This window comes from Kitasatospora sp. NPDC002551, assembly GCF_040296005.1.
In the GTDB taxonomy this organism is placed as follows: domain Bacteria; phylum Actinomycetota; class Actinomycetes; order Streptomycetales; family Streptomycetaceae; genus Kitasatospora.
In genome coordinates this window covers 1-53,521 of sequence record NZ_JBEOWI010000055.1, presented here as the reverse complement: position 1 = coordinate 53,521, position 53,521 = coordinate 1, and the positions used below count along the sequence as shown (strand labels likewise).

The 53,521-nt window shown below is 74.9% G+C and carries 36 protein-coding genes and 1 pseudogene; 27 read left to right on the top strand and 10 right to left on the bottom strand.

The features are described from left to right. Window positions 1-321: 321 nt before the first annotated feature. The 7 genes and pseudogenes from ABT093_RS32945 (at window position 322) to ABT093_RS32915 (ending at window position 11,567) form a co-directional block, all read left to right on the top strand. Complete coding sequence (locus tag ABT093_RS32945; RefSeq protein ID WP_350570608.1) at window positions 322-2,082, top strand: protein kinase domain-containing protein; 1,761 nt, start codon at window positions 322-324, stop codon at window positions 2,080-2,082. Between the two features lie 81 nt (window positions 2,083-2,163). After that, on the top strand, window positions 2,164-3,807 hold the full coding sequence (locus ABT093_RS32940; protein ID WP_350570607.1) for a succinic semialdehyde dehydrogenase: 1,644 nt from the start codon (window positions 2,164-2,166) through the stop codon (window positions 3,805-3,807). A gap of 70 nt (window positions 3,808-3,877) precedes the next feature. After that, window positions 3,878-5,668: a GMC oxidoreductase gene (locus ABT093_RS32935; protein WP_350570605.1), complete on the top strand. Its 1,791-nt coding sequence runs from the start codon at window positions 3,878-3,880 to the stop codon at window positions 5,666-5,668. 164 nt (window positions 5,669-5,832) lie between these two features. After that, window positions 5,833-7,608: a hypothetical protein gene (locus ABT093_RS32930; protein ID WP_350570603.1), complete on the top strand. Its 1,776-nt coding sequence runs from the start codon at window positions 5,833-5,835 to the stop codon at window positions 7,606-7,608. Between the two features lie 1,065 nt (window positions 7,609-8,673). Beyond that, on the top strand, window positions 8,674-10,269 hold the full coding sequence (gene guaA / locus ABT093_RS32925; protein WP_350570602.1) for a glutamine-hydrolyzing GMP synthase: 1,596 nt from the start codon (window positions 8,674-8,676) through the stop codon (window positions 10,267-10,269). A gap of 197 nt (window positions 10,270-10,466) precedes the next feature. Beyond that, a pseudogene (locus tag ABT093_RS32920) lies at window positions 10,467-11,090 on the top strand (DoxX family membrane protein); the annotation flags it as partial. A 42-nt stretch (window positions 11,091-11,132) separates the two neighbouring features. Beyond that, on the top strand, window positions 11,133-11,567 hold the full coding sequence (locus ABT093_RS32915; protein ID WP_350570612.1) for a QcrA and Rieske domain-containing protein: 435 nt from the start codon (window positions 11,133-11,135) through the stop codon (window positions 11,565-11,567). 12 nt (window positions 11,568-11,579) lie between these two features. On the opposite strand, the gene ABT093_RS32910 is transcribed toward ABT093_RS32915, so the two are convergent. Then, window positions 11,580-11,798: a hypothetical protein gene (locus ABT093_RS32910; protein WP_350570600.1), complete on the bottom strand. Its 219-nt coding sequence runs from the start codon at window positions 11,796-11,798 to the stop codon at window positions 11,580-11,582. Next, entirely contained in the window at window positions 11,795-13,312 is a 1,518-nt protein-coding gene (locus ABT093_RS32905; RefSeq protein ID WP_350570598.1) for a PspC domain-containing protein, read from the bottom strand. The genes ABT093_RS32910 and ABT093_RS32905 overlap by 4 nt, the downstream gene beginning before the upstream one ends. Window positions 13,313-13,597: 285 nt before the next feature. On the opposite strand from ABT093_RS32905, the gene ABT093_RS32900 reads away from it, so the two are divergent. From ABT093_RS32900 to pcrA, 3 genes are all read left to right on the top strand, one after another. Then, the gene (locus tag ABT093_RS32900; protein ID WP_350570610.1) at window positions 13,598-14,962 is read left to right on the top strand and encodes an ATP-binding protein; all 1,365 of its coding nucleotides are present in this window, start codon (window positions 13,598-13,600) and stop codon (window positions 14,960-14,962) included. Next, on the top strand, window positions 14,955-15,632 hold the full coding sequence (locus ABT093_RS32895) for a LuxR C-terminal-related transcriptional regulator (protein WP_350570597.1): 678 nt from the start codon (window positions 14,955-14,957) through the stop codon (window positions 15,630-15,632). Before ABT093_RS32900 ends, ABT093_RS32895 begins: the two co-directional genes overlap by 8 nt. 83 nt (window positions 15,633-15,715) lie before the next feature. Then, window positions 15,716-18,352, top strand: coding sequence for a DNA helicase PcrA (gene pcrA / locus ABT093_RS32890; protein WP_350570595.1), 2,637 nt, complete (start codon window positions 15,716-15,718; stop codon window positions 18,350-18,352). Between the two features lie 31 nt (window positions 18,353-18,383). On the opposite strand, the gene ABT093_RS32885 is transcribed toward pcrA, so the two are convergent. Next, window positions 18,384-19,253 (bottom strand): M23 family metallopeptidase, encoded by an 870-nt coding sequence (locus ABT093_RS32885; RefSeq protein ID WP_350570594.1) that lies wholly within the window; start codon window positions 19,251-19,253, stop codon window positions 18,384-18,386. 312 nt (window positions 19,254-19,565) lie between these two features. On the opposite strand from ABT093_RS32885, the gene icmB reads away from it, so the two are divergent. Next, window positions 19,566-19,973 carry a coenzyme B12-dependent isobutyryl CoA mutase small subunit gene (icmB, locus tag ABT093_RS32880; RefSeq protein WP_350570593.1) on the top strand — a complete coding sequence of 136 codons (408 nt, stop codon included), beginning with the start codon at window positions 19,566-19,568 and terminating at the stop codon, window positions 19,971-19,973. Between the two features lie 93 nt (window positions 19,974-20,066). Here the strand turns inward: icmB and ABT093_RS32875 are convergent, their stop codons facing one another. Next, window positions 20,067-21,680: a DUF5691 domain-containing protein gene (locus ABT093_RS32875; RefSeq protein WP_350570592.1), complete on the bottom strand. Its 1,614-nt coding sequence runs from the start codon at window positions 21,678-21,680 to the stop codon at window positions 20,067-20,069. A gap of 60 nt (window positions 21,681-21,740) precedes the next feature. Then, window positions 21,741-23,066, bottom strand: coding sequence for an SWIM zinc finger family protein (locus ABT093_RS32870; protein WP_350570591.1), 1,326 nt, complete (start codon window positions 23,064-23,066; stop codon window positions 21,741-21,743). A 200-nt stretch (window positions 23,067-23,266) separates the two neighbouring features. Here ABT093_RS32870 and ABT093_RS32865 point away from each other — a divergent pair, with 200 nt between their 5' ends. The 5 genes from ABT093_RS32865 (at window position 23,267) to sucD (ending at window position 30,516) form a co-directional block, all read left to right on the top strand. After that, window positions 23,267-24,361 (top strand): ATP-binding protein, encoded by a 1,095-nt coding sequence (locus ABT093_RS32865; protein WP_350570590.1) that lies wholly within the window; start codon window positions 23,267-23,269, stop codon window positions 24,359-24,361. A 73-nt stretch (window positions 24,362-24,434) separates the two neighbouring features. Then, on the top strand, window positions 24,435-26,786 hold the full coding sequence (locus tag ABT093_RS32860; RefSeq protein ID WP_350570588.1) for a DUF5682 family protein: 2,352 nt from the start codon (window positions 24,435-24,437) through the stop codon (window positions 26,784-26,786). Window positions 26,787-26,854: 68 nt separating this feature from the next. Then, complete coding sequence (locus ABT093_RS32855; RefSeq protein ID WP_350570587.1) at window positions 26,855-28,060, top strand: VWA domain-containing protein; 1,206 nt, start codon at window positions 26,855-26,857, stop codon at window positions 28,058-28,060. Between the two features lie 379 nt (window positions 28,061-28,439). Further along, complete coding sequence (gene sucC / locus ABT093_RS32850; RefSeq protein WP_350570585.1) at window positions 28,440-29,612, top strand: ADP-forming succinate--CoA ligase subunit beta; 1,173 nt, start codon at window positions 28,440-28,442, stop codon at window positions 29,610-29,612. Between the two features lie 19 nt (window positions 29,613-29,631). Next, window positions 29,632-30,516: a succinate--CoA ligase subunit alpha gene (gene sucD, locus ABT093_RS32845; protein ID WP_350570583.1), complete on the top strand. Its 885-nt coding sequence runs from the start codon at window positions 29,632-29,634 to the stop codon at window positions 30,514-30,516. A gap of 80 nt (window positions 30,517-30,596) precedes the next feature. Here the strand turns inward: sucD and ABT093_RS32840 are convergent, their stop codons facing one another. Next, window positions 30,597-32,858 (bottom strand): LuxR C-terminal-related transcriptional regulator, encoded by a 2,262-nt coding sequence (locus ABT093_RS32840; RefSeq protein ID WP_350570581.1) that lies wholly within the window; start codon window positions 32,856-32,858, stop codon window positions 30,597-30,599. Window positions 32,859-32,993: 135 nt separating this feature from the next. Here ABT093_RS32840 and ABT093_RS32835 point away from each other — a divergent pair, with 135 nt between their 5' ends. After that, entirely contained in the window at window positions 32,994-34,415 is a 1,422-nt protein-coding gene (locus ABT093_RS32835) for a cell division protein PerM (RefSeq protein ID WP_350570579.1), read from the top strand. A 130-nt stretch (window positions 34,416-34,545) separates the two neighbouring features. Here ABT093_RS32835 and ABT093_RS32830 read toward each other — a convergent pair whose 3' ends face one another. Then, on the bottom strand, window positions 34,546-35,199 hold the full coding sequence (locus tag ABT093_RS32830; protein WP_350570578.1) for a hypothetical protein: 654 nt from the start codon (window positions 35,197-35,199) through the stop codon (window positions 34,546-34,548). 379 nt (window positions 35,200-35,578) lie between these two features. Between ABT093_RS32830 and purN the strand changes: the two genes are divergently transcribed. Both purN and purH read left to right on the top strand, forming a co-directional pair. Next, window positions 35,579-36,238 (top strand): phosphoribosylglycinamide formyltransferase, encoded by a 660-nt coding sequence (purN, locus tag ABT093_RS32825; RefSeq protein ID WP_350570577.1) that lies wholly within the window; start codon window positions 35,579-35,581, stop codon window positions 36,236-36,238. Next, complete coding sequence (gene purH, locus ABT093_RS32820; RefSeq protein ID WP_350570575.1) at window positions 36,235-37,815, top strand: bifunctional phosphoribosylaminoimidazolecarboxamide formyltransferase/IMP cyclohydrolase; 1,581 nt, start codon at window positions 36,235-36,237, stop codon at window positions 37,813-37,815. Before purN ends, purH begins: the two co-directional genes overlap by 4 nt. Window positions 37,816-37,876: 61 nt before the next feature. On the opposite strand, the gene ABT093_RS32815 is transcribed toward purH, so the two are convergent. After that, a complete protein-coding gene (locus ABT093_RS32815; RefSeq protein ID WP_350570573.1) occupies window positions 37,877-38,638 on the bottom strand; it encodes an RDD family protein in 762 nt (253 codons plus the stop codon). Window positions 38,639-39,190: 552 nt separating this feature from the next. Here ABT093_RS32815 and ABT093_RS32810 point away from each other — a divergent pair. From ABT093_RS32810 to ABT093_RS32785, 6 genes are all read left to right on the top strand, one after another. Continuing rightward, on the top strand, window positions 39,191-40,045 hold the full coding sequence (locus tag ABT093_RS32810) for a bifunctional methylenetetrahydrofolate dehydrogenase/methenyltetrahydrofolate cyclohydrolase (protein ID WP_350570571.1): 855 nt from the start codon (window positions 39,191-39,193) through the stop codon (window positions 40,043-40,045). A 44-nt stretch (window positions 40,046-40,089) separates the two neighbouring features. Further along, window positions 40,090-40,509 carry a DUF3017 domain-containing protein gene (locus tag ABT093_RS32805; protein ID WP_350570569.1) on the top strand — a complete coding sequence of 140 codons (420 nt, stop codon included), beginning with the start codon at window positions 40,090-40,092 and terminating at the stop codon, window positions 40,507-40,509. Window positions 40,510-40,712: 203 nt separating this feature from the next. Beyond that, a complete protein-coding gene (locus tag ABT093_RS32800) occupies window positions 40,713-41,705 on the top strand; it encodes a malate dehydrogenase (RefSeq protein WP_350570568.1) in 993 nt (330 codons plus the stop codon). A gap of 142 nt (window positions 41,706-41,847) precedes the next feature. Next, window positions 41,848-43,173 carry a hemolysin family protein gene (locus ABT093_RS32795; RefSeq protein ID WP_350570567.1) on the top strand — a complete coding sequence of 442 codons (1,326 nt, stop codon included), beginning with the start codon at window positions 41,848-41,850 and terminating at the stop codon, window positions 43,171-43,173. Window positions 43,174-43,203: 30 nt separating this feature from the next. Continuing rightward, window positions 43,204-44,244, top strand: coding sequence for a tryptophan--tRNA ligase (trpS, locus tag ABT093_RS32790; RefSeq protein ID WP_350570566.1), 1,041 nt, complete (start codon window positions 43,204-43,206; stop codon window positions 44,242-44,244). A gap of 56 nt (window positions 44,245-44,300) precedes the next feature. Continuing rightward, entirely contained in the window at window positions 44,301-44,795 is a 495-nt protein-coding gene (locus ABT093_RS32785; RefSeq protein ID WP_350570565.1) for a 2'-5' RNA ligase family protein, read from the top strand. Between the two features lie 66 nt (window positions 44,796-44,861). Here ABT093_RS32785 and ABT093_RS32780 read toward each other — a convergent pair whose 3' ends face one another. Together ABT093_RS32780 and ABT093_RS32775 are read right to left on the bottom strand one after the other, a co-directional pair. Beyond that, window positions 44,862-47,381 carry a CDP-glycerol glycerophosphotransferase family protein gene (locus ABT093_RS32780; RefSeq protein ID WP_350570564.1) on the bottom strand — a complete coding sequence of 840 codons (2,520 nt, stop codon included), beginning with the start codon at window positions 47,379-47,381 and terminating at the stop codon, window positions 44,862-44,864. A gap of 196 nt (window positions 47,382-47,577) precedes the next feature. Further along, window positions 47,578-51,153 (bottom strand): bifunctional glycosyltransferase/CDP-glycerol:glycerophosphate glycerophosphotransferase, encoded by a 3,576-nt coding sequence (locus ABT093_RS32775; RefSeq protein ID WP_350570562.1) that lies wholly within the window; start codon window positions 51,151-51,153, stop codon window positions 47,578-47,580. Window positions 51,154-51,301: 148 nt separating this feature from the next. Here ABT093_RS32775 and ABT093_RS32770 point away from each other — a divergent pair, with 148 nt between their 5' ends. Both ABT093_RS32770 and ABT093_RS32765 read left to right on the top strand, forming a co-directional pair. Further along, window positions 51,302-52,300, top strand: a complete 999-nt coding sequence (locus tag ABT093_RS32770; protein ID WP_502884373.1) for a glycosyltransferase family 2 protein — start codon at window positions 51,302-51,304, stop codon at window positions 52,298-52,300. Window positions 52,301-52,390: 90 nt separating this feature from the next. After that, window positions 52,391-53,383: a YihY/virulence factor BrkB family protein gene (locus ABT093_RS32765; protein ID WP_350570561.1), complete on the top strand. Its 993-nt coding sequence runs from the start codon at window positions 52,391-52,393 to the stop codon at window positions 53,381-53,383. The last annotated feature ends 138 nt before the right edge of the window (window positions 53,384-53,521 follow it).

Sequence of the window (53,521 nt, the reverse complement as noted above, 5' to 3'; positions counted from 1 at the left end):
GGTAGCGCTGGAGTATCGTGCGGTCCTGCTCGGCGAGGGCCTTCGGCCGCCGCGGATTCCGCCGGCGCTGCTGGGCCCCCTCCTGGTCGGCGGGGTGTTCCTGCTGCTCCTGTTCGGCGTGGCGGCCGTGGTGCTGTTCGCAGGCTGACGGGGTCGGTGGGACCATGGTCGCCACCGTGGCGGGTGGGGGAGATTACCGGGGGGCGGGTGGGGCGCCTAATGTGTCCGTGGGATTTGTTCGATTCAGTGCTCTGCACCGAGTGGTCCGCTCCGGGCCCTCCGTCGCGGTGACGGCAGGTGGATGAGGGGGAGCGGTCGCGGATGGGCGCGCATGACCGGCCGGAGTCGGCCGAGGCGGAGCGGCTGCTGGCCGGGCGCTACGAGCTGGGTGAGCGGCTGGGCCGCGGCGGGATGGGCACGGTCTGGCGGGCCAGGGACCGGATGCTGGACCGCGAGGTCGCGGTCAAGGAGCTGACCGTCAACCACCTCCCTGAGGAGGAGCTGGAGATCCTGCACGCCCGGATGAAGCGGGAGGCCGCCGCGGCCGCCCGGATCAAGCATCCCGGTGTGATCACGGTGCACGACGTGCTGGAGCAGGACGGCCGGCCGTGGATCGTCATGGAGCTGGTCGACGGGCGTTCGCTGGCCGACGTGATCAGCCAGGACGGCACGCTGCCGCCGCGCGCCGCCGCCGAGGTGGGCGGTCAGGTGCTGGCCGCGCTGCACCGGGGCCACCAGCTGGGCGTGCTGCACCGGGACGTGAAGCCGGCCAACGTGCTGCTGGAGCACGGGACCGGGCGGGCGGTGCTGCTGGACTTCGGGATCGCGACGTACGAGGGCTCGGCCGAGCTGACCCGGCCGGGGGACCTGGTCGGCTCGCCGGACTACCTGGCGCCGGAGCGGGCGCAGGGCGAGCGGCCGGGTCCGGCCTCCGACCTGTGGGGCCTCGGGGCGACGCTGTACGCGGCGGTGGAGGGCGACTCGCCGTTCCGCCGTACCTCACCGCTGACCACGCTGGCCGCGGTGGTCGGCGACCCGCTGCCGGAGCCGCGCCGGGCGGGGCCGCTGGGGCCGGTGCTGGCCGCGCTGATGGCCAAGGACCCGGCGGACCGGCCGAGCGCGGACGAGGCGGCCCGGATGCTGGCCGAGGTGCAGGCCGGGCACACCCTCGGCTTCAAGCCGGTCACCCCGGTGCGGATGCCGACCCAGTCGGTGCCGGTGGTGGACCGTTCGGGCGAGCCGGACGGGGCGGGCGAGCCCTCGCCCGAGGGGCCGGAGGCGGTGACGGTGCCGCGTCCGGTGCCGCCGGCCGAGGCCGGGGAACCGTCGGTGGCGCCGCTCGTCGGCGGCGACCGCGCCGGGGCCGATCCCGCCGGGGCCGACCCGGGGCGCGGGGAGTCCGAGGGGGCGCCCACCGGGCCGGTCGCGCCGGTGGCGTACACCGACGCGACCGCGCGCGGACCGGCCAGGCGCCGGGCCGCGCTCCAGCTGCTCGTGGTGGCCGTGGTGGTGGCGGTGGCCGTCGCGGCGACCTTCCTGCTGACCCGGCACGACGCCGCCTCGCAGAACGCCGTCCCGCCGGTGCCGTCCGTGGCCGAACCGGGCGACGGCGGCGGGATGCCCGCGCCCAGCGGCTACCGCTGGGTGGACGACCCGGCGGGCTTCCGCTTCCCGCTGCCCGCGACCACCCCCGTCTGGCAGCGCACCAGCACCTCGGACAACCAGATCTACTACAGCCCCGACGGCAATGTGCACTACCTGCAGTTCGCGGTGACGGTGGGCCAGTCGGTCAAGCCGCTGGAGCACCTGCGGCAGATGGAGGCCACCGTCTCCAAGTCGCGGAAGGAGTACAAGCAGCACAAGCTGACCGGCATCGCCGTGAACGGCCACGAGGCGGCGGTCTGGGAGTTCAGCTACCTGGCCAAGGAGGGCGGCCGGCGCCGGGCGATCGAGGCCGAGTTCATCGACGAGGACGGCACCAGCTACGCGATCTACTCGTCCAGCCCCGAGCGGGGCAACGAGTGGAACGAGGCCGAGCAGCGGTTCAACGCGGTGCTGCACTACTTCACCCCCACCCGCTGACCCGGTGGGCCGCCGGCGGCCGTCCGGTTTGTTGTTACCCACGGGTACCGAAGCGGGCGCCGAGCGCCTAGGCTGCGCCTTATGTCGGACCTCACCGCAGCTGCCACGGCCAACGACCCCGCCGGCGCCGGCGCGCCGGGCCGCAATCCCGCCGCGCCCGGCGGCGGACGCACCGTCGCCTCGGCCGTGCCCCCGTCCCTGGTCGCCCGCCTCGTCGCCGGGGTCACCGCCACCGGCGAGCCCAGCGTGGTGGAGACCGTCGCCCCGCTGACCGGCGAGCGGCTGGCCGGCCTGCCGCAGTCCACCCCGGCGGACGTCGAGGTCGCCTTCGAGCTGGCCCGGCGCGCCCAGCCGGCCTGGGCCGCGCTGCCGGTCCGCCGCCGCGCCGCCGTCCTGCTGCGCTTCCACGACCTGCTGCTCAAGCGGCAGGACGAGGTGCTCGACCTCATCCAGGCGGAGACCGGCAAGGCCCGGCTGCACGCCTTCGAGGAGATCCTCGCCGTCGCGATCGCCGCCCGCCACTACGGCCGCGCCGCCCACGCCTACCTGCGCGACAAGCGCCACCTGGGCGCGGTTCCGCTGTTCACCCAGGCGATCGAGGCCCGCCGCCCCAAGGGCGTGATCGGCCACATCTCGCCGTGGAACTACCCGCTGGAGCTGTCGGTCGGCGACGCCCTGCCGGCCTTCGTGGCGGGCAACGCGGTGGTCAACAAGCCGGACACGCAGACCGCGCTGACCGCGCTCTGGGCCCGCGAGCTGCTGATCGAGGCCGGACTGCCGGCCGACCTGTGGCAGATCGTGATCGGCGACGGCCCGGTGATCGGCCCCGCGGTGGTCGAGCACGGCGACTACGTCTCGTTCACCGGCTCCACCCGCACCGGCCGCGACGTCGCCCGGCGCGCCGCCGACCGGCTGGTCGGCGCCTCGCTCGAACTCGGCGGCAAGAACGCCCTGCTGGTCCTCGCCGACGCCGACCTCGACCGGGCCGCCGAGGGTGCCGTCCGGGCCTGCTTCTCCTCGGCCGGCCAGCTCTGCATCTCGATCGAGCGGCTGCTGGTGCACCGCTCGGTGGCGGACGAGTTCCTCGCGAAGTTCGCCGCCCGCACCCGCGCCCTGCGGCTCGGCGGCGGCCTCGCCTACGGGGCCGACATGGGCTCGCTGGTCTCCGTCCGGCAGCTGGAGACCACCACCCGGCACGTCGAGGAGGCGGTCAAGGCCGGTGCCACCGTGGTGGCGGGCGGCCGGGCCCGGCCGGACCTCGGCCCGTTCTTCTTCGAGCCGACCATCCTGGACGGCGTCACCCCGGACATGGCGGTGTGCGCCGAGGAGACCTTCGGCCCGGTGGTCTCGGTCTACCGCTTCGACACCGAGGAGGAGGCGGTGGCCGCCGCCAACTCCACCCCGTACGGCCTCAACTCCAGCGTCTGGACCAGGGACGTCCGGCGCGGCCGGGCGATCGCGGCCCGGCTGCGCACCGGCACGGTGAACGTCAACGAGGCCTACGGCGCGGCGTACGGCTCGGCCGCCTCGCCGATGGGCGGCATGGGCGACTCCGGGCTCGGCCGGCGGCACGGCGCCGAGGGGATCCTGCGGTTCACCGAGGCGCAGACCATCGCGAGCCAGCGGGTGCTGCCGATCGCGCCGATGTTCGGCCAGGAGGACCGGCAGTACGCGGTGATGATGACGGCCGGCCTGCGGATGCTGAAGGCCCTGCGCGTCAGGTGACCCCGGCGGCGGCCGGTACCCCGTTTCGTGGACGACTTCCCCTGGACGACTTCCGAAGGAGCAGTGGCAGATGGTGGGTTCGGCTGAGGACCGGGAGTTCGACTACGACGTGGTCGTGGTCGGCTCCGGTTTCGGCGGTTCGGTCTCGGCGCTGCGGCTGACCGAGAAGGGGTACCGGGTCGCCGTCCTGGAGGCCGGGCGCCGCTTCGACCGGGACGAACTGCCCCGCAACTCCTGGGACGTGGCCAACTACCTGTGGGCGCCGAAGCTCGGCCTCTACGGCATCCAGCGCATCCACCTGCTGGCCAACGTGCTGATCCTGGCCGGCGCCGGGGTCGGCGGCGGCTCGCTGAACTACGCCAACACCCTGTACGTGCCGCCGAAGGCGTTCTTCGAGGACCGCCAGTGGCGCGACATCACCGACTGGCAGGCGGAGCTGGCGCCGTTCTACGACCAGGCGCGGCGGATGCTCGGGGTGCGGCTCAACCCGACCGTCACCCCCTCCGACGTCCACCTGAAGGCCGCCGCCGAGCGGATGGGCGTCGGCGACACCTTCCACATGGCACCGGTCGGGGTCTTCTTCGGCGACGGCGAGGACGGGGACGGCACGGCGAAGGCGGCGCCCGGCGGCGAGGTGGCGGACCCGTACTTCGGCGGCGCCGGTCCGGCCCGCAGGGCCTGCGTGGAGTGCGGCGAGTGCATGACCGGCTGCCGGCACGGCGCCAAGAACATGCTGACCGAGAACTACCTGTACCTGGCGGAGCGCGGCGGCGCCGAGATCCACCCGCTGACCACGGTGGCCCGGATCCGCGAGTGGCAGGGCGGCTTCGCGGTGGACGTCCGGCGCACCGACAGCCGCTCCACCACCGACCCGGTCAAGGCCGGGGCGCGGACCATCACCGCCGCCAGGGTGGTGGTCGCGGCCGGCACCTACGGCACCCAGACCCTGCTGCACCGGATGCGCGCGGCCGGTCACCTGCCGCGGATCTCGGCCCGGCTCGGCGAGCTGACCCGGACCAACTCCGAGGCGCTGGTGGGCGCGCAGACCACGGACCGGCGCTACGGTGCCCGCGCGGACTTCACCAAGGGCGTGGCGATCACCTCCTCGATCCACCCGGACGAGAACACCCACATCGAGCCGGTCCGCTACGGCAAGGGCTCCAACGCGATGGGCGCGCTGTCGATCGCCCAGGTCCGGGGCGGCGGGCGGCTCCCGCGCTGGCTGCGCTACCTCGGCAATTCGGTCAAGCACCCGGTGACCTTCGCCCGGTCGATGAACCAGCACCGGTGGTCGGAGAAGACGATCATCGGCCTGGTGATGCAGTCCCTGGACAATTCGATCACCGTCTCGCTGAAGGACAAGGGCCCCGGCAAGGGGGCGCTGACCTCCCACCAGGGCCACGGCGCGCCCAACCCGACCTGGATCCCGGCCGCCGAGCGCGGCGCCCGGGCGCTCGCCGACGAGATCAACGGGTTCCCCGGCGGCAGCGTCGGCGAGATCTTCGACATCCCGATGACCGCGCACTTCCTGGGCGGCTGTCCGATCGGCGACTCCCCGCTGACCGGGGTCGTCGACCCGTACCACCGCCTCTACGGGCACCCCGGGATCAGCGTGGTGGACGGCGCGGCGGTCTCCGCCAACCTCGGCGTCAACCCGTCGCTGACCATCACGGCGCAGGCCGAGCGGGCGATGTCGATGTGGCCCAACAAGGGCGAGCGGGACACCCGCCCGGCGCCCGGCGAGGAGTACCGCCGGATCGCCCCGGTCGCGCCGCTCGCCCCGGCGGTGCCGGACGACGCGTTCGGCGCGCTGCGGCTGCCGCTGCTGGCGGTGCCGGAGGTGCCGAAGAAGCAGGCCTGACCGGCGGTCGCCGGGGCGGCCGGGCGGACCCGGGAAATGTCCCGGGTCCGTACCGAGCCGCCCCGGCGACGCGTGAGCGGTTGACAGCCGTCCGTACCCGATGGGAGAAAAGGGGCGCCCTGGGGGACCAGGAGATCGTTCGTTCGGACGGGGGGACGCGGTCCATGGCCATCTGCGCATCCTGCGGCGCGGCTTCGGCGGAGGGGGCGCTCGCCTGCGCGTCCTGCGGGCGGGCGCTGGTGCCGCCGCCCGTGCTGCCACCACCGCCGCCACCACCGACGCCGCCGTCCGCGCCGCCCGCCGTTCCGCCGGGCGTGCTCCCGCCGCCGGTGCTGCCTCCGGCCCCGCCGGCTCCGCGGTCCGCGCCGACCGTGCAGGCCGCGCCGCCGGTGCCGCCCGCGCCGCCCGTCGGGACGCCCTGGGGCGCCGGCCGGCCGTACGACCCGGCCGCCGGCAGGCCCGCCGCGCTCGCCTGGCTGACCGGCGCCGACTGGCGCCCGGCGCTGCGCGCGGTCGTCGTGCCCACCGCCGTGCTGCTGCTGGCCGCGCTCGCCGTCGCGATCCCGGACGACTTCTTCCCCTACACGGTCGTCATCGACCCGCCCTCCTACGGTGAGCGCTTCGGCACGGGGCTGGCGATCGTCCTCGGCGCCCTCGGCGCGCCGTTCCGGCTGGACGTCGCCGCCGACGGTCCGGTCGAAGCGGGGGGCGACGGCGGGACGCTGATCCGCGCGGTGCCGCTGACCGTCACCGCGCTGTGGCTGCTCGCGCTCTGGCTGGGCCTGCGGATCGGCGCGCGCCGCCGCCAGGAGCGCACCGGCGAGCAGCTGACCCGCCGGCAGGCGGCCGCCGAGGCCGCGCGCACCGCCGTGGCCTCGGCCGCGGTGACCGTGCTGCTCGGCCTGCTCGCCGGCGCCGCGTGGTACCCGGGCGGACGCTTCGACGTGGACGTCGACTCCGGGGCGCTCGGCCGGGCCGGCTACGAGTCCTCGGCCGGCTGGATCGAGGCGGCCGGCTGGACGGCGCTGCTCGCCGGGCTGCTCGCGTTCGCCGTGTACGGGACCGACGCGCTGCGCTGGGCGGCCTGGCGCAACCGGGCGGTGCGCGGCTGGGCGGTCGCCGGGCTGGCGGCCGGCCGTGCGCTGGCGGTCACCATGGGCCTGGCGGCGGTGGCCGGCCTCGTGGTGGTCGCGGTCCACAGCGGGGACACGAGCGCCGGCGGCGAGCTGACCGGCACCGCGATGGCCTTCCTGCCCAACGTCGGCCTGATGCTGCTCGGACTGGGCTCCGGTGCGACCTTCCGGACCACCAGCGAGATGCCGACGGTCGATGGCTCGGACTGGTACCGGGAGCCGCGCGACGTCGACGACTACTCCTTCTTCGACCTGCACGGCGCGAACGGCGACTGGCGCTGGACCGCACTGCTCGCACTGGCCGCCGCCGCGGTGCTCGGCTGGACGGCGTACCGGCGGCGGCTGGACGCCGCGGACCGGCTCCGGCTGGCGGCGGTGTACGCCGCCGGGCTCAGCCTGCTGATGCTGGTCTCCGGGATGCTGAGCTCCTCGCAGACCACCGTCCGCTACCTCGGCCGCAGCCGGGACACCGGGTTCGAGAGCGCGCTCTCCCTGGTGCCGTGGACGCTGCTGGTGGCCAACGCCCTGTGGGCGGCGGTCGGCGCGCTGGCCGTGCCGCCGCTGCTGGCGGCCCTCGACCGCCGCAAGCAGCCGCCGTCGGCCGCGGTGCCGGCGCAGCCGGACGGGGAGTTCAGCGGCGGCGCGCCGGGCGGCCCGGAGGCGCTCGTCCCGGAGGTGACCGTCTCCGAGGTGACCGGCGTGGACGTGATCGGCTCGGGCGACGGTCGGGGGCCCGGCGAGCGCCCCGCCGGGCGGCGGCCGGAGGACGAGGGCCCGGTGGACCCGAGCGTCTGGAGCCGCCGGTAGCGACGGGTCCGGGGCCGGGCCGGTGCGACCGGCCCGGCCCCGGACAGGGCAAAGGGCCCCGCGGGGGAACGGGGCCCTTTGTCGCTCAGCACGCGGCGTCAGGGCGCGCCGGTGCTGGGTGACGGCGCCGGGGGAGGAGCGCCGTCGGACGGATGGCTGATGGGTCGCGCGCGGCCGCTCCGGCAGGGGTGGGCCGGCGCGCGCGGGCGCACAGTGCCGCGGCGGAGGTCCGGCGCGCATGCCGACATCGGACCATCGCTCACGGAGCGTGAGGTGATAATCGTTGCCACCGCGGGTCTCGGCGGCACCGGGACGGTACTCCGCGGTCGGCCGCTCGGCCGCCGGGAGAACCTCTTCCACCCAGCATCGTCCTGGACGAAGGGCTTGCTCTGCAACCGATTCGGCATGATTCGGTACGGGCCGTTTCCGGCCGCGCCGATGGTCGGGCCGATGGCCGGCCCATGCCGGGCCCACCGCGCCGGACGCCGGGGCGGTCGGCGGAGGGCGGCGGCGATGATCACGGTGTGTAGCGGCGCTGGCCGGAGTGCACGGGGGACGCGCACGGGGGACGCGCACGGTGGCGCGGGGACGGTGAACGGGGTGCGCCGGGATCGCGGCGGGTGCGGCGGCCGGCTCCGGGCGTCCCCGGCGGCCGGCCGCCCCACCTCCCTGGTCCAGTCGCGGCCGGGTTCGCTGTCCCCTGCTGGCCGGCCGCAGCACCCGCGCGCGGTCCCACGGCGCGTCGCTCCCCGGCCGGGGCCGGTTCTCCGCGACGACGCCACGCGCGCCGGTGGACTGGGGTGAGCTCCACGCGTGGTCCTGCAGTGCCGTACGGAGGCGCCCTGGCCGGGGCGGGGCGACGCGTCTGGCGGGCGCGGCACGGTCGTACGGTCTGTCCGGAGCAACGAACCGGCCGCCGCGACGGTCACGGTCGCCGGGGCGGGCAGACGAGTGAAACCGGCCAGCCCGGTAGACTCGGTGGCAGACCCCCGCCCGTCGCCCGCCGTGCACCTTCCGTAGGGCGCGCCGCGCGACACCTTTCGTACCGCTGCCGGAAGGCCGTCTGTGTCCTCTGCTACTCCCGTCCAGTCCGTACCTGAGACCGACACCGTCCTGGTGGTCGACTTCGGTGCCCAGTACGCCCAGCTCATCGCCCGTCGGGTGCGTGAGGCCCGGGTCTACAGCGAGATCGTGCCGAGCAGCATGCCGGTCGCCGAGATGCTCGCCAAGAACCCGAAGGCGATCATCCTCTCCGGCGGTCCCTCGTCGGTCTACGAGCAGGGCGCGCCGCAGCTCGACCGCGCGATCTTCGAGGCCGGCGTGCCGGTCTTCGGCATGTGCTACGGCTTCCAGCTGATGGCCAAGACGCTCGGCGGCACCGTCGACAACACCGGCGCCCGGGAGTACGGCCGCACCCCGCTGACCGTCTCGCGCACCGGCTCGACCCTGTTCGAGGGCGTCCCGGCCCAGCACTCGGTGTGGATGTCGCACGGCGACGCCTGCTCCGCGGCCCCCGAGGGCTTCACCGTCACCGCCTCCACCGACGTGGTGCCGGTCGCGGCCTTCGAGAACGACGAGGCCCGCCTCTACGGCGTCCAGTACCACCCCGAGGTGCTGCACTCCGACCACGGCCAGCAGATCCTGGAGCACTTCCTCTACCGCGGCGCCGGCATCGCCCCCACCTGGACCACCGGCAACGTGGTCGAGGAGCAGGTCGCGGCGATCCGCGCCCAGGTCGGCAACAAGCGCGCGATCTGCGGCCTGTCCGGCGGCGTGGACTCGGCGGTCGCCGCCGCCCTGGTCAACAAGGCCATCGGCGACCGGCTGACCTGCGTCTACGTCGACCACGGCCTGATGCGCAAGGGCGAGACCGAGCAGGTCGAGAAGGACTTCGTCGCGGCCACCGGCGTGCAGCTGAAGGTCGTCGACGCGCAGGAGCGCTTCCTGGACGCGCTGAAGGGCGTCAGCGACCCTGAGGAGAAGCGCAAGATCATCGGCCGGGAGTTCATCCGGGTCTTCGAGCAGGCGCAGGCCGAGATCATCGCCGAGGCCGGCGAGCACGGCGAGTCGGTCGACTTCCTCGTCCAGGGCACCCTGTACCCGGACGTCGTGGAGTCCGGCGGCGGCACCGGCACCGCCAACATCAAGTCCCACCACAACGTCGGCGGCCTGCCCGAGGACCTGCAGTTCGCGCTGGTCGAGCCGCTGCGCAAGCTGTTCAAGGACGAGGTCCGGATGGTCGGCCAGGAGCTGGGCCTGCCGGAGGAGATCGTCCAGCGCCAGCCGTTCCCGGGCCCCGGCCTGGGCATCCGGATCGTCGGCGAGGTCACCAGGGACCGCCTGGACCTGCTGCGCGAGGCCGACGCGATCGCCCGCGAGGAGCTGACCGCGGCCGGCCTGGACCGCGAGATCTGGCAGTGCCCGGTCGTCCTGCTCGCGGACGTCCGCAGCGTCGGCGTCCAGGGCGACGGCCGCACCTACGGTCACCCGATCGTGCTGCGCCCGGTGTCCTCCGAGGACGCCATGACCGCCGACTGGTCGCGTCTGCCGTACGACGTGCTGGCCCGGATCTCCACCCGGATCACCAACGAGGTCCGCGACGTCAACCGCGTGGTGCTGGACTGCACCAGCAAGCCGCCGGGCACCATCGAGTGGGAGTGAGCACTCCCCGTCCCGGCCGGTCCTGACCGGTTCTGAACACCCGCGCCGTCGTCCCCGTACCAAGGGGGCGACGGCGCGGGTGTTCGGGTTCACGGGGAGGGCCCTCCGTGGGCCCTCCCACCGAAAGCGCGCATCAGCGGGCAGAATGCGTCCGGACCTGTCAGGCGGTGGCGGGCCGGTGAGGGAAGGTGTGGGGAATGGCGGAGGCCAGCAGCTCCGTGGCGGCCGGGTCGGGAACGGCCGCCGGAACCGGGGCCGGGACCGCGGGTGACGGCGCGGCCGGGTCGGGTGCGGCCGGGCCGTCCACGGGCCCTTCGGACGGCGCGGGCCCGGCGGGCGCGGCCGCCCGGATCGCCGCCTGGAAGGCGGCCGGCTCGCGGCTGGCGCTGCTGCCGCTGCGGCTCTTCCTCGGCGTCACCTTCGTCTACGCGGCGCTCGACAAGCTCTCCGACGGCCACTACCTGGCCGGGGCCGTCGACCCGGCCTCGTTCGTCTCGCAGACCCGGGCGGTCAAGGGCTCCAGCCCGATCGACTTCCTGCTCGGCCCGGCGCTGGACCACCCCACCCCGTTCGCCCTGCTGGTCGCCTTCGGCGAGCTGGCGGTGGGCCTGGGCACCCTGCTCGGCCTCTGGGGCCGGCTCGCCGCCGCCGGCGGGGCCCTGATCAGCCTCACCCTCTGGCTCACCGTCAGCTGGAGCGTCTCGCCGTACTACCTCGGCAACGACCTCGTCTACCTGATGGCCTGGACGCCGCTGGTGCTGGCCGGCACCCCGTACCTCTCGGTGGACGGCTACCTCGCCCGGCGCTCCGCCCGGGACCGCCGCCGCGGCCTGAGCGAGGACCACGTCCGGCGCCGGGCCCTGATGGACGGCGGCATCGCGGCCGTCGCGATGGGCGGCGCCGGGCTGCTCACCGGCTCGCTGACCGCCACCTTCGGGCGGGACAGGCCCACCGCGAAGGCGAAGCAGTCCGCGGCGCCGGCCGCGGCGCCGGTCACGGTGGACGCCGCGAGCGTCCCGGTCGGCGGCTCGGCCCAGGTCAAGGACCCGGCCAGCGGCGACGCCGTCTACGTGGTGCAGCCCAAGGCGGGCCAGTACTGCGCGTTCTCCTCGGTCTGCACCCACTCCGGCTGCGCGGTCGACGCACCGAAGGACGGCAAGCTCTACTGCCCCTGCCACGGCTCCCGGTTCGACGCGGCCACCGGCGCGGTGCTGAACGGCCCGGCCACCAGGCCGCTGCCCAAGTACCGGGTCACCAAGGAGGGCGACAAGCTGCACCTGGGCCCGCTGGAGGCCTGACCCCGGGAGGGCCTAACCCTCCCGCCCGGGCTCCTCGGGCCGGGAGCGCCGGACCGCCGCCGCCACCGCCCCGGCCAGGCCTCCCAGGCCCAGGACGATGAAGGTCACCGGGATGACGATCCGGCCGTTCACCGAGACGTCGTTCACCGCCGCCACCAGGTAGAGCACCGCGATCGCGGTGAACAACCCGCCGGCGATCAGCGAGAACAGGTCGAGCTGGTGCTTCCTCACTGCTGGACCACCTTGATGCTGCCGAGCCCGACCTTCAGCGTGAGGTCGAGCGTGCCCTTGGATGTCTGTCCGTTCACCGGGAGCAGCTGGTAGCTGCGGTCTCCCGGGCCGTCGTCGGACGGCTCGCGGTCGGCGAGGCGGACCTCGACCAGGCCGATCTCGCTGCGCACGTTGACCGTGACGCTCGACGGCACCGTCACGGTGAGGTCGCCGACGCCCAGCTCGACCGTGGTCGCCAGGGCCGTGCCGGCCGGGTCGAGCGTGCCGAGGTCCAGGTGCGCCGAGCCGACCCCCAGCGTGTACTTCGGCTGCAGCTCGGCGGTCGTGGCGACGGTCCAGGTGCGGTCGCCCGCGAAGTTCCGGGGCGAGACCGAGGACTGGCCGACCGCGGTCAGCGCGACGGTGAGCAGCAGGCCCGGGACCACCAGCCGGCGGGCCCGGCCGAACTTCGCGCCGACCAGCAGGGTCAGTCCGATCACCAGCAGCGCGGTGGCCAGCACGCTGCCGGCCCGTACCGTCGCCCCGCCGTCGGTCGAGGCCGACCAGACGGCGCTGGCCGCGCCCACCGCCAGCAGCAGGCCGATCAGGCCGAGCGGGGAGCGCTCGCGCCGGTGCACCACCACGGGCGGGCGCGGCGCGGCCGGCGGGACGGGCCCGGCCTCCTTGCGCAGCGGGTCGCCCTGCGGCAGGTCGGTGCGCTGCCACCACGGCCGGGCCGGGGCACCGGGCGGCGGGGTCGCGGCGCCGTCGTACGGGTTGCGCTCGGGGTGGCGCGGGTCCCACAGGTAGCCGGACGGGCCGGGGTGCGGGGTGTCGGCGGGGACGGTGCCGGCGGCGCGCGCGGCGGCGTGCCGGGCGCGGGCCTCGTCGTCGGCGGCCGGCTCCTCGCGCGGCCAGCGGTAGCCGCTCGCGGCGGTCGCGGCGGGGCCCCCGGCGGCAGCGGGGTCGTCCGGGAAGTACCGGTCGTACGGGCCGCCCTGCGGCTGGCCGTAGCCGTGGACGTGGCCGTGGGGGTGGTGGTGCCGGCGGCGGCCGCGGACCCGGCCGCCGCGCCGGCGCTCGGGGTCGTAGCGGACGGCGAGGAAGACCAGCCCGGCGAGCAGCAGCAGCGGGAACAGCTGGCCGCCGTCGCCCATCGAGGAGAAGAAGACGCCGGTGCCGATCACGGTCAGCAGCACCGCGCCGACCGACTGGCCGTCGACCCGGCCGGTGAGCACCCGCTGGAGCTCGGTGCGGCCGGAGCGGGCGGCGCCCTTGCCGTCCGTGCCCGGCTCGGTCGGCACGATCAGCCAGGCCAGGCCGTACAGGAAGAGGCCGAGGCCGCCGGAGAGGCAGAGCACGACCGTCACGACGCGGAACACCACCGGGTCGATGTCCAGGTGCCGGCCGAGGCCGCCGCAGACGCCGGCCACCACGCGGTGGTGCTCGGCCCGGGTCAGCGGGGGTCGGTCCGGCGCGGGTGGGGCGCTCGTCCCGGCCTCGTGGAGCTCCTCTGCGCGGTGGTCTTCGGTCATGCCACCATCCTGGTGGGTGCCGCGCCCCCGCCCCAACCGGTCCCGTCCCTGCTCGGACCCTGACTTGTCCCTGAGAAGGGTCAGGGTTCCCGCACGGGCAGGGCCGGGCGTGCCCGCGGGGGGACCCTTAGGGCCACACCCTGATGCGTCCGGGTCCGCCCGCGTGGAACCATCGGTGCCGTGGCAGCACCCGGTTCCGACTCCCGCCCCCTCGCCCCCGAGCCCGCGCCGCCCGGGGGTGGCGACCCGACCGCTCCCGCCGACGGGAAACCGCCCTACCGCCGGCTGTACCGCAGCCCGCAGGGGCGGATGCTCGGCGGTGTCGCGCACGGGCTCGCCGTGCACCTCGGACTGCCCGTCAGCTGGGTGCGGATCGCCTTCGTGATGCTGTTCTTCGCCCAGGGCCTCGGCGGGCTGCTCTACGCGGCGTTCTGGTTCGTGGTGCCGATCGGCATCGGCGAGCCCGCCCGGCGGGGCGGCGCGCACTGGGTGTACGTGAACGGCGCCTTCGTCCCGGTCGGCTCCTGGCAGGCGGGCGGCGGCGGGGAGCTGAGCAAGGACGGCCGGCGCGGCGGGTGGATCGGTCGGCTGCGCGAGGTGCTGCAGCACGCCCTGCGGGGCGAGCCGGTCGAGGCGGGCGAGGGGTCCGGCGCGTCCGGCGCCGCCGCGGGCCAGCGGCAGGGCGGGCTGGGCCAGCTGGCCGCGCTGGTGATGCTGGTGATCGGCGTGATCGCCCTGCTCAACGCGCTCAACGTGCAGACCGCCAAGCCCTACACCTGGCCGCTGCTGGCGATCGGCGTCGGTGTGGCGCTGGTCTGGCGGCAGGCCGACGACTCCCGCTGGCAGCGCTGGTTCGGACTGGAGGAGGGCGAGAAGCGGCGCGGCGCCTACACCCGGGTCGGCGCGGGCGTGCTGCTGGTGGTGGCGGGCATCATCGCCTTCCTGGCCACCCAGGGCGGCGGCTCGACGATCGGCTCGGTGATCGAGGCCTCGCTCGCGGTGCTGGCCGGCGTGCTCGTGCTGGTCGGCCCGTACGCGCTGCGGATGTGGCAGGACCTCGGCGCCGAGCGCACCGCCCGCATCCGCGCCCAGGAGCGCGCCGAGATCGCCGCCCACGTGCACGACTCGGTGCTGCACACCCTGACCCTCATCCAGCGCCGCGCCGAGGACCCCAAGGAGGTCCTGCGGCTGGCCCGGGCCCAGGAGCGCGAGCTGCGGCTGTGGCTCTACCGCCCGGAGGCGGTCGCCGAGCAGGCGCCGGACACCATGGCGGAGAGCCTGCGGGCGGTGGTCGCCGAGGTCGAGGACCGGCACGGCGTCCCGGTCGAGGTGGTGATCGTCGGCGACTGCCCGATGGACGAGCGGATCGCGGCGCAGATGCAGGCCGCGAGGGAGGCGACGGTCAACGCGGCCAAGTACGGTGGCGGGGGACCGGTCCAGGTCTACGCCGAGGTCGAGGGGAGGACCGTGATGGTGTTCGTCCGCGACCACGGCCCGGGCTTCGACCCGGACACGGTGCCCGAGGACCGGATGGGCGTACGCGAGTCGATCCTCGGCCGCATGAAGCGCAACGGCGGCACCGCACGGGTGCGGCCGGCGCCGGACGGCGGGACCGAGGTCGAGCTGGAGATGGAGAGAGCGAATGACTGAGGCAGCGCCGGAGCGCCGCGCGCGGGTCGTGCTGGTCGACGACCACCGGATGTTCCGGACGGGGGTACGGGCGGAGATCGGGCGCACCGAGGCGACCGGGATCGACGTGGTCGGCGAGGCCGACGACGTGGAGTCCGCGGTCCGGGTGGTCGCCGAGACCCGGCCGGACGTGGTGCTGCTGGACGTCCACCTGCCCGGTGGCGGCGGCGTCGAGGTGCTGCGCCGCTCGGCCGGGCTGATGGGGGACCCGGGGGGAGTCAGGTTCCTGGCGCTCTCGGTGTCGGACGCGGCGGAGGACGTGATCGGCGTGATCCGCGGCGGCGCCCGCGGCTACGTCACCAAGACGATCACCGGGACCGACCTGGTCGACGCGATCTTCCGGATCGCCGACGGGGACGCCGTCTTCTCGCCCCGGCTGGCCGGCTTCGTGCTGGACGCCTTCGCCGCCACCGACACCCCGCCGGTGGACGAGGACCTGGACCGGCTGACCCAGCGCGAGCGCGAGGTGCTGCGGCTGATCGCCCGCGGGTACGCGTACAAGGAGATCGCCAAGCAGCTGTTCATCTCGGTCAAGACGGTGGAGAGCCACGTCTCGGCGGTGCTGCGCAAGCTCCAGCTGAGCAACCGGCACGAGCTGACCCGCTGGGCCACCGCGCGCCGGCTGGTCTGACCGGCGCGTCCGCGACGAGCCCGCCCGGCCCCGCCGAGGGCCGGACGGGCTTGTCGGCGGGTGGCCATAGACTCGTCAGTGCCATGAGTAGCCTCTTTGACGACCTCCCGCTCCCCGGTTTCGAGGCCCCCGCCGCCGGGTCGAAGCAACCCGCGCCGCCGATCGACGAGGAGCCGCCGCCGTACGAGGACGACGTCCCGTACGACGCCTTCGAGGAGGCGATCCCGGACGGGCTGTTCCACACCGACCACGCCGCCGAGGCGGAGCGGGACGCCTGGTACCGCAACGGCGCCGCCCGGCCGGTGATCGACCCGGCCGCGCTGCTGGAGGGCATGAACGACCCGCAGCGCGAGGCCGTGCTGCACGCCGGCTCGCCGCTGCTGATCGTGGCCGGCGCCGGCTCGGGCAAGACCAGGGTGCTCACCCACCGGATCGCCCACCTGCTGGCCGCGCGCGGCGTGCAGCCGGGCGAGATCCTGGCGATCACCTTCACCAACAAGGCGGCCGGCGAGATGCGCGAGCGCGTCGAGCAGCTGGTCGGCCCGCGCGCCCGGGCGATGTGGGTCTCCACCTTCCACAGCGCCTGCGTGCGGATCCTGCGCCGCGAGTCCAAGCTGCTCGGCTTCACCTCGTCGTTCTCGATCTACGACGCCGCCGACTCGCAGCGGCTGATGGCCCTGGTCTGCCGCGACCTCGACCTGGACCCCAAGCAGTTCCCGCCGAAGTCCTTCACCGCGAAGGTCAGCAACCTCAAGAACGAGCTGATCGACGAGGAGACCTACGCCGACCAGGCCGCCAACCCGACGGAGAAGAAGCTCGCCGAGGCGTACTTCCTCTACCAGCGGCGGCTGCGCGAGGCCAACGCCCTCGACTTCGACGACATCATCATGACGACGGTGAACCTGCTCCAGGCCTTCCCCGACGTCGCGGAGCACTACCGGCGGCGGTTCCGGCACATCCTGGTCGACGAGTACCAGGACACCAACCACGCCCAGTACACGCTGGTCCGCGAGCTGAGCGGCGGCGCGGCGGCCGACGCCCCGAAGCGCACCGTCGACGGCGACTGGGTCGACCCGGCGGCCGGCCGGCTCGCCGAGGTGCCGCCCGCCGAGCTGTGCGTGGTCGGTGACGCGGACCAGTCGATCTACGCCTTCCGCGGCGCGACGATCCGCAACATCCTCCAGTTCGAGGAGGACTACCCGAACGCCACCACGATCCTGCTGGAGCAGAACTACCGCTCCACCCAGACCATCCTGAGCGCGGCCAACGCCGTCATCGAGCGCAACGCCAACCGGCGCAAGAAGAAGCTCTGGACGGCCGGCGAGGACGGCGAGAAGGTCGTCGGCTACGTCGCGGACGACGAGCACGGCGAGGCCCAGTTCATCGCCGACGAGATCGACCGGCTCACCGACGCGGGCACGGCCAAGCCCGGCGACGTCGCGATCTTCTACCGCACCAACGCGCAGTCCCGCGTCTTCGAGGAGGTGTTCATCCGGGTCGGCCTGCCGTACAAGGTGGTCGGCGGGGTGCGCTTCTACGAGCGCAAGGAGGTCAAGGACGTCCTGGCCTACCTGCGGGTGCTGTCCAACCCGGAGGACACCGTGCCGCTGCGCCGGATCCTCAACGTGCCCAAGCGCGGCATCGGCGAGCGGGCCGAGGCGATGGTCGACGCGCTGGCCGCGCGCGAGCGGATCTCCTTCGCGCAGGCGCTGCGGCGGGTCGACGAGGCGTACGGCATGGCCGCGCGCTCGGCGAACGCGGTGAAGAAGTTCAACGCGCTGATGGCCGGGCTGCGCCAGGTCGTCGAGTCCGGCGCGGGCCCCGCCGCGGTGCTGGAGGCGGTGCTGGAGGAGACCGGCTACCTCGCCGAGCTGCAGGCCTCCACCGACCCGCAGGACGAGACCCGGGTGGAGAACCTCCAGGAGCTGGCCTCGGTCGCCCTGGAGTACGAGCAGGACCCGGGCGAGCGCCCGGACGCGGGCGAGGACGGCGCGCCGCCGGTCGGCTCGCTGGCCGACTTCCTGGAGCGGGTGGCGCTGGTCGCCGACTCCGACCAGATCCCGGACGAGGACGAGGAGGGACAGGGCGTCATCACCATGATGACCCTGCACACCGCCAAGGGCCTGGAGTTCCCGGTGGTCTTCCTGACCGGCATGGAGGACGGCATCTTCCCGCACATGCGGGCGCTCAACCAGGTCAAGGAGCTGGAGGAGGAGCGGCGCCTGGCGTACGTCGGGCTGACCCGGGCGCGGCAGCGGCTCTACCTGACCAGGTCGGTGCTGCGCAGCGCCTGGGGGCAGCCGTCGTACAACCCGGCCTCGCGGTTCCTGGAGGAGATCCCGGAGACGCTGGTGGAGTGGAAGCGCACGGGGGCGGCCTCGGCGCCGGCCTCCCGGGGCTTCTCCTCGGGGTCCTCCTGGGGCGGGAGGTCCTCGGCCGGGGGCGGCTCCTCGCGCGGGTCGGCCCAGGGCTCGCGCGGGTCGGCCGCCGGGGCCTCGCCGAAGGCGGGCTGGGGGCAGTCGGCGCGGCGTTCGGGCGCGGCGGTGGAGCGGGAGGCGGTCGCGCTGGCGGTCGGCGACCGGGTCACCCACGACACCTTCGGGCTGGGCACCGTGGTGGCCACCACCGGCGTCGGCGACAAGGCACAGGCCACCGTGGACTTCGGCTCGGAGGGGCGCAAGCAACTGCTGCTGCGCTACGCGCCGGTCGAGAAGCTGTAGGGCCCCGGGCCGGTCGGCCCGCGCTGTCCGTTCAGCGCGGGTCGAGGCCCTGGGCGAGGAACCAGGGCAGCGGGTCGACGGGCGCGCCGCCGCCGGCCGGGCGGATTTCGAGGTGCAGGTGCGGGCCGGTGCTGTTGCCGCTGCTGCCGACGAAGGCGATGACGTCGCCGGCCTTCACCGTGCCCTTGCGGATCTTGTACGAGCGCAGGTGGCAGTACCAGACCTCGGTGCCGTCGGCGGTCTTGAGGATGGTCATGTAGCCGTACGACGGATTCCACTGCGTGCGGATGGTGCCGTCGGCGACGGCCATCACCTGGGTGCCGCCGTCCACCGGGAAGTCGATGCCGGTGTGCCGCTTGGCCCAGTGGGTTCCGGCGGCGCCGAAGGCCTCGCCGACGCCGTGCTGGGCGACCGGCATCGAGATCGCGGGGCGCTGGGGCGCGGGCGGCTGGTCGGTGGCGGCGGTCTGCGCGGACGGCTGCCCGTTCGGGCCGTTCCGGCCCGCCGGGTCGGCCGCGCCGTCCTGGGTGCCGGCGAGCGGCTGGCGGGCGTCGCCGCGGGAGGCGGTCTGGTCGGCCTCGCCGGCGGCCAGCGCCTGCTGGGCGGCCTGCGCGGCCCCGGTCTGCGCGGCCCCGGTCTGCGCGCCGTCCGGGGCATCGGCGGCGGTGGCCTGCTCGGGGACCCGGCCGGCGGCCTGGGCGCGCTGCTGGTCGGCCTCGCCCTGGACGGTGACGGCCGCGGCGGCGGCGACGCCGAGCGCGGCCACCGAGGGCAGGGCGACCCGCAGCAGCGCGGTGCGGGTGGCGGCCTTGGCGGCGTCACGGCGCTGCGCCCGGGACTGCTCGCGGGCGGCGAGGCGCAGTTCCGCACGGGTCGGGCGAGCGGCTGCTTCGGGAGCCATCGCGGCTGCCTCCTCGGTGGGCCTCGGGCGCGTCGGCGGGCGGGTAGCGGGGGGTAAACGACCGTGACTGTAGCCGGAAGCCCGACATCCGGACAAAAGTCCGGTTGTCAAGGGGCTGGGGGTGTGCGGTTGCGGGGTAGAAGAGAGGAGGGGCGGTGGGCGGTCCTGTGATTTTCCCCTCGTCTTGAGGGGCGGTGCGGCCAACCGCGGCGGGTGACGCTACCCTCCCCTCAGATTGGTTATTGCTCGTTAACCTCGCCCGTGCCCCACAAGGTCCGGTGGGGGATGGACGACGAGGTCCGGGAGGCAGTGATGGGTGTGTCAGGACCGATCCGCGTGGTGGTCGCCAAGCCGGGGCTGGACGGCCACGACCGCGGCGCCAAGGTCATCGCGCGCGCCCTGCGCGACGCCGGTATGGAGGTCATCTACACCGGTCTGCACCAGACGCCGGAGCAGGTCGTCGACACCGCGATCCAGGAGGACGCGGACGGCATCGGCCTGTCGATCCTGTCGGGGGCGCACATGACGCTCTGCGCGCGGGTGCTGGAGCTGCTGAAGGAGCGCGACGCCGAGGACATCAAGGTGTTCTGCGGCGGGATCATCCCGGACGAGGACATCGTCGAACTGAAGGCGATGGGTGTCGCCGACATCTTCACCCCGGGCACGCCGACCGGCGACGTGGTCGCCTGGGTCGAGGCCAATCTGCGCGCCGCCGGCTGACAGCCGCCGAGGGGCCGGTGCCGGACGACGTCGCCGTCCGGCACCGGCCCCTTCGTCTGCGGGCCTCTTGGCGGTCCTCCGCGCGTCGTCCGGTCAGGCCGCCAGTTCGGCGAGCATCGCCTCGCGGAAGCGCAGCGTCCCGGCCAGCCGGGCGAAGGTCTCGCCCCAGGCGGTGGCGGGCGCGGCCCCGGCGGCCAGTGCCTCGACCGCCTCCGCGCTCTGCGGGGAGAGCGCGCGCTCGGTCATGCCGAGCACCCCGCTGTGGCTCCACGGGTAGGCGCCGGAGGCGGCGGCCCGGGCCAGCGCCTCGACCACCGCGGTGGACAGCGGCGGCGTCCAGGGGGTGGCGCAGGCACCGAGCAGCTGGAAGGAGTCGCCGAGGCCGTGCGCCTCGATGAAGGCGGCCGTCCAGGCGGCCCGTTCGGCGGGCGGGAGCACCGCGAGCAGCTTGGCGGGGGCGCCGGTGGTGCGGGCGGGGCGCCCGGGGCCGGGGACCGGCGCGGGGCCGAGCAGGGCGCGCGCCCAGCCGGCGTCCTGCTGGCGGACGGCGGCCCGGGCCCAGGCCTCGCGCAGGTCGTCCGCCCAGGTGCTGCTGGTCTCGTCGATGGCGTCGCCGACCCGCAGGGCGAGCAGCCGCTCGGGCGTCAGGCCGGTGTGCCCGGACCAGAGGGAGAGCGGAGCGGCGGCGATCACCTCGCCGAACCACCACGCCCGTTCGCCGCGCCCGGTGGGCGACTTGGGCGGTATGCCGTCGCGCTGCATGGCCGGGTCGCAGGAGGCGGGCGGGGTGACCAGCAGGTGCGTGCCATGGCCGGAGAGGCGCACGGCGGCGCGGGCGCGCTCGGCCATCCGGGTGGCCAGCGCGGAGCCGGGCAGGGTGGAGAGCAGTTCGGCGGCGGTGGCCCGGACGTTCTTGCTGCGGTCGCCGAGCGCGGCCTCCAGGAAGTCCTCGTCGGCGAGCGAGAGGCCCTCCTGGAGGGCGTCCAGGAACAGCAGCCGGTCCTCGGCGCGCTCGGTCGGCCAGGTGCCGCGCAGCAGCGCGAGGCCGGCCGCCGGGTCGCGGCGGCGGAGCAGGGTGAGGTGGGTGACCCGCTCGGCGAACAGGCCCTCGTGCCACAGGTGGTCGCCCTCGGCGGGCGCGGCGTCCTGCGTGCCCGCGGCGTCCGGGGCGGGCACGGGCTCCTGCGCGGGCACGGGCTCCTGGGCGGCGCGCTGCACGAAGCGCCAGTCGGCGTTGCGCTCGGCGAGCCAGCGGCCGAGCGGACCGGCCAGCGCCACCGCGTCGGGCCGCAGTTCGCTGCGGGCGCGGGCGGCGTCCAGCAGGGCCGGGACACTGGCGGCGGGCACCCGGTAGCCGCGCTCGCGGGCGGTCGCGAGCCACTGCGGGAGCAGCTCGCCGACGTTGGCGAGCACGCCGTTGCCGCCGCGGGTGGAGAGCAGCAGCGAGAGCCGGCGCGCGGCGGCGGGCGGCAGTTCGGGGCGCGGGTCCTCGGCGGCCGGCCGGTCGGCCGGGGCGGCGGCCGGGGCGGGCAGCGCGCCGGCCCGGCGGCGGACCGTCTCCAGGGCGGCGAGTTCGAGCAGCGCGGCGGCCGGGTCGGCACGGTCGACGGCGCCGTCGTACGGCGCGGCCGGGCCGGGCGCGGGGAGCGGGCGGCGGTCGGTGCCCAGCAGGGCGGTGGTCTGCAGGGACTCCCAGGGGTCGGGCACGGGGCCTCCTCCTCCGGTGGAACGGGTGTGGGGTGGACGTCGGGCGGGGACGGGGCCGGCTCAGGCCGTGGTGAGGCCGATCGGGCGGCCGTCCCGCCCCCAGGCGGTGACCGGCGCGAAGCCGCGGTGGCCGTACTCGCCGAAGACGGTGAGCGGGCGGCCGGTGGAGACGGCGGCGAGCCGCCAGAGCGCGGCCTCCGGGACGGCGGCGCGGTGCAGCGGCACGGTGTGCCGGCCGTCGGTGAGGTGCCAGCCCTCCTCGGAGAGCACCGGGACGACCTCGGTGAGCACCGTCGGCCAGGCGTCCAGCCACGGGTCGTCGGCCACCGCGGTGCCGTAGCCGGCCACCGCCTCGGCGACGGACAGGCCGGGCGGCGGGCCGTCGGGCACCGGCGCGGGGGCGCCGTGGCGGGTGCCGAGGACGGCCCGCAGCGGGCGGGCGCCGGGGTGGAAGGCCAGCTCGGCCTCAACCACCTGGCCGGTGGGCAGGGCGAGTTCGGGGGCCTGCCCGGGGCGGCCGAAGGCGATCAGCAGGGCCGGGCGGCCGGTCTTGGCGCCGCGCAGCCAGAGCCGGCGGGTGGTCAGCCTCTCGTCCGTGCCCCCTTCCATGGGAGACGTGCGGCTGCCGAGGACCTGCCAGCGGTCCCGGACGGTCGGGCCGGCCAGCAGCTCGGCGGTCTCGGTGGTGTAGCCGACCCGGGCGCGGACCGTCGCGGCGAGCGGCGCGGGCAGCTCGTCGAGGCGGGTCGCGGCGGTGGCGAGCAGATGGAGCATCGCGTACTCCGCCAGCAGCCCCTGCTGCGGCACCGCGTCGAGTTCGCGGACCCGGGTGGCCAGCCCGGGTGCCTGGGCGTCGACCATGCGGGCCGCGACCTCCTCCCACGGGCCGGCGGTGGACTGGTCGGCGAGGCCGTGCCGGACCCGGTCGGCGAGCCGCAGCCGCAGCTCGGCGGCGCCCGCCGCGACCCGGGCCGAGCGCTTCTCGGCCCGGCGGCGGGCGGCGGCCGGGTCGGCCGGGGCCTCGGCCCGCACGGCCCGCTGCTCGGCGCGGTCCTGGCGGCCCTTCAGCCACGCGGCGGCCCAGTCGGTGGGCTCGGCGCCGTCGGGCACGGAGCCGGGCGAGCCGCTCCAGAGCAGCAGCAGCCCCAGGGCGTGCTTGCAGGGGAACTTCCGGCTCGGACAGGTGCACTGGTAGGCGGGCGTGGCGAGCTCGACGACCGTGCGGTACGGCGTGCTGCCGCTGCCCTTGCACTCGCCCCAGACCGCGTCGCCGTCGGTGCCCGCGGCGGACCAGGGCGCGGGCGCGGACAGCTTGGCGGCGGCCTTCTTCGAGGCGGCGTCGGGCGCCAGGGACAGGACGTGTTCGGTGCTCCAGCGTTCCTCCATGGCCACGACGGTAGGCGGCGGCACTGACAGTCGGTCCGGCCGTCGCGCCGCCGCCGGGGAGACCGAACTGAGGTCCGGTCAGGATTGTCAGTGGTCCGGTGCATGGTGGTTTCCACAGGCCGGGACGCCGGCCTGGCTCCCCCCGATCACCCCGTCGCCCGGGCATCCGTGTGCCCGGCGGCCGACCCGAAGGAGCCCCGATGACCGACGTCGTGACCGATGTCCTGCGGCAGCACGCCGAGGACGCGTTCGCCGCCGAGCTGACCGCGCTGGCCGCCCAGGACGACCGTCCGCGCCCGGAGCGCTGGAAGCTCTCCCCGTGGGCCGTCGCCACCTACCTGCTCGGCGGCGAGCTGCCCGACGGCACCGTGATCACCCCCAAGTACATCGGCCCGCGCCGGGTGGTGGAGGTCGCCGTCACCACCCTCGCCACCGACCGGGCGCTGCTGCTGCTCGGCGTGCCGGGCACCGCCAAGACCTGGGTGTCCGAGCACCTCGCCGCGGCGATCAGCGGCGACTCCACGCTGCTGGTGCAGGGCACCGCCGGCACCCCCGAGGAGGCCGTGCGCTACGGCTGGAACTACGCGCAGCTGCTCACCAACGGGCCGAGCCGGGAGGCGCTCGTCCCCTCCCCGCTGATGCGGGCGATGGCGGACGGCCGGATCGCCCGGGTCGAGGAGCTGACCCGCATCCCGGCGGACGTCCAGGACAGTCTGATCACCATCCTGTCCGAGAAGACCCTCCCGATCCCGGAGCTGGGCACCGAGACCCAGGCCGTGCGCGGCTTCAACGTGATCGCGACCGCCAACGACCGCGACCGGGGCGTCAACGAGCTGTCCAGCGCCCTGCGCCGCCGGTTCAACACCGTGGTGCTGCCGCTGCCCGGCTCGCTGGAGGAGGAGGTCGAGATCGTCAGCCGCCGGGTCGAACAGCTCGGCCGCTCCCTCCAGCTGCCCGAACTGCCCGGCGGTGCCGAGGAGATCAGGCGCGTGGTGACCGTCTTCCGGGAGCTGCGGGCCGGCATCACCACCGACGGCCGGACCAAGGTGAAGACCCCCAGCGGCACCCTCTCCACCGCCGAGGCCATCTCGGTGGTCACCAACGGCATGGCGCTCGCCGCCCACTTCGGCGACGGCGTGCTGCGGGCCGGCGACGTCGCGGCCGGCGTGATCGGCGCGGTGGTCCGCGACCCGGCCGCCGACCAGCAGGTCTGGCGCGAGTACGTCGAGGGCGTGGTCCGCGAGCGCGACGGCTGGAAGGACTTCTACCGCGCCGCCCGTGAGAACGCCCGCTGAACGGCACCGCCGTGCACCGCACGACCGTGCACCGCACGACCGCAAGCTCGGAAGACCCGGGAGGGAGAGCGCGATGAGCGCAGAGGTGACGCTGCTCGGCGTCCGGCACCACGGGCCCGGCTCGGCCCGCTCGGTGGCCGCCGCGCTGGAGCGGCTGCGACCGGACGCGGTCCTGGTGGAGGGGCCGCCGGAGGCCGACCCGATCCTCGGGCTGGCCGCGGAGAAGGACATGGTGCCGCCGGTGGCCCTGCTGGCCCACGCGGCCGACGACCCGGCCCGCGCCGCGTTCTGGCCGTACGCCGAGTTCTCGCCGGAGTGGGTGGCGATCCGCTACGCCACCGACCTCGGCGTCCCGCTCCGCTTCATCGACCTGCCGGCCGGCTTCACCTTCGCGGACGCCGCGCAGGCGGACGGTGACGGCGGCGCCGACGGGGAGGACGGCGCCGACGGGGTGGACGGCGACCTGGCGCGCGACCCGATCGCCCGGCTCGCCGAGGCCGCCGGCCACGACGACCCGGAACGCTGGTGGGAGGACGTGGTCGAGCACCGCCGCCCCGGCGGCGACGAGGACCCGCTCGCGCCCTTCGCGGCCGTCGCCGAGGCGATGACGGCGCTGCGCGAGGACGGCGGCGCGAGCCGGCGCGACGAGCAGCGCGAGGCGTACATGCGCCAGCAGATCCGCGCCGCCCGCCGGGCCGGCCACCAGCGGATCGCCGTGGTCTGCGGGGCCTTCCACGTCCCCGCGCTGGCCGCCATGCCGACCGTCGCGCACGACCGCGCACTGCTCGCCGAGCTGCCGAAGAAGGTGCGCACCGAGATCACCTGGGTGCCCTGGACGCACCGCCGGCTCTCCCAACTCACCGGCTACGGCGCGGGGATCGTCTCCCCGGGCTGGTACCACCACCTGCACCGCACGGACGGCGACCCGCTGCCCGGCTGGCTCACCCGGGTCGCCGGCCTGCTGCGCGCCGAGGACCACCCGGTCTCCTCCGCGCACGTCATCGAGGCCGTCCGGCTGGCCCGCACCCTCGCCGTGCTGCGCGGCCGACCGCTGGCCGGCCTCACCGAGACGCTGGACGCCGTCCGCGCGGTGATGTGCGACGGCTCGGACGTCGCCCTCGCGCTCGTCCGGGACCGGCTGGTGATCGGCGACGCGCTCGGTCAGGTGCCCGACGCCGCGCCCGCCGTCCCGCTCCAGCGCGACCTCGCCAGGCTCCAGCGGACCCTGCGGCTCAAGCCCGAACCCACCGCGCGCGACCTCGACCTCGACCTGCGCAAGGAGACCGACGCGGCCCGCTCCCGGCTGCTGCACCGGCTGCGCCTGCTCGGCGTCGACTGGGGCGCGCCGACCCGCTCCGCGGTCGCCTCCACCGGCACCTTCCGGGAGAGCTGGCGGCTTTGCTGGCAGCCCGAGTTCGCCGTCCGGATCGCCGAGGCCGCCCAGTGGGGCACCACGGTCGAGCGGGCCGCCGTCGGCAAGGCGGTCGGTACCGCCCGGGCCGCCGTCGAACTCGCCGAGCTCACCGGGCTGGTGGAGAGCTGCCTGGTGGCCGGGCTGGCCGAGGCGCTGCCCGCCGTGATGCGGGTGCTCGCCGACTGCGCCGCCCTGGACACCGACGTCGCCCACCTGGCCGGCGCGCTGCCCGCCCTGGTGCGCGCGCTGCGCTACGGCGACGTCCGGGGGACCGACCACGGCGCCCTCGGCGAGGTCGCCGGCGGCCTCGCCGACCGGATCTGCGTCGGCCTGCCGCCCGCCTGCACCGGCCTGGACGCCGCCGGGGCGGCCGCGATGCGCGGCCACCTCGACGAGGTGCACGGCGCGATCGGCCTGCTGGACGGGCCGGACGGCCCCGCCGCCGGACTCGCCGACCGCTGGGCCGCCACCCTGCGGGCGCTCGCCCGGCGCGAGCCCTCCGGCGGACCGGCCACCGGGGTGCCCGGCCTGCTGCGCGGGCGCGCCGTCCGGCTGCTGCTGGACGACGGCCGGCTCGACTCCGCGGAGGCCGGACGGCGGCTCGGCCTGGTGCTGTCCGCCGCCAACAGCCCGGCGGACGCGGCCGGTTGGATCGAGGGCTTCCTGACCGGCGGCGGCGCGCTGCTGCTGCACGACCCCCGGCTGCTCGGCCTGCTCGACGGCTGGCTGACGGGTGTTCCGGCGGAGGTCTTCACGGACGTGCTGCCGCTGCTGCGGCGGACCTTCGCCACCCTGGAGGCCGGGGTCCGGCACACCGTCGGCAGCCGGGTGGCGGCCGGCCCGCTCGGCCCCGGCAGTGCCGAACCGGCCGGGGAGGGCGTCGAGTTGGACCGGGTGCGGGCCGACGCCGCACTGCCCGTGGTCGCCCTGCTGCTCGGGCTGCCGGGCGGGACGGCGGAGCCGGGCGGGCACCTGCGGATCCCCCGGCAGGCCGAGGGCCGCGACACCTGACGGAGGCGGCCGTCCCGTTCCGGCCGCCTCTCCCTTCCGACCACAGACCACACGCAGAGGAGCCCCCGATGGCAGTCACCACCCCCGGCGCCGCGTCCGCCACCGACCCCGGCACCTCCGCCGACGAGCGGCTGCGCCGCTGGCGGCTGGTCCTCGGCGGCGAGGCGGACGGCACCGGCCGCACCCTGGGGGGCCGGGACGCCGCGATGGACGGCGCGCTCGCCGCGCTCTACCGCGGCGCCGGCGAGGACGGCCGGGCCGGGCAGCCGCGCTCCGGCCGCCGCGGCGCCGGCCTCGGCGGCTCGGCCCCGCAGGTGGCCCGCTGGCTGGGCGACATCCGCGAGTACTTCCCCTCCACCGTCGTCCAGCTGATGCAGCAGGACGCGATCAGCCGGCTCGGGCTGGAGCAGCTGCTGCTGGAGCCCGAGATGCTGGAGGCCGTCGAGCCGGACGTCCACCTGGTCGGCACGCTGCTCTCGCTCAAGCACGCGCTCCCCGAGACCACCCGGGAGACCGCCCGTGCGGTCGTCGGCCGGGTGGTCGCCGACCTGGAGCGCCGGCTCGCCGACCGCACCCGGGCCACCCTGGGCGGCGCGCTGGACCGCAGCGCCCGGGTCAACCGCCCGCGCCACCGCGACATCGACTGGGACCGCACCATCCGGGCCAACCTGAAGAACTACCTGCCCGAGCACGGCACGGTCGTCCCCGAGCGGCTGGTCGGCTACGCCCGCGCCCAGCGCGCGGTGAAGAAGGACGTCATCCTCTGCATCGACCAGTCCGGTTCGATGGCGCCGTCCGTGGTGCACTCGGCGGTGTTCGGCGCCGTGCTCGCCTCGATGAAGAGCCTGGACACCCGGCTGGTGGTCTTCGACACCTCCGTGGTCGACCTCACCGAGCAGCTCACCGACCCGGTCGACGTGCTGTTCGCGACCCAGCTCGGCGGCGGCACCGACATCAACCGGGCGCTCGCCTACTGCCAGTCCCGGATCACCCGGCCGGCCGAGACGATCGTCGTGCTGATCAGCGACCTCTACGAGGGCGGCATCCGCGACGAGATGCTCAAGCGGGTGGCCGCGATGAAGGCGGCCGGCGTCCAGTTCATCGCCCTGCTGGCGCTCTCCGACGAGGGCGCGCCCGCCTACGACCACGCGCACGCCGCCGCGCTGGCCGCGCTCGGCGCCCCGGCCTTCGCCTGCACCCCCGACGTCTTCCCGGAGATCATGGCGGCGGCGATCGAGAAGCGCCCGATCCCCGTCCCGGACCAGGGGGTGTGAGACGGAGCACGGGGCCGGGACTGTGAACGGAGCTGTCGGCCCGGCCGTCAACGCGACGGAGCCAGCCTCACCCGGACGGCGGAACCCGGGGCGCGGCCGGGCGGGGACGCCCGTCCGGGCGCCCGGCGTACGCCCCCTAAACTGTCCTGTGACGGTTCTCACCAAAGACGGGCAGGCCTCGGGCGAAACACGCCCGTCGTACGGGGATAACCTGCCAGACGGACGTGACGCGCGTGTTGATTGACGTGTGCGCCCGTGGCTGTGTGGGCCGCAAGGCCGTACTTCTGCGTACCCGCACCGCCCCGACGACCCGCAGCGAAGATCCTGCCGTGGCACGCTCGTAGAGACACAATCCGCGACCACGAACAAGGACAAACACGTGGACCTGTTCGAGTACCAGGCGAGGGACCTCTTCGCCAAGCACGGCGTGCCCGTGCTTGACGGCGATGTCATCGAGACCGCCGCAGACGCTGCCGCCATCGCGGAGCGCTTCGGCGGCCGCGCCGTCGTCAAGGCTCAGGTGAAGGTGGGTGGCCGAGGCAAGGCCGGCGGCGTGAAGCTCGCCGCCGACCCGGCGGACGCCGTCGCCAAGGCCGAGCAGATCCTCGGCATGGACATCAAGGGCCACACCGTGCACAAGGTGATGCTGGCCCAGACCGCGGACATCCAGGAGGAGTACTACGTCTCCTACCTGCTCGACCGCGCCAACCGCACCTTCCTGGCCATGGCCAGCGTCGAGGGCGGCATGGACATCGAGGAGGTCGCGGCCACCAAGCCCGAGGCCCTCGCGAAGATCGCGGTCGACGCGAACGAGGGCGTGACCGAGGCCAAGGCCCGCGAGATCGTCGAGGCCGCGAAGTTCCCGGCCGAGGTCGCCGACCAGATCGCCGATGTCCTGCAGACCCTGTGGACCGTCTTCATCAAGGAGGACGCCCTCCTGGTCGAGGTCAACCCGCTGATCAAGTCCGGCGACGGCAAGATCATCGCGCTCGACGGCAAGGTCTCCCTGGACGAGAACGCCGACTTCCGCCAGCCGGAGCACGAGGCGCTCGAGGACAAGGCCGCCGCCAACCCGCTGGAGGCCGCCGCCAAGGCCAAGGGCCTCAACTACGTCAAGCTCGACGGCGAGGTCGGCATCATCGGCAACGGCGCGGGTCTCGTCATGAGCACCCTCGACGTGGTCGCGTACGCCGGTGAGAAGCACGGCAACGTCAAGCCCGCCAACTTCCTCGACATCGGTGGCGGCGCCTCCGCCGAGGTCATGGCGAACGGCCTGGAGATCATCCTCGGCGACACCGACGTCAAGTCGGTCTTCGTCAACGTCTTCGGCGGCATCACCGCGTGCGACGCGGTCGCCAACGGCATCGTGCAGGCCCTCGCCCTGCTCGAGGAGAAGGGCGAGGCGGTCACCAAGCCGCTGGTCGTCCGCCTCGACGGCAACAACGCCGAGCTGGGTCGTCAGATCCTGACCGACGCCAACCACCCGCTCGTCGAGCAGGTGGACACCATGGACGGTGCGGCCGACCGCGCCGCCGAGCTGGCCAACAAGTAAGGAAGGGGACTTTCACACCATGGCTATCTTCCTTACCAAGGACAGCAAGGTCATCGTTCAGGGCATGACCGGCTCCGAGGGCATGAAGCACACCCGCCGCATGCTCGCCTCCGGCACCCAGATCGTCGGCGGTGTCAACCCGCGCAAGGCCGGCACCACCGTGGACGTCGACGGCACCGAGGTGCCCGTCTTCGGCACCGTGGCCGAGGCCATCGAGAAGACCGGTGCCGACGTCACCGTCATCTTCGTGCCGCCGGCGCACACCAAGAGCGCCGTCGTCGAGGCCATCGACGCCGAGATCGGCCTGGCCGTCGTCATCACCGAGGGCGTCCCGGTGCACGACACCGCCGCCTTCTGGGCCCACGCCGGCTCGAAGGGCAACAAGACCCGGATCATCGGCCCGAACTGCCCCGGCCTGATCAGCCCCGGACAGTCGAACGCCGGCATCATCCCGGCCGACATCACCAAGGCCGGCAAGATCGGCCTGGTCTCGAAGTCCGGCACCCTGACCTACCAGCTCATGTACGAGCTGCGGGACATCGGCTTCACCTCGGCCGTGGGCATCGGCGGTGACCCGGTCATCGGCACCACCCACATCGACGCCCTCAAGGCGTTCCAGGAGGACCCGGAGACCGAGCTCATCGTCATGATCGGTGAGATCGGTGGCGACGCCGAGGAGCGCGCCGCGGCCTTCATCAAGGAGAACGTGACCAAGCCGGTCGTCGGCTACGTCGCGGGCTTCACCGCCCCCGAGGGCAAGACCATGGGCCACGCCGGCGCCATCGTCTCCGGCTCCTCGGGCACCGCGCAGGCGAAGAAGGAGGCCCTTGAGGCCGCCGGCGTCAAGGTCGGCAAGACGCCGTCCGAGACCGCTCGCCTGGCCCGTGAGCTGATCAAGGGCTGACGCCCTCCCCGCTCGCACACCACGGCGCCCCGCCCGGGAATCCGGGCGGGGCGCAGTGCTGTCCGGTCGCGCGGCGGCTTTCAGCCGGTGGCCGGGCAGGGGTGCAGGGACCAGGGCGGCGCGCAGCCCTGCGGTTCGGCGGCCACGATCCGTGGCGGGGGGAGCGCCTCGGCGGCCCGCCCGCCCGTCGGCGGCCGGTACGGCCCGTCGCGGGGCGGCGGCGGATCCAGCACGACCGGCTCCAGCCCCGGCGTCGGCGAGCACCAGAGGCTGCGGATCCCCGACGGCGGACCGTCCGCCAGCAGCGGCAGCGGCGCGTCCGGATCGGTCGCCGAGGTGGGGAACGGCGCGCAGAGCGAGGGCGGCGGCGGACCGGGCGGCCGGAACAGCTCACCCGGCCCCCCGCCCGCCAGCGTCGCCACCACCGCGCCGCCGACCGCGGCCGTCAGCAGCGCCGCCGCCCCCGTCCGGCCCGCGTTCGCCAGCCCGTGCCGGGCCCGCAGCAGCGGCACCGGCGCCCGGTGCGGCTGCGGCGCCCCGCGCACCGCCGCCCGGTGCATCAGCGCGCAGAGCCGGTCGGCGAACCCGTCCGCCGCCGGATCCGGCCCGACCAGCTCGGGCACCCACCGCACCAGCGCCGCCCGCGCCGCCCACACCCGCCCCTCGGCGGCCGTCACCGTCGACTCCACCTCCACCGCCACGGCGGCGGCCGGCATCCCCAGGCCGTCGTGCAGCACCAGCGCCCGCCGCCGCGGCCGGGACAGCCGGCGGAGCGCCTTGAGCAGCGCGCGGTCGTGGTCGGTGAGGCGGTCGTGGTCCGGCAGCACCGCCTGGGCCTCGTCCGCCGGGCGCACCTTGATCCGGCGGTGCGGCAGCCGCCAGACGTGCGTGCGCCGCGGCCCGCCCCGGTGCCACGGCGACAGCGCCAGCTCGAACGCCCGCGCCCGCACCCACGCCTCCGGATCGCCGCCCGCGACCGCCGCCGCCCACCGCCGCCGCGCCTCGCCGAACGCCCGGCCCACACAGTGCACGGCCCGGTGCCTGCACGCGGTGAGCAGGAACACCTGCTGCACCAGCCGGGTGTGCGCCGCCTCGTACACCTCCTCGAACCCCGTCCCCGGCCCGTCGCCGCGCCCGGCCGCCGCCCGGTCGCCGCCGGTCCCGCCGGCCGGCCCCGGCGCGTCCGGTCGTCCGGCGGTCGCGGCGGCCGGCTTCGCGGCCGCGCGAGTGCGTCCGGCCGTCGCCGACCCGGGTGCGGTCTTGCGGTCCCGTCCCGGCGGCGTCGGCCCGCCGGTGGCCGCCGTGGCCGACTCCTTCGCCGTCGCCCGGCGGTCGTCGCGTTCTGCCGATCCGCGACCGGCGTCGGCCGCGCGCTCGGCGGCCTCGCCGCCGTCTCGCCCCGCAGTCGACGGCTGCCCTGTCATCGCCTGCCCGGCGGACACGGTCCGCGGCTTGCCCCCGCCCCCGGCCGTCCGACGCGCGGTCGGGTCCTTGCCAATCAGGCCGGGGGCGCGGACGCCCCGCGGTCGGTTGGTGCCGGCGGCGTCCGCCTCCGGACGGTGGGTGTCCTCCTGCCGTGTCGGCGAGGCCATGGCGACCGGGCCCGTGCCGGGCGGGGCCGCCGCCCCGGCGCGGCCCGTTCGCGCGTCGGCCGAGGCCGGGCCGCCCGGCGTGGCGGCTGCGGTGTCCCGGCCCGGTGTGTGCGTCGGGGCGGGTGCGCCGGGCGTGTCGCGGAGGGCCCGTTCGCCGTCGGCCGGGGTGCCCGGTTCCGTCCTGCCGTCGACCCCGGTCGTTGCCGGGGTGTCGGTTCTCGCGCGGGCGGCGGGGTCGCCCGGTGCGGCGGCTGCCGCAGCGCCCCGCTCGGGGGATGGCCGTTCGCCGTCGGCCGGGGGCCTTGGCTCCGCCCGGTCGCCGGTCCTCGCGGCGCCGCGTCGCGGTTTTGCGTCGGCGGAGTTCGGGCGGGCCTCGTCGGTGGCGTCCGGGGTGGACAGCAGGGCGGCGAGGGCGGTGATCTCGTCCTGGGTGCGGGTACCGAGCTTGCGCAGGGCCCGGTGCTGGTAGCTGCGGGCGGTCGTGGTGGTGACACCGAGGGCGGCGGCGGTCTCCGCGAGGTCCCGGCCGGCCGCCAGGTGGGCGAAGGCCTGGGCCTCACGTGCCGTCAGCCGGCGCAGCAGGCCGGCGGCCGCGTCCTGCCCGGGCGGTGCCTGGCCCTTCCCGGCGGGGGCGGCGGTGCCCCGGCCGTGTCCGGACCCGGCCTTGGCGGGGCGCCCCTTCCCGCTGCGGCTCTGCGTCGCGGGCGCGGGCTGGTTGCCGGGGTGTTCGACGGTCGGGGGCTTGGTCATCAGACGCTCCTGGCCGGGTCGGTCGCGGCGGCGAAAGGGCATGGTCTGAAAATGCGCATAAACCCATAATCTGGGACACCCCGGCGGTTTGCCTCTTCATGGAGCATGGCGAGTCGCCTTGGCACGATGTGGGCCATGACGCAGCTGACGGGTCGTCCGATTCTGGAAGCGCCGGGCGAACTGGGTGCCAGGCCCGGGCTGTCCGCCCTGCTCGCCGGGGTCCGGACGGCCCTGCTGGGGCTCTGCGCCGTCACCGTCCCGGTGCTCGGGCTCTGGGTGGTGACGCCGTACGCGGACGGGGGCGCGTCCGGGGCGCTGCGGCTGGTGGCGGCGCTGTGGCTGCTCGGGCACGGCGCGCCGGTGCTGCGCGGGGCGGCCGAGGCGCCGTTGACGGTCACCCCGCTGCTGCTCGGTCTCCTGGCGGTGGGCCAGTTGGCCCGGACGGCGGGCCGGGTGACGGCGCGGAGCGCGGGACGGCCGGGGCGCGGCGGGGCTCCGGCGGTCTGGGCGGGGTACTGCGCGGTGGCGTGCGGGGTGGTGGTGCAGTGCGCGGGGCCGGGGGACTTCCGGGCCCGGGTGCTGCCGGACCTGGTCGCGGTCGCGCTGGTGGCGGGGCTGGCGGTGGCGGCCGGGGCACGGGGGTGCGGCGCGGCCGGAGCGGTGACGGGCCTGCTGGAGCGCGGGCTGGCGCGGCTGCCGGGGCCGTTGCGGCCGGTGGGCGGCGCGCCGGTGGTCCGGGCGGCGGTGCTGGCGGCCGGGAGCGGGCTCCTGGCGGCCGGCGGGCTGGTGGTGGCGGGGGCGGCGGTGCTGGCCACGGTGGGATCGAGCGGCGCGCCGGAGGTGTTCACGGGCGGGCCCGCGGCGGTGGTGGGGGTGCTGCTGGTGAGCCTGGCACTGCTGCCGAACGCGGTGCTCTGGGGTGCGGCGTACGCGCTCGGCCCGGGGTTCGCGGCGGGGGAGGGGACGGTGGTGTCGCCGGCGCGGACGGTGCTGGGGCCGGTGCCGGACTTCCCGCTGTTCGCCCTCCTCCCGGAGCCGGGTGCGGGCGGCTGGCGGCTGGTGGTGTGCGTGCTGCCGGCGCTGGCGGGCGTGGTGCCGGGGCTGCTGCTGGGCCGGGCGGCCGCCTTCGGCGGCGGGCGGGCCGCCGGCCGGGCCGGCCCGCGCGCCCCGTGGCCGCTGCCGGCCACCGCCGCGGCGGCGCTGGCGGCGGCACTGCTGGCCGGGGTCGCGGCAGCGGGGCTCGGCGGCCTCTCCGGCGGGGCGGTGGCGGCGGGCCGGATGGCCTGGCTGGGGCCGGTGCCGTGGTGGACGGGCCTGGCCGCGACCGCCTGGGTGGCGGCCGTCGCGACCCCGACCGCCCTGCTGACCCGCTTCCGCCTGCTCCGCCCGGCCGCCGGCCGCGGGCCCCTCGCCCCCAGGGCGCTCGCTCTGCCCGCGCGCCGGGGCGCACTCCTGCTGCGCGCCCGCGCGCACGCGGCCGTCACCCGCCTGTCGGGAACCCCGGCCGGAACGCCCGACGGCGCGGCCGGCGCGGACGGTGCAGGCCCGGCCCGCTGACCGGATCAGGGCCGGATCAGGGCCGGACCAGGGCCGGACCAGGGCCGGACCAGGGCCGGACCAGGGCCGGACGAGGGGCGGGCCGGGCACGCCCCGGCACGCCCGGCGCCGGGTCTGCTCGCCCCGGCGCCTACTCGCTCGGCTTGGTGATGTCCACGTACCACTGCGGCGCGAGGCGCTCGCAGCCGTCGGCGCCGCTGGAGGTGAGGGAGTCCCGGACACAGGTGATGTAGTCGTTGTAGTACAGCGCCAGGCCGAGGACGGAGGAGACGAAGACCACCGTCATGGCGCCGGTGAGGATGCCGGCCAGGGCGGCCGGGGTGAGCGGGTTCGGTGCGGTGGGGCCGCCGGGCGCAGCGGCGGCCGGGGCGGCCGTGGCGTCGGCGGTGGCCGGCTTGGGGGCGCGCATGGCGGAGACGCCCCAGGCGATGGCGAGCGCGCCGAGGAACAGGGCGACGTAGTGCAGCGTCGCGAAGGCGCAGACCAGCGCGCCCATGCCGGCCAGCGCGGCGTTGCGGGCCTTGCGCTGGGCGGGGTCGGTCGGGTCGAGCCGGGGCGGCTGCGGCGCGGACGGGCGGGGGTGCCAGCCGCCGCCCTGGTAGCCGGGGCTCCAGGGGTGCGGCGGCGGGACGAGCGGGCGCTCGTCCGGGTCGCCGTCCTGGCCCTCGGGGCCCTCGGAGCCGTCGGAGGGGCGGGGAGCGCGCGGTCGCCACGGCTGGTCGGGGGCATCCGCCGGCGGCGGCGCGAAGGGGTTGCGCTCGCCGGTGTCGTCACCGCTGCTCATGGTTCAGCCATTCCTTCTCGGTCGGTGGGGCGGGTGCCCGCGCCACCCTATGATCCCGCAGGCCCTTGTGGGGGCTCCGGGCGCGTCCGGGGTGGGCCGGTCGTCGGCGGCCCGCCGGGTCCGGTGGGACCGGCGGGACGCCCGGGGACGGCCCGGCGAGATCCCCGTCTCAGCTACGCGCGTAGCCCTCGACGGTGTTTCGGAGGCCGTCCGACCAGCCGTTATGGTGGTGACGGTCAGCAGCTCCCACGGGTTCCCCGGGTGCCCGCGTCGCGGCGGGTTGGCCAGGAGTTCCCCCTCGCTCGACCTGCCGTTCGTAGTGGCCCCACCGCCGGTGGACGTACCAGCGCACGGCGCCCGACCTACGGAGAATCGCGCAGTGGCCGCCGCCCCCGCCCAGCTCTTCCCGCCCCGCACGCCCGGACCGGCCCGCCTGGTGGTGCTGGTCTCCGGCTCCGGCACCAATCTCCAGTCGCTGATCGACGCCGCCGCCGACCCCGCGTACGGCGCGGAGATCCTCGCCGTCGGCGCGGACCGCGACGGCATCGCCGGCCTGGAGCGCGCCGAGCGCGCCGGCCTGCCGGTCTTCGTGCACCGGGTGAAGGACCACCCGGACCGCGCGGACTGGGACCGCGCGCTGACCGCCTCCGTGGCCGGGTACGAGCCGGACCTGGTCGTCACGGCCGGCTTCATGAAGATCCTCGGCCCCGAGTTCATCGCGGCCTTCGCCGGACGGATCGTCAACACCCACCCCGCGCTGCTGCCCTCCTTCCCCGGCGCCCACGGCGTCACCGACGCGCTGGCGTACGGGGTGAGGGTCACCGGCTGCACCGTCCACCTCGTCGACGCCGGCGTCGACACCGGGCCGATCATCGCGCAGGGCGTCGTCGAGGTCCTCGACGCCGACCACGCCGATGGCGGCGAGGCGCTGCACGAGCGCATCAAGACAGTCGAGCGCAAGCTGCTCGTCGACGTCGTGGGCCGGCTGGCCCGCGAGGGTCACCGCATCGAGGACCGAAAGGTATGGATTCCGGCATGAGCGCCGCCCCCACCACCACTCCCGTCTCCGAGAACGTCCGGCCGATCCGGCGCGCCCTGATCAGCGTGTACGACAAGACCGGTCTGGAGGAGCTGGCCCAGGGCCTGCACGCCGCCGGGGTCGCCATCGTCTCCACCGGGTCCACCGCCGGCCGGATCGCCGCCGCGGGCGTCCCGGTGACCGAGGTCTCCGAGCTGACCGGCTTCCCCGAGTGCCTGGACGGGCGCGTGAAGACGCTGCACCCCCGCGTGCACGCCGGCGTGCTCGCCGACCTGCGCCTGGAGTCGCACCGCGCGCAGCTGGCCGAGCTGGGCGTCGAGCCCTTCGACCTGGTCGTGGTGAACCTCTACCCGTTCAAGGCCACCGTCGCCTCCGGCGCCACCCCGGACGAGTGCGTCGAGCAGATCGACATCGGCGGCCCGAGCATGGTCCGCGCCGCCGCCAAGAACCACCCCTCGGTGGCCGTCGTGGTCGACCCGGCCCGCTACCAGGACGTGCTCGCCGCCGTCGGGCAGGGCGGCTTCGACCTGCTGACCCGCAAGCGGCTGGCCGCCCAGGCCTTCGCGCACACCGCCGCCTACGACGTCGCGGTGGCCAACTGGTTCGGCGAGTCCGGGTACACCGGGACCGAGGAGGCCTTCCCGGCCTTCCTGGGCTCCGCCTACGAGCGCCAGAACGTGCTGCGCTACGGCGAGAACCCGCACCAGGGCGCCGCGCTCTACACCGACGGCAGCGGCGGCCTGGCCGGTGCGCGGCAGCTGCACGGCAAGGAGATGTCGTACAACAACTACGTCGACACCGACGCCGCCCGCCGCGCCGCCTACGACCACGCCGAGCCGGCCGTCGCGATCATCAAGCACGCCAACCCGTGCGGCATCGCGACCGGCGCCGACGTCGCCGAGGCGCACCGCAAGGCGCACGAGTGCGACCCGGTCTCGGCGTACGGCGGCGTGATCGCCGTCAACCGCCCGGTCACCGTGGAGCTGGCCGAGCAGATCGCCCCGATCTTCACCGAGGTCGTGGTGGCCCCCGGTTACGAGGACGGCGCCGTCGAGGTGCTGGCCCGCAAGAAGAACCTGCGGGTGCTGCTGGCCCCCGGGGCCCCGGCCAACCGCCAGGAGGTGCGCCCGGTCTCCGGCGGCGTGCTGCTCCAGGACGCCGACCGGGTGCACGCCGAGGGCGACGACCCGGCGACCTGGACGCTGGCCACCGGCGAGGCGCTGCCCGAGGCCGAGCTGGCCGAGCTGGCCTTCGCCTGGCGGGCCTGCCGGGCCGTCAAGTCCAACGCGATCCTGCTGGCCAAGGACGGCGCCTCGGTGGGCGTCGGCATGGGCCAGGTCAACCGGGTCGACTCCTGCAAGCTCGCGGTCGAGCGGGCCGGTGAGCGGGCCAAGGGCGCGTACGCGGCCTCCGACGCCTTCTTCCCGTTCGCGGACGGCCCGGCGATCCTGATCGCCGCCGGTGTGCGGGCGATCGTCCAGCCGGGCGGCTCGATCCGCGACGAAGAGGTGATCGCGGCCGCCGCCGAGGCCGGGGTGACCATGTACCTCACCGGCACCCGGCACTTCTTCCACTGATCCGACGACAGAGCGGCCCGGTCCCCTCCACCGAGGGGGCCGGGCCGCTCCGCCGTGCGCGCTACTTCTTGATCACCAGGGTGCCGGCGGCACGGTCGTGCCAGCCCTGCAGCTTCCCGGAGTTGTCGAAGAACGGCGACAGGTAGACCAGCAGCGTGCCGATGTAGCAGAGGAACGCGCCCACGACCGGGATGATGAAGCGGATGAAGCCGCCGCCCAGGCCCGGGGTCCGGCCGGTGTTCTCCTTGACCACGCGCAGGCCCAGGGCCAGCTTGCCCAGGGTCGCGCCGGCGAAGGAGACCATCAGCCACTCGTAGAGCAGGTTGAACACCGACAGCACGCAGATCATGATCATCATGGTGGCGAAGAGGCCGGCCGCGGCGTCGTTCTGCTGCTGGATGCAGTCGTTGTAGCTGATGGTCCCGTAGTTGTACTGGCTGCAGTCGTCGGCGTCCTTGACGATGCCGAGCGCACTGGCCAGACCGAGGGCCATGACCAGGGTGAGGACCGCGGTGATCGCCAGGGCGTCGATCAGGCGCGCCAGGAAGCGCTGGCCCATGGTCGCGATCTTCACGGTGCCGAGCTGGGCGATGTTGATGTAGCCGTTGTTCGCCTGGATGGTGCCCGGCATCGGCTGGTACCCGTACGCCTGCGGCGGCTGCTGCTGGGGGTAGCCGTACCCGGCCGCCTGCGGCTGCTGCGGCGGCTGCTGGGGGTAGCCGTAGCCGGCGGCCGGCGGGGCCTGCTGCGGGTAGCCGTACCCGGGCTGCGGCGGCTGCTGGGGCTGGTTGTACGGGTTGTTCGGGTCGGGCGGGTAGCTCATCGATGACTCCGTGCGGATGGGAACACGTGGGGACGGGACAGCGGAGGGCCCGGAACAGGCCGGCGGGTCGGGCGGCCGGTCGGACGGGACGTCAGCGGAGCGCACTGGCGCCGGGCGCGGACGCGGACCGGGGGCGGACTACCGCTCAGGGCCGTGGGAAAGGTGAGGACGGGAGTCGGGACGGCCTGCCGGTGCGGGGCGTGCCGCGGCGGCGGCGATCGGTCGTCGGCGCGGTGCGGTCTGGTCGGCTCACTTCGTTCTTCCCCCGGGTACGCCCCCGCCGGTCTTCCGTCGGCCCGTCACCGGGCCGGATGCGGCGGGGAATGCCCTCGTATCGTCGACCGCCCGGCGGGGCCCTGTCCAGCCGGGCCCGCGCGTCGGACCGGACTGTGGCGCAAACGCAATACGACCCGGACGTTCCGTATCCGCCCGTCCACCCCCCGTACGTCCCACCAGGGGCCCCGCGCCGCTCCCGTCCCCTCCCGCCACCGGCCCCTTCCCGGCCCGGGACCGGTGGCACGCGAGCCGGTCCGGATCCGGGAGAATGGGGTCATGACTGCCCAGATTCTCGATGGCAAGGCCACCGCGGCCGCGATCAAGTCCGAACTCGCCGCCCGAGTGGCGGCCCTCCAGGCGAAGGGCGTCGTGCCCGGCCTCGGCACCGTCCTGGTCGGCGACGACCCGGGCAGCCGCTGGTACGTCAACGGCAAGCACCGGGACTGCGCCGAGATCGGCATCGCCTCGATCCAGCGCGAGCTGCCCGCCACCGCCACCCAGGAGGACGTCGAGAACGTCGTCCGCGAGCTCAACGCCGACCCCGCCTGCACCGGCTACATCGTCCAGCTGCCGCTGCCCAAGGGCCTCGACCAGAACCCGGTCCTGGAGCTGATGGACCCGGACAAGGACGCGGACGGCCTGCACCCGACCTCGCTCGGCCGCCTCGCGCTGGGCATCGAGGGCCCGCTGCCCTGCACCCCGCTCGGCATCGTCGAACTGCTGCGCCGCCACGGCGTGGCGATCGACGGCGCCGAGGTGGTCGTGGTCGGCCGCGGCGTCACCGTCGGCCGCTCGATCGGCCTGCTGCTCACCCGCCGCAGCGAGAACGCCACCGTCACCCTCTGCCACACCGGCACCCGCGACCTCGCCCACCACCTGCGCCAGGCCGACATCATCGTGGCCGCCGCCGGCGTGCCGCACCTGGTCAAGCCGGAGGACGTCAAGCCCGGCGCGGCCGTGCTGGACGTCGGCGTCAGCCGCAGCGAGGGCAAGATCGTCGGCGACGTCCACCCGGGCGTGGCCGAGGTGGCCGGCTGGATCTCCCCGAACCCGGGCGGCGTCGGCCCGATGACCCGCGCCATGCTGCTCAACAACATCGTGGTGGCGGCCGAGCGCCGCGCCGGCCTCTGACCCACCCCCGATCGACGAACGACGATCCCGAAGGACGGGAAGCCATGACCGAACCGCGGCGGACCCGGCGCAGGCCGGTCAAGACCACCGGCACGCTGCCCCCCGAGGGCTCGGCGGCCGCGCTCGGGCGCGACCACGCGCTGCCGGTCCGGCAGTGGCCGATAACCGTGGTCCTGCTGGTGGTCGGCGCCGGTCTCGCGGTCACCTGGTTCGCCGACTTCCAGGACGGCTTCAAGTACGGGCTGCTGGTGATCGGCGGCGGGGTGCTGCTCGGCGCGCTGCTGCGGCTGGTGCTGCCGGAGGTCGGCATGCTGGCGGTCCGCAGCCGGTTCACCGACGTGATCGTGCTGACCTTCCTGGGCGTCTCGATCGTGCTGCTGACCCTGATGGCCCAGCCCAACCCGTGGCTGGAACTCCCGCTGCTGGACAACATCGGCCAGCTGATCGGCCGCCCGCGCCGGTAGCCGGCCGGACGATGACGGCCCCCGCCCGGGACCCGGGCGGGGGCCGTCATCGTCTGTGACCAACCAGTCACGACCTCGCCCGAGGCGTACGCTTCCCTTTGCGATACCCTGACGCCGGTTCTCTCGATGTCGAGAGACCGTCCGCGGCTCCGGCGCGCCGAACGTGCCTGGGGCACCTGGCGATCTTGCTGGAGAAGGTAGAAATGACCCGCACCCCCGTCAACGTCACCATCACCGGAGCCGCCGGCCAGATCGGCTACGCGCTGCTCTTCCGCATCGCCTCGGGCCACCTGCTCGGCGCCGACGTCCCGGTGAACCTGCGCCTCCTGGAGATCCCGCAGGGCCTCAAGGCCGCCGAGGGCACCGCCATGGAGCTCGTCGACTGCGCCTTCCCGCTGCTGCGCGACATCACCATCACCGACCAGCCGAACGTGGCCTTCGACGGCGCCAACGTCGCGCTGCTGGTCGGCGCCCGTCCGCGCACCGCCGGCATGGAGCGCGGCGACCTGCTGCAGGCCAACGGCGGCATCTTCGGCCCGCAGGGCAAGGCCATCAACGACCACGCCGCGGACGACATCAAGGTCCTGGTCGTCGGCAACCCGGCCAACACCAACGCCCTGATCGCCCAGCGCAACGCCCCGGACGTGCCGGCCGAGCGCTTCACCGCGATGACCCGTCTGGACCACAACCGCGCCCTCGGCCAGCTCTCGGCCAAGACCGGCGCCCTGGTCTCCGACATCAAGCGCGTCACCATCTGGGGCAACCACTCCGCCACCCAGTACCCGGACATCTTCCAGGCCGAGGTCGCCGGCAAGCCGGCCTTCGAGGCCGTCGGCAGCGACCAGGCCTGGCTGGAGAACGACTTCATCCCGACCGTCGCCAAGCGCGGCGCGGCCATCATCGACGCCCGCGGCGCCTCCTCGGCCGCCTCGGCCGCCAACGCCGCCATCGACCACGTGCACACCTGGGTCAACGGCACCGCCGAGGGCGACTGGACCTCCATGGGCGTCGTCTCCGACGGCTCCTACGGCGTCCCGGCCGGCCTGATCTCCTCCTTCCCGGTCACCACCAAGGACGGCGCGTTCGAGATCGTCCAGGGCCTGGAGATCTCCGACTTCTCGCGCGGTCGCATCGACGCCTCGGTCAAGGAGCTGACCGAGGAGCGCGACGCGGTCCAGGAGCTCGGCCTCATCTGAGCCGACGCGCCCCGAGCGCTTCACGACGGCCCGCCGTCCCCGTTTCCCGGGGGCGGCGGGCCGTCTCCGTCGGGGGACCGGGGCAGCCGGGGGCGGCGTCGCGACGCCCTCCAGGTGCCGGCCGGTCCTACACTGACCCGCTGTGAACGAAACCCTCGAGGACGCCGCGCTCGTCCTCGTCTTCATCGTCCTGGGCGGTCTGTTCAACGTCGCCGAGATCTCGCTGATCTCGCTGCGCGAGGGCCAGATCCGGACGCTGGAGGCCCGCGGCACCCGGCGGGCGGCCCGGGCCGCGCACCTCGCGGCCGACCCCAACCGCTTCCTGGCGGCCGTCCAGGTCGGCGTCACCTGCATGGGCTTCCTCTCGGCCGCCTTCGGCGCCGACACGCTGGCCGGCAAGGTCGCCCCGCTGTTCGTGCGGGCCGGGCTCTCCGAGGGCGTCGCCGACGCCACCGCCCTGGTCGGTCTCACCCTGGTGATCAGCTACGTCTCGCTGGTGCTCGGCGAGCTCACCCCCAAGCGGATCGGCCTCCAGCGGGCCGACGCCATCGCCGTGCTGGCCGCGCCGGTGGTCGACGTCATGTCGGTGGTGCTGCGCCCGGCGATCTGGCTGCTCGGCCGCTCCACCGACCTGATGGTCCGGCTGCTCGGCGGCGATCCGAGGGCCGGGCGGGGCGCGATGAGCTCCGAGGAACTCCGCGGCCTGGTCGCCGCCAATACCGAACTCGGCAGCGACGAACGGGCGTTGATCGCCGACGTGTTCGCCGCCGGGGACCGCCGGCTGCGCGAGGTGATGGTCCCGCGCACCGAGGTGACCTTCCTGGACGCCGAGCGCCCGCTCGCCGAGGTCCGTGCCCAGGCGGACTCCTCGCCGCACTCCCGCTACCCCGTGGTCGAGGGCAGCTACGACGCGGTGACCGGCTTCGTGCACGTCCGCGACCTGTACGGGGCGCGCGGCGAACGGGCCGCCAAGGTCCGCGACCTGGCCCGCCCGGTCAAGCTGCTGCCCGCCTCCAAGCGGGTGCTGGAGGCGATGGGCGAGATGCGCCGCGAGGGCCACCACCTGGCGATCGTCGTCGACGAGTACGGCGGCACCGCCGGCATCGTCACCCTGGAGGACCTCGTGGAGGAGGTGATCGGCGAGATCCGCGACGAGTACGACACGCCCGAGCCGCCCCCCACCCGGCGGCTGGCCGGCGGCGGCATGGAGCTCGACGGCCTGCTCAACCTGGCCGACTTCGCCGAGGAGACCGGCGTCACCCTCCCCGAGGGCCCCTACGAGACGGTGGCCGGCTGCCTGGTGGCCGCGCTCGGCCGGCTGCCCGCCGACGGCGACCGGGTGCGGATCCCGGCCGGCCCCGGCGAGGAGGTGCGGCTGACGGTGGCCAAGCTGGAGGGCCGGCGGATCGCCCGGGTGGGGGTGAGTGCCGTCACACTGGCTCAACCGCCGGGGCCGGAGGTTTCCTGACCGGTCGGTGGAACTGGAACAATGGCGCGCATGGTCAACGCAGCGGTCACTGGTCCGGTCAAGGACCGTCCCCGGGTGCTCTCCGGCATCCAGCCCACCTCCGGCTCGTTCCACCTCGGCAACTACCTGGGCGCGGTGCGCCAGTGGGTCGACCTGCAGGAGGAGAACGACGCCTTCTACATGGTCGTCGACCTGCACGCGATCACCGTCGAGCAGGACCCGGCGACGCTGCGCCAGAACACCCGCATCTCCGCCGCCCAGCTGCTCGGCGCGGGCCTGGAGCCCGAGCGCTGCACCCTGTTCGTCCAGTCCCACGTGCCCGAGCACGCGCAGCTCGGCTGGGTGATGAACTGCCTCACCGGCTTCGGCGAGGCCTCCCGGATGACCCAGTTCAAGGACAAGTCGGCCAAGCAGGGCACCGCCGGCACCTCGGTGGGCCTGTTCACCTACCCGATCCTCCAGGTCGCCGACATCCTGCTGTACCAGGCGGACGCCGTCCCGGTCGGCGAGGACCAGCGCCAGCACGTGGAGCTCACCCGCGACCTCGCGGAGCGCTTCAACACCCGCTACAGCCCGACCTTCACGGTCCCCAGGCCGTACATCCTCAAGGAGACGGCCAAGATCCAGGACCTCCAGGACCCGGCCGTCAAGATGAGCAAGTCGGCGTCCTCCACCAAGGGCCTGGTCAGCCTGCTGGACGAGCCCAGGACCAGCGCCAAGAAGTTCAAGAGCGCCGTCACCGACACCGGCACCGTGGTCTCCTACGACGAGGAGCAGAAGGCCGGCGTCTCCAACCTGCTGCGGATCCACTCCGCGCTCAGCGGGCAGTCGATCGAGCAGCTGGTCGCGCACTTCGAGGGCAAGATGTACGGCGCCCTGAAGACCGAGCTGGCCGACCTGTTCACCGAGTGGGTGACGCCGTTCCAGGAGCGCACCAGGAGCTTCCTGGACGACCCGGCCGAGCTGGACCGCGTCCTCGCGCTGGGCGCCGAGAAGGCCCGCGAGGTGGCGTCCGAGACGCTGGCCACGGTGTACGACCGGATCGGCTTCCTCCCGGCCGCCAAGCGGTGACTCCGCTGACGAGTCTGCCCGGTGGTGAGGGTCTCCCGCAGACCCTCACCATCGGTGTGTCCGTCAGCGTCCCGGATCCGTACGGCGCGGCGATCCAGGACGCGCGGGCCGGGCACGGCGACCCGCTGGCCCGGTCGATACCCACGCACGTCACGCTGCTGCCGCCCACCGAGGTGCCGGCCGAGGCGCTGCCGAAGATCGAGGAGCACCTGGCCTCGGTGGCCGCCGCGCACCGGCCGTTCCGGATGGTGCTGCGCGGCAGCGGCAGCTTCCGCCCGGTCTCCCCGGTGGTGTTCGTCCGGGTCGAGGAGGGCGAACGGGAGTGCCGGCTGCTGGAGGCGGACATCCGCTCCGGTCCGCTGGCCCGGGAGCTGGCCTTCCCGTACCACCCGCACGTGACGGTGGCGCACGGGCTCGCGGACGACGTGCTGGACCAGGCCCACGAGCAGGCCCGGTCCTTCCACGCGGCCTTCCCGGTGCCCGGGTTCGGCCTCTCCCGGTTCGACGCCGACGAGGTCTGGCGCCCCTGGCGGGCCTACCCGTTCGGCTGAGCCGCCGCGCCGTCCGAGCCGCCGCGCCGTCCGAGCCGCCGCGCCGTCCGGGCAGTCCGTTCCGGGCTACCCGTCCGCCCGGCCGAGCTCCAGCATCCGGTCGGCCACCCGGCGGGCGGCGCCGCCGTCGTCCAGCGCGCAGTGCACCTGCCGGAAGTGCCGGTATCGCTCGGCGTACCCGGCGGGCACGGCGCCCCCGGTGTCGGCGAGCTCGCGCAGCGCCGCGACCAGCGCCGCCGAGTCGTCCAGCAGCGGGCCGGGGGCCTGCGCCTCGAAGTCGAAGGCGAAGCCGCGCAGGCTGTCCCGGTAGTGCGCCAGGTCGTAGGTGAAGAACAGCACCGGGCGGCCGGTGATGGCGAAGTCGAACAGGATCGACGAGTAGTCGGTCACCAGGACGTCGGCGACCAGCAGCAGCTCCTGCACGTCCGGGTAGTCCGCGCAGTCGACGGCGAAGCCGTCCCCGGTGCCGGTCAGCGGCTCGCGGACGTGCGCGTGCGGGCGCAGCAGCAGGACGTGGTCCCCGCCGAGCGCCCGCCGGGCCCGGTCGAGGTCGAGCCGCAGGTCGAGCCGGAAGCCGTCGCCGTCCGGGCGCGGCCGGTCCTCGCGCCAGGTCGGCGCGTAGAGCACCACCCGCCGGCCCTCGGGGATGCCGAGCCGCCGGCGGACGGCGGCCGCCCGCCGCGGGTCGGGGCGGGCCAGCACGTCGTTGCGCGGGTAGCCGGACTCCAGGATCTCGCCCCGGTAGCGGAAGGCCCGGCGCAGGATCGGGGTGGCGAAGGGGCTGGGGGAGACCAGCAGGCTCCAGTGCGGGGTCTCCCGGTCGAGGGCGGCGAGGTAGCCGTGGTCGGCGAGCCAGGGGTTGTCGACGTCGTGGGCGATCCGCTTGAGCAGGGCGCCGTGCCAGGTCTGGACGACGACCTGGCCGGGGCGGCGCTGCAGGAAGTCCGGGAAGTGGGTGTTGCCGACGAGGTAGCGGCTGGTGGCCAGCGCCCGGTACCACTCGGGGCTCCAGACCCGCACGGCGCGCACCCCGGGCGGCAGCTCGGCCTGGGCGTCGTCGACCACCCACAGGTGCTCCAACGGCGTGCCGCGCCGGGCGAGTTCGGCGTGCACGGCGCGCGGGGAGTCGGCGTAGCCGCGGCCGCCGAAGACGTCGTACAGCACGGCCTCGCGCAGCGGCTCGCGGCGGGCGGCGGGGTAGCCCGCGGTGCGCTGGCGGGCCTGGGTCCAGGCGCTGCGCTCGGTGGCGCTGAGGACCGGGGTGGAGTCCAGCAGCAGGGTGTCGTGCCAGCGGCGCTCCAGCACGATCCGCTTGCCGCCGACCGGGGTGGCGGCGGGCAGCGCGGCCAGGACGGCGGGCGCGGCGGTCAGCGGGCGGGCCGGGCCCGGCCCGTCGGCGGGGTGCAGCGCGGCCTCCCACAGACCCTTGCGCAACGGCAGCGCGGTGCCGTCGGAGCCGGTGCGGGTGGCGGGCAGCCGGACGGTGAACCGGCCGTCCGGGCCGTGCTCGACCGGGTGGCGGACCTCGGTGCCGCTGCCGCTGTGCCGCAGCACCAGGGCGAGCGGGCCGGGCGCGGGGCAGTGGCCGGTGAGGTCGAAGCCGCCGGCCCGGGCGGTGATCCGCTCGACCCAGCCGGCGGCGGGCCGCACGCACAGCTGGAGCCGGCCGTCGGCGAGGTGCTTGAGGTGCAGCACCCGGTCCTCGGCGCCGGGCAGCGGGTGCTGGCCGGCGACCGGTTCGGCGCGCTCGTCCAGGACGAGCGGGGCGGCGGCGCCGTCGGGGTCGACCAGGTCCACGTCCCAGTGCTCCAGCTCGCCGGTGCCGCGCCCCTGGGCGGTGAACAGCGGGTACGGCAGTCGGGCGGTGACGGTCCGTCCGGTGCGGACGGCGGGCTCGGTCAGCACGGTGCCGCTCTCCCGGTGGCGCAGCCGCAGCACGGTGCGGGCCTGGCCGGGGTCGGCGGTGGTGAGGTGCAGGCCGATGCCGTCGGGGGCGGGCACCGCCCGGGTGAGGCGGACGTCGGGGCGTTCGAGCCGCAGGGCGAGCCGGCCGTCGGCGAAGCGCGGCTGGAGGCGGATGTCGTGGTCCACCCAGCGGGCGGGCGGGTACTCGCCGGAGCCGCACCAGTGCGGGGCGAGGCCGCCGTACTGGCGGCGCAGCCGGGCGGGGCGGGCGAGGGTGAACAGGGTGACTTCGACGTTCCAGTCGCCGAGCAGCCAGCCGTCGGCGCCGCGCAGCCGGCGCGGTTCGACGAGGGCGGTGAAGCCGGCCCAGTCGTGGTTGTGCTCGGGCTGGGCGCTGTCGTCGGTGACCTCGGGGAGCCGGCGGGGCCGGGTGGGGACGTGGACGGGCTCCTCGCGGTCGTCGCGGCGCAGGCTGAGCCAGGTCCAGGCGGAGCCGGGGAGGGCGGTGGACCGGTCGTCGGGGCGGGCGAAGCCGGTGAGTTCGAGGCCGCGGCCGGTCCAGCGGGCGCGCAGCAGTCCGAAGGCGGCGTTCTCCTCCTCGCTCGGCAGCGGGGCGCCGAAACGGGGGTCGCCGAAGCGCGGCGCGGCGTGCGGGAGGACGAACCGGGTGAGGACAGCCATTTCCACGGACCTTTCTGGCGAGAATTTCCATCTCACCGGGAAAAGCATCCGAGGTCAATTTGGGAATGCCCTGGAAATTAGCTGAGGAGTTCCCTTTGGAAACGCCAGTTCGAAATTCCTGAATTTCGGGCCGGAAACGCCGGAGGCGCCCGGCGCGGTGTTCGCGTCGGGCGCCTCCGGGCCGGCGTCGGGCCGGTCAGGCCTCGCGGCTCAGCATGGCGTCCACGGCCCGGGCGGCGGCGTGGCCGTCGTCCAGGTCGCAGTACTTCGCACGGAACGCCGCGTACTTCCCGGCGTACTCGGCGGCGACCTCGTCCACCCGGCCGAGCGCCGAGACCAGCTCCCCGGAGGTGGCCAGCAGCGGGCCGGGCGCGTCCGCCTCGAAGTCCAGCGAGAAGCCGCGCAGGTTGTCGCGGTAGTGCGCCAGGTCGTAGGTGAAGAACAGGATCGGCTTGCCGGTCGCCGCGAAGTCGAAGGTCGACGCCGCGTAGTCGGTCACCAGCACGTCGGCGACCAGCAGCAGCTCGGCCATGTCCGGGTAGCTGCTGACGTCCCAGACGTAGCCGTTGCCGGCCTCGGCGATCTGCTCGCGGACGGTGGAGTGCCGGCGGACCAGCAGCACCTGGTCGTCGCCGAGCGCCTCCCGGGCCGCGGCCAGGTCCAGCTGGAGGTTCAGCTGGTAGCCGCCGTAGTGGCGGCGCCGGTCCTCGCGCCAGGTCGGCGCGTACAGGACGACCTTCTTGCCCTCGGGCAGACCGAGCCGCTCGCGCACCCGCTCGGCGGTCTTCTCCTTGTCGGCGGAGAAGAGCACGTCGTTGCGCGGCAGGCCGCTCTCCAGGATCTCGCCCTTGAAGTCGAAGGCGCGGCGCAGCACCGGAGCAGCCCAGGTGCTGCCGGCCAGCAGGATGCTCCAGTTCGGAACCTCCTTGGTCAGGCCCTTCAGGTAGTGCGCGTCGGTGAACCAGACCTTCTCGAAGTCGTGGCCCAGCTGCTTCAGCGGCGAGCCGTGCCAGGTCTGCAGGACGATCTGGCCGGGCCGGCGGACGAAGAAGTCCGGCAGGTGCGCGCTGGTGACGACGTACTTCGCGGTGGCCAGCGCCTCGAACCACTCCGGGCTGTAGAGCCGGACGGCGCCCGCCGACTGCGGCAGGTCCGCCTGCAGGTCGTCGCTGCCCCACAGGTGCTCCAGCGGCAGGCCGCGGCGCACCAGCTCCTCGTGGATCGCCCGCGGCGAGTCCGCGTAGAGGCCGCCGAGCGCGACGTTGTAGAGCACGGTGTCGCGCAGCGGCAGCCGGCGGGCGGCCGGGTAGTCGACCGTCCGCAGCTGGCGCTGGCGCCAGCCGCTGCGCTCCTCCGGAAGCAGTATGTTCTCCGCCTCCAGCTGCAGGCCGTCGTGGTGGCGGCGCTCCAGCACGATCCGCTTGCCGCGGGCCTCCACCTCCAGCGGCAGCGCGTTCCAGCACTCCGGGGAGATCAGCGCGTAGGAGGCCATGTCCGGGTGGAAGACGGCGCCGACCGGGCGGAACGAGATGTTCCAACCGCCCTGCGCCAGCGGCACGTTGCCCGCGAAGGACGCGGTCGGCACGGCGGGCAGCGCGGTACGGAACCGGCCGTCCGCGATCTCCACCGGGTAGAGGTGCTGCTCCTCGCCCCAGTGGTGGCGGACCACCATCTCCCAGCGGTGGGTGCCGGGCAGCGGGAAGGTGCCGCTGAGCAGGAAGCCGTCCGCGCCGCGCGCGGTGACCTCGTGCACGACCGGCTGCAGCAGCTGGTCCAGGAACTGCAGGTACCCGCCGGGGGAGGGCTTGGTGTACAGGGCGCGCCGCTGCTCGGGCTCGGCGTCCGCGTTGAGGACCAGGTTGAGCTGCTCCGGCGCGTTCCGGTCGTCCCAGGCGAGCGGCACGGTGGTGTCGTCGCTCAGCACCAGATGGGCGTCCCAGCGGTCGCGGGCGCGCTCCTCGGCGATCGGGTCCAGCTCGGCCCAGCTCTCGCGGACCTCGGTCAGCTCGGGGATCGGGAAGGAGGCGTGGAACGACTGCAGGCTGCCGACCGGGGTGCCCGCGGACACCGGGAAGAACAGCTCGCGCTCGGACTCGACGTGGGTGAGCCGCAGCCGGGCCCCGGCCAGCCGGACGCCGGAGCGGGCCGCGCCGGACACCTCGACGGTGTCGCCCTGCGCGGCGAGCCCGGTCACCCGGATCCGCACGTTCTCCACCCGCAGGTAGACGCTGCCGTCCCGGACGAACGGGACGATCCGCACGTCCGGCTCGACCCAGTGCGAGGGCAGGTAGATCGCGCTGTCCGCCCAGCCGGCCCAGATCCGGCCCTTGTAGACGCCGCCCTTGCCGGCGCCGGCGACCAGGACGCGCCAGTTGCCGTCCTTCCACTGGCCGCGGTGCTTGAGCTTCTCGGGGTCGACGGCGACGGTGAAGCCGGCCCAGTCGCAGTTGTAGAGGTCGTGGTGGTTGGAGGCGGTGGCCTCGGGGCTGTACACGGTCTTCATCGGCACCGCGATGACCCGGCGGCCCTTGGCCTCGCGCAGCACCAGCGTGCGGACCATGTCGTGCTTGTTGGCCGCGCCCAGCTGCTCCGGGTACGCGTGGCCGGTCAGCCGCAGCCGGCCGCCCTCCCAGCGCGACTCGTAGAGCCGGCTGCGGATGACGGTCGAGTTGCGCAGGCTGAGCAGGCCCGGCGGCACGCTCTTGCGGCCGCCGCGCAGGAACGGGTAGTCGGCGTACGGGCGCAGCAGCCCCTTGGCGATGACGCCGCCGTTGCTCTCGCCCTCGTACTTGATCTGCTCGACGAACTCGTCGATCCGGCCCTGCAGGGTCAGGTGGTACTTCAGGCGCAGCGGCGCGCGCAGCTTCTTGACCTGCTCGGGGCCGATCGCGCGCAGCAGCCGGCTGACGCAGCGGATGTAGGCGTCCCGGTACTCCTTGTCGCCGTCCACGACGGACCAGAAGAACATCGGGATCTCCTCGACGAGGGTGTTCTCGTCGTAGGACCTCAGGTACTCGGCGAAGCGCGGCTCGGTCTGCTTCTTCAGCCAGTTGCGGACCAGCTCGACCGAGGTGACGCGGTCGATCAGGCCCTTGGGGTTGGTGCGCATCTGGGTGATCGACATCTCGCCGACCTCGCGCTCGCGCCAGTGGTAGATCGGCTCGGAGAGCACGTCCACGCTCTTGGCGAGGTAGTGGTGCGGCACGCTGACCGGGGCGTCCTCGTACAGGATGCCCTCGGGGTAGAGGATGCCGGCCGCGTCGAAGAAGGAGCGGCGGTACATCTTGTTCCACGCGGTGCGGTCGGTCACCAGCGAGGGGATCTCGGTGACGTGCGTCTTGAGCACGGTCTTGGCGAACGGACGGCTGTGGCCACCGGACTGGTAGTAGCCGATCGCGCGGAACCGCAGCACGTTGCCGGTGGCGAAGTCCGAGCCGGTCTCGTCCAGCGTGTTGATCATCAGCTCGTACGCGCTGGGCGGCATCGAGTCGTCGCTGTCGACGAAGCAGAGGAACTCGGCGTCCGGGTCGATGTGCCGGATGCCGGTGTTGCGGGCCGCGCCGAGGCCCTTGTTGACCTGGCGGACCAACCGGAACCGGGAGTCCTTGGCGGCGTACGCCTCGGCGAGGGCGGCGCTGTTGTCCTTCGAACCGTCGTCGACCATGACGCACTCGAAGTCCGTGAAGGTCTGGGCGGCGATCGAGTCGAGGCACTCCACGAGGTAGCGCTCGACGTTGTAGATCGGGACGACGATGGAGAGGCGGGGAGCCATCGGCTACGCAGGCCTTTCTCTGGAGGAGCGTGGCAGCCCGGTTCGGGGTCTGACCGCACTTTGATCGGTGCGTACGTGCCAGTCGATCCTACCGTCCGGCCCAAGGCCCCCCGGGGCCGCGGTCCGGCACCCCCACTACCCTGGGGCCATGCCCCGCTTCAGTGTGATCGTCCCGGTCTACCGGGTCGAGGAGTACCTGCCCGAGTGCCTCGCCTCGGTGCTCGGCCAGGACGGCCCGGACTTCGAGCTCGTCGCGGTGGACGACCGCTCCCCGGACGGCTGCGGCGCCCTGCTCGACGAGGCCGCCGCCCGCGATCCCCGGGTGCGGGTGCTGCACCTGCCGGAGAACGTCGGCCTCGGCCGGGCCCGCAACGCCGGTCTGGAGGTCGCCACCGGCGACTACGTGCTCTTCCTGGACAGCGACGACACCCTGACCCCCGGTCTGCTGAAGGCGGTGGACGACCGGCTCGCGGCCGGCGGCGACCCGGACGTCCTGGTCTACGACTACGCCCGCACCTACGCCGACGGCCGGATCGTCCGGGCCGCCTCGGCCAAGGTCTTCGGCGCCCCCTCCCGGGAGGTCTTCGACCTCGCCGACCGCCCGGACCTGCTCGAACTGCTCCAGGTGGTCTGGAACAAGGCCTACCGCCGCGACTTCGTCACCGCCCAGGGCCTGACCTTCCCGGCCGGCTACTACGAGGACACCCCCTGGACCTACCCGGCGCTGCTCGCCGCCCGGAGCATCACCCTGCTCGACCGGGTCGGCGTCCACTACCGCCAGCGCCAGGAGGGCGGCAACATCCTGGCCACGGCCGGGCGCAAGCACTTCGACGTCTTCGGCCAGTACGACCTGGTCTTCGCGTTCCTGGACGGCCGCCCCGACCTGGACCGCTGGCGCCCGGTGGTCTACGGCCGGATGCTGCACCACCTCAACACCGTGGTCTCCCGGCCGGGCCGGGTGCCGCCCGGCGACCGCCGGGAGTTCTTCCGCCGCGCCGCCGAGCACTGCGCCCGGCTCCGCCCGGCCGGCTACCGTCCGCCCGGCGGGGCGGACGGGCTGCGCACCGAGCTGCTCGGCCACGGCCGGTACACCGCCTACCAGGCGGTCCGGGCGCTGGCCCGGGCCCGGCGGATGGTGCGCCGCTGAGCGCTCCGCCGCCGGGGGCCCGCGCGCCGGGTGCCCCGTTCCCGGCCGAGCCTGACGGCCGTTCGGGCGACGCGCGGGTATAACCGGACGGTGGACTTCCTGACCCGCCTTCCGGTGATCGGCCCGCTCGTCGCCCGGGTGCTGCGCAGCCGCCCGTACCGCGCCTACGAGCACTTCACCGCGCTGCGCGGCAACCGGCTGGCCGGCGCGGTCACCTTCTTCGGCTTCCTCGCGCTCTTCCCGCTGCTGACGGTCGCGCTGGCGATCGCCGTCGCGACCCTCAGCGACAGCCGGGTGGAGGACCTCCAGCACCGCATCTCCGACCAGCTGCCGGGCATCTCGGACGCGCTCAACCTGCCCTCGCTGGTGGCCAACGCGGGCGCGGTCGGCCTGGTCAGCGGAGTGCTGCTGGTGCTGTCCGGGCTCGGCTGGGTGGACACCATGCGGACCTCGATCCGGGACCTGTGGCAGCTGCCCGACGAGGAGGGCAACCCGCTGCTGCGCAAGGCCTGGGACTTCGTGGTGCTCGGCGGCCTGGGCGCGGTCTCGCTGCTCTCGCTCGCCGCCTCGGCCGCCGGCACCACGCTGGCGGGCCGGATCGCCGACTGGGCGGGCCTGGGCAGCGCCGGCTACCTGCTCACCGCGGCCGGCCTGCTGATCGCGGTGGCCTCGGACATGCTGCTCTTCGCCTACCTGCTGGCGCCGTTCCCGCGGATCGGCCACCAGCACCGGCGGGACGTCCTCAAGGCCGCGCTGATCGGCGCGGTCGGCTTCGAGCTGCTGAAGATCCTGCTCTCCTCGTACCTCGGCTCGGTCGCGGGGCGGAGCCTGTACGGCGCCTTCGGCGTGCCGGTGGCGCTGCTGCTCTGGATCAACTTCGTCTGCCGGCTGCTGATGTTCTGCGTGGCCTGGACCGCCACCGCCGACCCGGCGGCCGCCCGGGACCGGGCCCGGGGGCGCGCCCGGGCGATGGTCGAGGCGGCCGACGAGGCGGCCGGCGAGGCGGCCGGCGAGCGGGCCGGCGGGGAGGGCCCCGGCGGGCCGGAGCGGGGTACGACGCGGGCCCGGCCCCAGGACGGCTGAGACCGGGCCCCGGGCACTCGCCGGATCACCCGCCGGCGGCGCGCCGCCGGTTGAGCAGCAGCACGACGCCCGCGCCGCCCGCCGCCAGGGCCCGCCCGACGGCGGCCCAGCCGGCCGGTCCGAACCCGGCGTCCTGCC

Coding starts and splice junctions, on each gene's coding strand:
- ABT093_RS32945 (WP_350570608.1), top strand. CDS start 322: ATGGGCGCGCATGACCGGCCGGAGTCGGCCGAGGCGGAGCGGCTGCTG.
- ABT093_RS32940 (WP_350570607.1), top strand. CDS start 2,164: ATGTCGGACCTCACCGCAGCTGCCACGGCCAACGACCCCGCCGGCGCC.
- ABT093_RS32935 (WP_350570605.1), top strand. CDS start 3,878: ATGGTGGGTTCGGCTGAGGACCGGGAGTTCGACTACGACGTGGTCGTG.
- ABT093_RS32930 (WP_350570603.1), top strand. CDS start 5,833: ATGGCCATCTGCGCATCCTGCGGCGCGGCTTCGGCGGAGGGGGCGCTC.
- ABT093_RS32915 (WP_350570612.1), top strand. CDS start 11,133: ATGGACGGCGGCATCGCGGCCGTCGCGATGGGCGGCGCCGGGCTGCTC.
- ABT093_RS32905 (WP_350570598.1), bottom strand. CDS start 13,312: ATGACCGAAGACCACCGCGCAGAGGAGCTCCACGAGGCCGGGACGAGC.
- ABT093_RS32895 (WP_350570597.1), top strand. CDS start 14,955: ATGACTGAGGCAGCGCCGGAGCGCCGCGCGCGGGTCGTGCTGGTCGAC.
- pcrA (WP_350570595.1), top strand. CDS start 15,716: ATGAGTAGCCTCTTTGACGACCTCCCGCTCCCCGGTTTCGAGGCCCCC.
- ABT093_RS32885 (WP_350570594.1), bottom strand. CDS start 19,253: ATGGCTCCCGAAGCAGCCGCTCGCCCGACCCGTGCGGAACTGCGCCTC.
- icmB (WP_350570593.1), top strand. CDS start 19,566: ATGGGTGTGTCAGGACCGATCCGCGTGGTGGTCGCCAAGCCGGGGCTG.
- ABT093_RS32870 (WP_350570591.1), bottom strand. CDS start 23,066: ATGGAGGAACGCTGGAGCACCGAACACGTCCTGTCCCTGGCGCCCGAC.
- ABT093_RS32865 (WP_350570590.1), top strand. CDS start 23,267: ATGACCGACGTCGTGACCGATGTCCTGCGGCAGCACGCCGAGGACGCG.
- ABT093_RS32860 (WP_350570588.1), top strand. CDS start 24,435: ATGAGCGCAGAGGTGACGCTGCTCGGCGTCCGGCACCACGGGCCCGGC.
- ABT093_RS32855 (WP_350570587.1), top strand. CDS start 26,855: ATGGCAGTCACCACCCCCGGCGCCGCGTCCGCCACCGACCCCGGCACC.
- sucD (WP_350570583.1), top strand. CDS start 29,632: ATGGCTATCTTCCTTACCAAGGACAGCAAGGTCATCGTTCAGGGCATG.
- ABT093_RS32840 (WP_350570581.1), bottom strand. CDS start 32,858: ATGACCAAGCCCCCGACCGTCGAACACCCCGGCAACCAGCCCGCGCCC.
- ABT093_RS32835 (WP_350570579.1), top strand. CDS start 32,994: ATGACGCAGCTGACGGGTCGTCCGATTCTGGAAGCGCCGGGCGAACTG.
- ABT093_RS32830 (WP_350570578.1), bottom strand. CDS start 35,199: ATGAGCAGCGGTGACGACACCGGCGAGCGCAACCCCTTCGCGCCGCCG.
- purH (WP_350570575.1), top strand. CDS start 36,235: ATGAGCGCCGCCCCCACCACCACTCCCGTCTCCGAGAACGTCCGGCCG.
- ABT093_RS32815 (WP_350570573.1), bottom strand. CDS start 38,638: ATGAGCTACCCGCCCGACCCGAACAACCCGTACAACCAGCCCCAGCAG.
- ABT093_RS32810 (WP_350570571.1), top strand. CDS start 39,191: ATGACTGCCCAGATTCTCGATGGCAAGGCCACCGCGGCCGCGATCAAG.
- ABT093_RS32805 (WP_350570569.1), top strand. CDS start 40,090: ATGACCGAACCGCGGCGGACCCGGCGCAGGCCGGTCAAGACCACCGGC.
- ABT093_RS32800 (WP_350570568.1), top strand. CDS start 40,713: ATGACCCGCACCCCCGTCAACGTCACCATCACCGGAGCCGCCGGCCAG.
- trpS (WP_350570566.1), top strand. CDS start 43,204: ATGGTCAACGCAGCGGTCACTGGTCCGGTCAAGGACCGTCCCCGGGTG.
- ABT093_RS32780 (WP_350570564.1), bottom strand. CDS start 47,381: ATGGCTGTCCTCACCCGGTTCGTCCTCCCGCACGCCGCGCCGCGCTTC.
- ABT093_RS32775 (WP_350570562.1), bottom strand. CDS start 51,153: ATGGCTCCCCGCCTCTCCATCGTCGTCCCGATCTACAACGTCGAGCGC.
- ABT093_RS32770 (WP_502884373.1), top strand. CDS start 51,302: ATGCCCCGCTTCAGTGTGATCGTCCCGGTCTACCGGGTCGAGGAGTAC.